Genomic DNA, 45,008 nt, shown 5'->3' on the forward strand with positions numbered 1-45,008 from the left:
CAAGCGACAGGAGATCATCTGATGGGTTTGGGCGATAAGTTTAAGAACAAGGCTCAGGAAGCAAGCGGCAAGGTCAAGGAGACCGTAGGCGATGCGACCAACAATGAGAGCCTGCAGGCCGAAGGCGTGAAGGATCAGGCAGCAGCCAAGGCCAAACAGGCCGGCGAAGCAGTCAAGGACGCAGCTAAAGACGTTCGCGACGATCTGAACAAGTAAAAGTTTTCCGTCCAAAGGCACCCACCAATTCGGTGGGTGCCTTTGGTGCGTGCGGGCATTGACAGTTAGCGGGCAGTAGTTAGTTGATGTAGTGCCCGGATTACCGGCAGCGAACTGTCTTCCTCCGCTTCCAGTTGCTTCGCAAGATGTGCAGCGCGCACCGCGTATTTATCGGTAGCCAGCGTCTGATCTATGGCTGCGAGCAGTCTTTCGACGCTCAGCTCTTTGTATTTGATCGGCTCCACTCCTGCGCCTAAGGCGTGCACGCGTGCCGCCCAGAAGGGCTGATCGGTGAAGATTGGCACGCTAATCGTTGGCACGCCGGCGCGTAGTCCGGAGGCCGTAGTGCCTGCCCCGGCGTGATGAATGACCGCGGCCATCTGCGGAAATAGCCACTGGTGGTCGGTGCCGCCGATGCCCAAGATGTTCGGCTCGTTGATTCCGGGGGCGCCTTGTAGGATGAACCGCCGGTCACTGCGGGTAGCCACCTCGTGCATGAAATCCGCATCCATTGCCGCGGTGCTGCCAAAACCAAGGTAGACCGGTGGCGGGCCATCAGCGAGAAAGTCGAGAAGCTCGGTTGGGGCGGTCCAATCGCTATCGTGTTGCGGCCACCAGTAGCCGCAGGTGCTCATGGCCGGGCGCCAGTCCTTTGGTCGCGGAACCAGCAATGGGCTGAAACCGTGCAGGATCGGCGCGTCTTTGCTCCTGCGTTGCCGCTCGGAGGCGGGCCGACTGCGCGGCGGCAAGCCAAGTTCGGAACGCAGCCGGTTAACTGGCGGATCGTAGGGAGCTTTGCTGGCACCAATGAGCGAGCCAAGGAGCTTGTTGCCCACAGCACCAAAATTGCGCGCGGTGCCTAACACCATGGGTGCGTAGGCCCCGCTCGGTACCGATGGCTGCAGGTGAGCGCCGATGACTGGAATCTGTAGCGCCTCGGCGACATCGTAGGCAAAAGGTGCGACAGAATTGGCCATGATCACCTCCGCTCCTTGCTCGGCGGCTCGCAGTGTTCCGGTGGCGGCGGACTCAAAATAGGCTTGCAATTCACGCATATACCAGCGCAATTTTTTGGCGCCAGCTTTCTGGCCCGGGGCTGCGGGGTTCACCAGTTCATCCATGGAGCCGGGCAGTTCGTGGAAGGTGGCGCCGGCGTGGGTGACCAATGGTGCGTATTCCATGTTGGCCGCGATCGACACCTCAAAACCGTGAGTGCCCAGTTTGGCGGCGAGTCCCGCCATGGGTGCGACGTCGCCACGAGTTCCAGGGGTGATCATGAGTACACGCATTTTCTCTCCAGACTATTAATAGCGATCACTGTTCGCAATTAAGTATATAGTCTAATGGTGTCAGCGGAACACCACCAAGGACGGCAGGAGAATTCTAGAGTGCCGAAGCAAAAGAAGCAGGAAGCCGGCGCGACTTTAGAGCGTAGCGCGAGGGGTCCCAAACCGTCGCACTCACGCGAAAAGATCGCACGGGTGGCCGTTGAGCTGGCCGACGAGCGAGGTCTGGACGCGGTGTCCATCAGAGCCGTCGCCCAACAAATCGGCGCGGGGGCAGCCTCCCTTTACCGATATGTTGATTCTTCGGACCAATTACTGGATTTGATGGTGGATCGGGTCAGCGGCGAATACGTCTTCGACGAGTTGGCCGGCAGCCCTGAAGAACAATTGCTCGCACTCGCCGCGCAGGGACGAGCGATTATGCACACCCACCGCTGGCTGGCACCACTGGTGCAGAGCACACGCGTACCAGGGCCACAGACCCTGCACTATTTAGAGTCCGCGCTGAGCGCCTTAGCGGGTACCGCATTATCTGGAACGCAAAAACTTCAAACGATCGCCATGCTGACCGCGATCACCTCCGCCTTCGTGATCAACGAACTAAGTCAGCAAGATGCGCAGCCGCGCGGTGTTATCGAACTTCAGCAGGCGCTGGCCAGCGGTCAGTACCCGTTGCTTACCGCTGCCTTCCAACAGGCGGACCCCACGGTGGACCAAGACGGAGTGTTCGGCTCACTGATCAGGAATTATCTGCGCGGAGCCGGAATCTTCGAAGCGTAATTTTAACGCTATATTGCCTCGAATCGAAATCTTCTTTACCGTCGTGACTTGGTGTGAAACGATGAACCCATCACTAGCTTTACCGACGATACGGGAGTTCATCATGGCTGCACCAGCCGAAACGACGATGGCCGAGATCAATGAACTGATCAGCCTCGATACCACCAGCCGCGACAGTAACCTGCCGCTGATCGAGCTGGTGGTGGCCAAGCTGGATGCAGCGGGAATTAGCTCGAAGTTGATCCACAACGAGGACGGCTCCAAGGCGAACCTGCTGGCCACCATACCAGCGGCCGATGGCACGCGAACCGGCGGCATCGTGCTTTCCGGGCACACCGACGTGGTCCCGGTCGACGGGCAGGACTGGTCCAGCGAGCCGTTTAGCACGCAGATTCGTGACGGCAAGCTTTACGGACGTGGCACCTGCGATATGAAGGGTTTTATCGGGGTAATCCTGGCCAAACTGCCGGATATCACCGCGGCGAAACTATCGGAACCAATCCACCTGGCGTTGTCCTATGACGAAGAAGTCGGGTGTGTGGGAGCGGTGAGCCTGGTGGAGGAAATCACCGACCAGCAGCTGGCCCCACGCGGAGCCATCATCGGTGAACCAAGTAGCATGCGCGCGATTCGTGGGCACAAGTCCATGAACGTTTTCCAGGTGACGTTCAACGGCGTTGCCGCCCACTCTTCGCTGCCACGCGAGGGGCTAAATGCGATCTCCTACGCGTTGCGCTTTGCCAACTATGTTGAAGAGATTTCGGCCCAGCTGCGCACCGAGGGGCCGAGCGATGACGCGTTCATCGAGCCAACCACCACCATGAACGTGAACCGGTTTGACGGCGGGATCGCGGTGAACACCATCCCTTCCAAGTGCGTGGTGCACTTTGAATTCCGTTCGCTGGCAGTAGTGGACCGGGCCGCGCTGATCGCGCAGTTCCGTGATTATGCCGCGCAGCTTGACGCTGAAATGAAGCAGCTAAACTCTGCCGGCTCGGTGCACTTCGAACAGGTTGCCGGCGCCCCGGGACTGGACACGGAGCGCGGCGAGCAAATCGTTGCGTTGGCCGCCGCCTGCGGTGCGATCGCCACCGATGAAAAAGTCACCTATGGCACCGAGGCGGGACTGTTCGCCGCCGCGGGGATCCCATCGGTAGTGTGTGGACCTGGCGATATTGCCCAGGCCCACGCACCGGATGAATTCATTGAGCTATCCCAGATTGTTGACTGCGAAAACTTCATCCTGCGCCTGGTGCAGGAGCTCTCGGCATGAGCACCACGGCGCCACAGGCGACCCCACAACAACTAGCAATTGCTCGCAAGGCGGTGATATCTTCCTCCATCGGCGCGGCCCTGGAATGGTTCGACATCATCGTCTACGCCACCTTCGCCACAACTATCGCCAAACTGTTCTACCCTGAGTCCAATGGATCCTTCGCGCTGATCCTGACCTTTGCGACCTTCGCGATTTCCTATCTGATCCGTCCACTGGGCGGAATGATCTTAGGAAGTTATGCGGATCGTAAGGGACGCAAGAAGGCGCTGACGCTGACTTTGATGCTGATGATGCTCGGCACGCTGATCATGGCCGTGGCCCCAACCTACGCGATGGTTGGAGTCTGGGGTGCGCTGATCATTTTGCTGTCGCGTCTCATTCAGGGATTCTCCGCCGGTGGCGAGTTTGGTACGGCCACCGCATTCTTGATCGAAAGCGCACCGCATAAGAAGGCGTTTTACGCCTCCTGGCAGGTGGCCGCGCAGGGCGTGTCGATGCTACTGGCCTCCGGGTTCGGTTACGTGCTGACCACACAGCTATCCCAAGAAGCGTTGGAAAGCTGGGGCTGGCGTGTGCCGTTTTTTGTTGGTCTGCTGATCGGGCCGGTGGGACTCTATATTCGTGCGCGACTCGAAGAAACCGAAGAGTTCATTTCCACCACGAAGAGCAAGTCGCCGTTGGGTGAATTGTTTAGCCAGCACTACGGCCGACTCTTGGCCGGTTCCGCGGCCGTCGGTGTGGCAACAATTTCTGTCTACATGATCTTGTACATGCCAACCTTTGCCGTGAAAAACCTCAATATCCCGGCCGATGCCGCCTTCCTTGGCGGAGTAGTAGCCGGTGTGATCACCTTGGTGACCGTCCCGATGATCGGTCATCTGGCGGACCGGGTGGGCCCTGCCAAGGTGATGACCTGGGCGGCGGTCGGTGCCTTGGTATTGGCATGGCCACTGTTTAAGCTGATGACCAGCAATCCGAGTATCCCGGTGATGGTCCTGGTGATCGCGTTACTGGGCGTGATCATGTCCTTCTACTTCGGGCCACTGCCGGCACTGGTTTCCGCGCTCTTCCCAGCGGCGATTCGTGGGTCGGGGATCTCGGTCACCTACAACGTGGGCGTGACCCTGCTTGGCGGTATCGCACCACTGGTACTGACCTGGTTGCTAAGCATCACCGGTTCGTTGGAAACTCCGAGCCTGTACTACATGGCGATCGCAGTGATCTCCTTGGTCGGCCTGGCATTTATTCGCCTGCGGTACAAGTTGCGCTAAAAATCGCTTAAATCAAGAATGGCTTCGATCCTAAAGATCGAAGCCATTCTTATTTATCCCGTCTACCGGACTACCAGCAACACTGCGATCCAGTGGCAGGCGAAAGCCAGCACCGTACAGGCGTGGAAAAGTTCATGGAATCCGAAGACCGTCGGGACTGGGTTGGGACGTTTAGTTGCGTAGAACACCGCGCCGATCGAGTAGAACAGGCCTCCGCCTAAGACCAGCAGTAGGACCGCGGGGCTGGCTGCCCAATAAGAGGGGATATCCATCGCTGCGCCCCAGCCAAGCAGAATGTACAGGACCACGGAGAACCAGCGTGGAGCCGCTGGCCAGAAGGTTTTGACTAGGATCCCGAGTATTGCTCCGGCCCAGATAATCGACAAGGTCAGGATCGCTTGAGAGCGGTCAAGGATTTGCACCGCAATGGGTGTGTAGGTGCCAGCGATTAACAAGAAAATATTTGCGTGATCAGCACGGCGGAACCACGCGGTGGTCTGCGCTGACCAATTTCCACGGTGATACATCGCCGAGGTGGCGAAGAGCGTGATGGAGGTCAGTGCGAAAACCGCGGCGGACCACTCGGCGGCCGGTCCCTGGGCCAAGACCACAATCAGTAGGCCCAAGATAATCACCAGCGGGCTGACCCAGGCATGAATCATTCCACGCCACAGCGTACGTTCGGTTCCCGGAGTTGGCTGCCACCGGGAGCGAGATCTTATCGGCTCGGTGGCGTCGGAGGCGGTGTTTGTCATGTGCTTCCTTAGAGCTGGCCAAAATGTCTGCTGGTTCAAATCTTACTGGAGTCAGTGAAGCACCCTGTTGAATTTTGACACCGTACTCAGGTGCTCTGTTGTCTTTAGTTACGGGGGCTCAGCTTGAATGCCGCGTGGTTTCAAATTTTGGGGGAGAGGCGGGGTAAGCTCCTATTTGGTTGAAGATCGCATGATATTCCGGCTCTTTAACATCATTATTCATTCGCATCACTTGGGGAGTTTTATGCTGCGCCGTGTCTTGGCTATGTTCGCGATTGGTGCGTTGGCACTAACTGGCTGCGCAAGTGCTGGTGATAGAGAGCAGGCAACTGCCGAGTTTAGCCAAAGCTATGTCCCACTTGATCAATACTTCGTGGCCGATCTGGCTTCAACGGGCTCTAAGAAGATCAAACCAGGCGCCAAGCTCACCGGGCCGAAAGCAATGGCTGTGTTGAACTCGTTGCCGGTGAAAGGTAAGGCCCCGGCTACCGGATATAACCGAAATAAGAAGTTCGGTAACGGGTGGAAAGACTTTGATAAGGATAAGTGCGACGAACGCCAAGATACGTTGTCTCGCGATATGTCCAAGGTGAAGTTCAAAGACCGTAAGAAGTGCACTGTGCGCTCCGGAACTTTGCAAGATAGCTACACCGGTAAGCGCATTAACTGGAAAGTGAATTCCGGTTCGGTCGATATCGACCACGTGGTTGCGCTGAAAAACGCCTGGATCTCCGGTGGGCAGAAGCTGTCGCAGGCACAACGTCAGTCGTTGGCTAACGACCCGTTGAATTTGATGGCTTCCTCGGCTTCTGCGAATCGGCAGAAGGGTGCTAAGAACACTGCCGAGTGGCTACCGAAAAATAAATCCTTCCGCTGCCAGTATGTGGCTACCCAGGTCAGCGTCAAGAAGAAGTACGCGCTTTCGGTGACCAAGGCCGAGAAGAACGCCATGAAAAAGGTGCTCAACACCTGCAAGAACCAAAAGTCCGCCAAGGTGAAACCGATCAAACCCGGTGGAAGCAAAGACAGTTCTAAGCCGAAAACTCCGAAAAAAATCCAGAGCCATTACGTTAAGGGCACCGTACATCCGGGAGCGTTCTGCAAGAGCGTAGATAAGTCTAAAAAGGGTAAGTCGAAAACTGGTAAGACCTACACCTGTAAGAGTTCCAAGACCGACAGTCGTTTGCGCTGGCGAGTCTAGCTGACAAAGAGGATGGCCCGCAGTCCGGCATATGCCGGACCGCGGGCCATCCTCTTTGTTGTTATCGAGGCTGAATATTTACCTCATTCACCAACTAAGCTCTCTTTTTGGTGATGAAGCCCCAGACAACCAAAACGATCAATGAGCCACCAATGGCAAGCAACCAGCTAGACAGCGAAAAGAACTTGTCAACATCGGCGTTGAAGACGGCTTGGCCGATCCAACCACCAACGAGGGCACCTATAACGCCGAGGACCAAAGTTGCGATCCAGCCGCCGCCTTGCTTCCCTGGCAAAATTGCTTTCGCGATAGCGCCAGCAATCAAGCCCAGAACGATCCATCCAATAAATCCCATGGTTCTCTCCAATGGTCTAGCTATCAGAAGTGGTCGGGTTTGACCTACTTGATGGTGACAATACTCGACATTGAGTAGTAGTTCCACGTGTTTTCATGATTTTTAATGAAATTTTCAGGAAAGATTCAACCTGAAGATGAATGTTCCGTCATAAATGTGAGCATTCCGTAGCTGACAAGGCGTTAGAAAATTTTGGCAAATTGCCCGTTTTGGTTTCCTTGACAGTGTGGCGTGTCAGTCCTAGGCTGTTTAAATCTGCTTTTATGAACCTAGGGTTCAATAAAAGCTGATATTAGGTTCGCGCACGACGGAGTGGATAAATGACGACTAACCAAACGCCCATCATCGTAATGGGAGTTTCCGGTTCCGGTAAATCAACCATCGGTGCCCTGCTAGCCGAGAAATTGGAGCAGGAATTCATTGATGGCGATGCCCTGCACCCAGAAGAAAACCGCATTAAAATGGCGGCGGGGATCGCTTTGGATGATGCGGACCGCACACCATGGCTGAACAACATTGGCGAAAAACTTTCGGACAGCAATAAGGCGGGAGCGCCGGTCATCATTGCATGCTCGGCACTCAAGCGCTCTTACCGAGACTTAATTCGCAGTCACGAACCAGACACGCTCTTTGTACACCTCACCGGTGGCAAGCAGTTGATTGGCGAACGTATGGCGGCACGCAAGCACGAGTTCATGCCGACTTCACTGCTCACCAGCCAGTTGGCGACGCTGGAAGAACCAAGCAGCGACGAACATGTTCTGCTCGCAGAAGTCGCACACACCCCTGAACAGATCGTCAGTGATCTTCTCGAAGCATTAAATCACTAGCGAATTACTTACTTCCATTGATCAAGGACGACAATGACAACTGAGCTCGAAATGAACTGGACGCTGGGCACCCCGGCGTTACTAGGTGTGGCGGTGGCAGCTATTGCGCTGCTCCTGCTGCTGATTATCCGCTTCCGCGTGCATGCTTTTGTCGCGTTGGTGCTCACCAGCTTGCTCACCGCGATCGCTGCAGGTATTCCGGCAGGCTCGATTATTACCACGATGACCTCCGGCTTTGGCAGCACACTAGCCAGTGTCGCGCTACTTGTCGGTCTGGGCGCGATGCTCGGACGAATGTTGGAAACCAGTGGTGGCGCGGAAGTGCTGACAAACTGGTTAATCGAGAAATTCGGTGAAGATCGTGCACCGCTGGCACTGTCTGTAGCCTCGTTGTTGTTCGGTTTCCCGATCTTCTTTGACGCCGGCTTGGTAGTCATGATGCCGATCATCTTCACCGTCGCTCGCCGACTGGGCGGCTCGTTGCTGTTCTACGGTATTCCTGCCGCGACCGCATTCTCCGCGATGCACATCTTTGTCCCACCACACCCGGGCCCGGTGGCTGCTGCGGGACTGCTGAACGCCAACGTCGGTCTGGTGCTGGTCTTCGGTCTACTCGTTGCGATTCCTACCTGGTACTTCGCCGGTCACCTTTTCGGCAAGTTTGTGGGCAAGAAGTTCGACATTCCAGTTCCGGATATTTTGAATGCCACGCTAGGTAACGGTCAGGACAAGAACCACTTCAAATCTTCCCCGTCGGTACGCACGGTCTTTAGCCTGTTGCTGTTGCCACTGGTATTGATCTTCCTGAACACCGGGTTAAACATGCTCGGTTCGGCCGGGGTTGTTGACCCGAAGGCCCCATGGGTTCAGTGGTTGCGTCTGATCGGTGAAACTCCGGTGGCGCTGATCATCACCGTTCTGTTGGGCATGTACCTGCTCGGATTCCGCAAGGGCAAGGAAAAGACCCTGATCGAAACCATCGTCGATTCGGCGTTGGGCCCAGTTTGCTCGATCATTTTGATCACCGGTGCCGGTGGCATGTTCGGTGGAGTGTTGCGAGCAAGTGGAATTGGCGACGCGATTGCCTCCTCGCTGGAATCCGTCGGTCTGCCACTGATCGTTGCTGGCTTCTTGATTGCCGCAGTTGTTCGCGTGGCTCAGGGTTCGGCAACTGTCGCACTGACCACTGCTGCGGCGATTATTCAGCCTGCGGTGCTGGCTGATACATCGCTCAGTTCCTTCGAAGTCGTCACGATGGTCCTTGCCTTGGCCGCCGGTTCGGTCTTCGCCAGCCACGTCAACGACTCGGGATTCTGGCTGATTTCACGGTTCTTCCAGATGGATGTACCCACCACGTTGCGGGTATGGACCGTTGGCCAGGCATTAGTCTCGGTGGTCGGTTTCGCTTGCGTGATGGTGCTCTACGCCATTGCCAAGTTGGTTTCCTAAGTATCACTGCAAAAAATCCCACAGCGCCCACGGGCGTTGTGGGATTTTGTGTACCTATTTTCGAAGCTTTGAATACAAGGCACACACCGCGGCCTGTACACCGGTGCTGAGTGTCGGCTCGATGACCGGAGCAAAAAACGGTGAGTGATTTGCCGGTGGTATGCCGGAGGCAAGAGTCTGCGCGGTATTGCCACCGAAGAACCAGAACACGCTAGGCGCCCCGATCGCCGAGGCCAACGCACCAAAGTCTTCACTGCCCATCACCGGGTGGCCAGGACCGACTTGCTCGGCGCCGAATTCCTCGCGGAAGTGTTCGGTTAACGCTGCGGTCTCGCCCGGGTCATTATGCAATGGAGGGAAATGCGATAAGTCCTCGATTAGAGGTTCCGGTGCCCCGGACGCCGCAGCCTCCATCATAATGATCCGCCGGATCGCGGTGAGCACGGTCTCGCGGACCTCAGGCTCAAAGGTGCGCACGTTGAGTGTGAAGACTGCCCGATCTGGGATCACGTTTTCCTTCAACCCACTATGGAAGGAACCGATCGTGACGACCGCCGCCGATTGCGGCGGCACTTGCCGGGAAACAATAGTCTGCAGTCGCAACACGATCGCCGCGCCAAGCACAATCGGATCAATAGAATGCTCCGGGCTCGAACCGTGTGAACCTTGGCCGTACACGGTGACACGGTAGGAATCGGCGGTGGCCATCGCCGTACCTTCCATAATGGTCACGGTCCCGGCCAGCCCGTTCATCACGTGTTGGCCGTAGATGACTTCCGGCTTGGGGGCTTGCCGCCACAGTCCGTCCTCGACCATTGCCTTGGCGCCGGCACCTACTTCCTCACCGGGCTGCAAGATGAAGACGATGGTTCCGGCCCAGTCGTCGGTCCCTTGGGCATAGAGCTCGGCAGTCTTTAACGCGGTGGCCATGTGCGTGTCATGGCCGCAGGCGTGCATCACCGGAACTTCGGTGCCGTCCTCGAGGTGGCCGGTGTCCTTGCTGGCGTATTCCAATCCGGTGTCTTCTAGTACCGGCAGTCCGTCGGTGTCGGCGCGAAATCCGATCACCGGACCATCCCCGTTGCGCAGGACGCCGACCACTCCGGTGCCGCCGCAACGAAATACCTCAAGGCCTAGGGCCTCCAGACGCCCGGCGAGATAATCTGCAGTCTGATTTTCTTGCATAGAAAGCTCGGGATGAGCGTGTAAATGCTTGTAGGATTTCTGCAGATCGGCGGCCATCGCCTCGGTCATGGTCAATGATTCTGGAAGCTTGCTCATTATCTGTGTGTACCTTCCGGCTCGGCTGGGTTGAGATTTAGTAGACGGGACCCTCGGGCGGGGTTTCTTCCTCGGCTCTTTCGGCCACATCCGTCTTTTGACGGTCGCGTAGCACCCAGGCCAGCACGGCGGTGGAAATCACTGCAATCGCGGTGGAGAATAATGCCATTTTCGGTGAGAGCGGAGAAAGTACAAAGACCACGATGAGCGAAACCACCAATGCGATGACCGCCGCCCGCGGAGATTTCTGCGAAACGATTGCCTGAATAAGCACGGCGCCCATTACCGTGGGCAGGATGTAAAGCTGCACGGTTTGGACGATATCGGCGGGGATCACACTGACCAACCAGGTGCCGAGTAGACCGACAAAGATGAATAACGAGGTCAGGTGCACTGCGGCAGCACCACAGATGGCCGCTACGGAGGCGAGCTCACCCTTGCGCGTGCCGGGCTTCACTCCGATGGTCGACTGGGCGATCATTGCTGCGGGCAGAAGCTTGTTGGAAATGTTGCCAATCATGAACGCCTGATACATCGAGGAGGCTCCCAAGATGGGGTAGTAGGTCAGCGGTTCGACAATCCAGATCACCCCGAACACCGCTGCTAGCGCGGCGAAGGCCGCGAAGATTCCGGATAGTTCAATGTCCAGTCCGGAAAAGAAGACTAGGTAGGCCGGGGCCGCGAGCGAGAAAAACAGGCCAATAATCATGGTGATTCGGCCCCAGTGTGAGGTGGTCTTGTCGAAGGCTCCGAGCGCATCGTGGATTTGAGTTGACTCTGGCATGGCGTACTCCTTAAATCCGTAGGTGACTTAGGCTCGGGTGGCCAGGTGGGTGATGACTAGCGACAAGATGATCGCGATACCTAGGGCCCATTCTTTAATCCAAGGCCGGTCTACACGTTTGGCGATAATCATGAGTACTGTCATGATCAGCGCAGAGGATCCGAAGGCAATAACATGGATCCAGGATCTGGGCAGCTCACCGAGTCCCAGCACCATAAAAGCTCCAACCATTGTCGCACCGGGAACCACCAGCATGATGGCCGGGTTGACCTTACGCAACGCTGAATCACCTCGCTTGAGTAGGGGAGTGAGAATCAGTGTGGCAATCATCCACATGGCACCGCCTAGAGTCATCGCGGCGAGGGCTAATCCGAAGTCTGCCTGGGTATAAGTGGGTCCGCCAAGTTCGGCGCCGGCAGAATTCGCAGCAATCGCTGCGGCGGCCGTTTCGTAGGAGACCGAACCAATCAGTCCGATACGGACCAGCACCGCGGGGGTGCCAAAGACGGTCAGCAATGCGACGGCGACCATGACCACTGCTAGCGAGGGGCCCAAGGCCGAAATTGCGCCGGCACGGCAGCTGGTTTTGATCTCCTGATGAGTCATGCCTATATGCGGCGCGGCGATCTGCGCGGCCTTCATATAGATCACGCTATGGATGATGATGACCGGGAATACTCCGATGGCGCAGGCCCAGAGGAACGGTGAATTGGCTACGGCGAGAATGTCTGTGGAATTATTGTCCACCGCTGCTGCGAGATACATGGACTCTCTACCCTTCGGCACGTGGTTTTGGGCCTTAGAAGAAAGTCCATGCGAAACCAGTTCAAGTGCCCGCGTGCACAACACATGGCACCTTGCGTTGGGGAGTTGTAGACCCGGCTAGCGCGCCCCTGGGTTTCCATACGCAACCGGTTCGGAAAGCACCGAGGAAGTTCCGGGGAATACCGGTTACGAGTGTTCGGAAGACTATTTAGTTGTTCGCGTTGTTTTCTCGCGTGCCACCCACCATACGTGAGGTGGGGCGGAACGAAAATAGTTTTTGGGCGCAACTTAGCGAAAGGAAAGAATCTCTTATGAGTATCTGACTAGCGAATAAAGGTGCTCGTCAGTGATAACTCTATTGAGAAGGGTTGCCGGGTCAGTCTATTTTTTCGCGATGGGATCCACAAATACTCGTGGAGCACCTTCCCAGAGGCTACAGATTTCATTGTGGGTGCGGCGCATAATGCTTTCCATATTGCGTCGTGCTCCCTGCGCGTCCATATTTGAGATGTTGTCGGCGACCGACTGATGCCATGCCAGAGCTTCCTCATGAGGACGTTCTGGCATCAGCCCAAGTTCCGTGCGTCCGCGCAGAATCGCGGCAATGGGTGTGGCAAGGTTGGCGAACATTTCATTACCGGAGGCTGCAAGCACCAACGCGTGAAAGCGGATATCCAGTGCCAGGAAACGACGCAGGTCACCTTGTCGGCCGTAATGATTCATTTGGGCCGAGATCAGCATCAGCTCTTTACGCATCGCTTCGGGTGCTACCTCGGCGGCTAATTCGGCGGCCATCGGCTCCACTGAAATGCGTAGTTCGGTCAGCGAACGTAACTGTGCGCCCTTCTGATCACTAGCTAGGCGCCAACGGATCACGTTCTCGTCATATGGGTTCCACTTTTCGGGACCCAACACTCGAATGCCTACGCGTTTGGTGCTGGTGACTAGGCCACATTGCGCAAGAACACGTACCGCCTCACGGATCACGGAACGTGAGACCTGAAGCTTTTGCTCTAGATCTGCGGCGAGAACGATGGACCCGCGGGGGATGAAACCGCCGACGATGCGCGATCCGAGATGCTCAACCACATGAGCGTGGAGACTAGTTGCCATGGCGCTAGTTTAGCCAATAACTGCTGGTCACGTTGCTCGGGCACCACGAGGACGAGAAATAAATATGCTTTAAACCTCGCTTAGGTCTGGGAATCGGTGGGTCTGCGCGCGTAGACTAGTAAGCGTCACATGGCCGTGATGGAGGCCGTGAGTTCCCGGTTTCCAAAAACGGTACAACTCCCCGGTAACTGATGGAGACTTATTTTTATGCCTGCACAGATTGGTGTCACAGGTCTGGCCGTGATGGGCGCTAACCTCGCCCGTAACTTCGCCCGCAACGGATACACCGTCGCCCTGCATAACCGTTCGATCGAAAAGACCGACGCATTGCTTGCGGCACACGGCGATGAAGGTGACTTCATCCGCACCGAATCGCTCGAAGAGCTCGTTGCAAATCTTGAAACTCCGCGTCGCGTCCTGATCATGGTGAAGGCTGGCGGTCCGGTCGATTCGGTCATCGATCAGCTGGTGCCATTGCTCGAAGAGGGCGACGTCGTCATTGACGGCGGCAACTCGCACTACACCGACACCCGTCGCCGCGAAGCTGCACTGACCGAAAAGGGTCTGCACTTTGTTGGCATCGGCGTTTCCGGTGGCGAAGAGGGCGCACTACTTGGCCCATCGATCATGCCAGGTGGCTCAGCAGAGTCCTACAAGTCGCTAGGCCCAATGCTGGAAAAGATTTCAGCTAAGGCTGACGACGGAGCCCCATGCTGCGCATGGATTTCCACCGATGGTGCCGGCCACTTCGTAAAGATGGTCCACAACGGCATCGAATATGCCGACATGCAGGTCATCGGCGAAGCTTTCGACCTGATGCGCCACGCAGCAGGCATCGAGCCAGCAAAGCAGGCAGAGATTTTCGCAGACTGGAACAAGGGCGAACTGTCCAGTTTCCTGATTGAAATCACCGCAGAGGTACTCGGCCACACCGATGCTTCCACCGGCAAACCACTGGTAGACGTCATCCAGGACTCCGCTGGCCAGAAGGGCACCGGTCGTTGGACCGTGCAGTCCGGTCTGGATATGGGTTCACCTGTTTCGGCCATCGCCGAGTCGGTCTTCGCTCGTTCACTGTCCAGCCAGCGCGACATTCGCGCCGTCGGCCAGCAGGTTCTGGCAGCACAGACTACCGAGGTGACCCTGCCGGAGAACTTCATTGAAGATGTGCGCCAGGCACTATTCGCTTCCAAGCTGGTCTCCTACGCGCAGGGCATCGACATGCTGACCTCCGCTGCCGGTGAATACAACTGGGATCTGAAGCTGGACGAAATTGCCGGTCTCTGGCGCGAAGGCTGCATTATTCGTGCGGCACTGCTCAAGGACATCACCGCTGCTTACTCGGCAGATGAGAAGCCGGTCAACCTACTCTTCGCACCAGCCTTCTCCGAGGCGATTGCTAAGGCCGTTCCGGCTTGGCGCCGCGTAGTGTCGGTTGCAGTACAGCTGGGTATCCCAGCGCCACTGTTCTCCTCATCGCTGGCTTACTACGATGGCCTGCGCCGCGACCGTCTGCCAGCCGCCCTGACTCAGGGCCTGCGTGACTTCTTCGGTGCACACACCTACCGTCGCACCGATAAGGAAGGCACCTTCCACACTCAGTGGAGCGGTGACCGCACCGAGATCGAAGCAGTGGACACCCACTAGTCTTCGCAAGCTATTCAAATGCCCGCAGGCTCAACTAAGAGCCTGCGGGCTTTGTCTTTAACCACCGGGTTCTGGGATTTCTACGTTGCGCATGACGCACAGGTGCCTCAAGGTACATCGTTGTGCGGTGCGGGTCAGGTCACTGACTGGAAATCGAATGAGCCCTAAACCGGGGAATTAACGGGGTAAACATGGCAACAATTCCCATGCCAAACACCGAGAGTCCTATGGCAAAAAACCTCCATTGAGCTGCCCTGCAACTTCCGAAATCTTGCATCTCGGCATCCGTAGCGCCCAACCAGGGTTGGAGGTCATCCTCGCTCCATCCGGTCGCGCCGGCCCCGATTCCGCACGAGGCTCCATCGAGTTGCACCGGGTAAAGCAGGATGGCAAACGAAAGTGCAAATAGTAAAACGGCGGATCCGGCGAGTAGCTGACCGTTTCTGTTTAGCCTGGATCGTATCAACAGGAACATCCCTGCGGCGCACAGACCAACGAGCAAGATGCCGTACAGTATCCAAAAAGACAGTGGCTGGTTTAGATATTCATGCATTTGAGCTTGTCCTGTCGTCGCCGTAACGCGTACCCCAATTCAGGGAACTAAAAGCTGAGCTTATATGCGTCGGATCCTAGGTAGCGTAAACGCGAGCCGTGAATATTCGGGGAAATTTGGCTGCCTGCGCATTGGCTGATGTCTATCTGCTCTATCGTCGGTCTTACTGATCAAGTAGCAACTGCGCCGTACGCAATAGCTGCACAGCTTCACTCGGTGCGATACGCACTAAAGTGAACGAAGCTACCACGAGACCGGTAACGGCCGTGGCTAGCATTTGCGTTTGCACAGCATCTACTGCTGGCCGGGCCGCGATAATTCCGCGATGTAACGCCGACTGGAGTTCGGCCCGGTATTCGCCAATAATCCGCGCTACCTCAGGGTCCTCGGAAATTGGTGCGTTGGCCGTATTGATCAAAAGACAACCGTGATTCGCAGGTAAGGATTCGGTGCGTTCAAAGGCTTCGGCGAGTCCCGAGAGATACTCGCTAACCGCAGCGGGCTTGACCGGGGCAGCTAATAGCGGCCGCAGCCGTGGCCGGACGATTTCTTCGAGATAGCTCTCTACCGCTGCATCAAAGAGTCCGCGCTTCGAACCAAAAGAGTTATAGATGCTTGAACGGCTCAGTCCCGTAGCATCTTCAAGTTCCGGGATGGAAGAGGCCTCGAATCCCTTGGACCAAAAAACCGTACGTGCACCATTGATGACGTGTGCCCGATCAAAAGCTAGTGTTCTTGCCATCACATAACCTCCCTCTTTCGGTAACGACCATTCCAGTATATATTGAAATGGTCATTACAAAACGACGTGGCTCGAGAAACATTACTCAGGAGATGGCATGATCATTACCGCACTCGTGTTCGGTGTCTTAGCAGCACTAATTCACGTATACATTTTCCTGATGGAATCCATGTGGTGGACCACCCCGCGGGCGCGTGCCACATTTGGAACCACCGAAGCGGAAGCCAAAGCCACCAAGGAATTAGCCTTCAACCAAGGTTTCTACAACCTGTTCCTCGGTATCGCGGTAGCACTCGGCGTGGTGTTTCACTTCCTCGGACAGCCGGCCATCGGCGCCACCCTCCTGCTCACCGGGGCCGGTTCCATGTTGCTAGCCGCCACCGTACTGCTCTTGTCCAGCCCGGATAAAAAATCAGCGGCACTAAAACAAGGCGTTTTCCCGTTGTTAGCGGTGGTCTTCATGATCATTGGCCTGAGCAACTAATTTTTCGTTCCAGAAGCAAAACTAAGAAAGGTGCTCATTACCATGAGTGAATTCACCAGTACCCAGATTCAGCTTGCTAGCCGTCCCACCGGATGGCCAACCGCCGAAAACTTCGACGTAACGACCACCAGCTACGGTCCACTAGAAGCCGGGCAAGTACGAGTAAAAAACGAGTTCATCTCCGTTGATCCCTACATGCGTGGACGAATGAGTGCTGCTCGATCCTATGTAGCACCCTACGAAATTGGTGGACCAATCACCGGTGGCGCAGTCGGACGCGTCGTAGAATCGGCATCGGATGAGTTACCTGTAGGCGCCGTGGTACTCCACCAGCACGGCTGGTCTGACACCATCCAAGATGATGCAACTACTTTTATTCAGATTCCAGAAGTTCCGGGAATGCCGTTGTCCTTAAGATTGCACATCCTGGGCATGACCGGGCTGACCGCGTATGTGGGTCTGACACAGATTGCTTCGATGAAACCAGGAGACACGGTCTTTATTTCCGGTGCGGCCGGAGCGGTGGGTACGGCTGCTGGCCAGATTGCCAAGTTGCTCGGTGCCAAGCGTGTTATCGGTTCGGCAGGTAGTGCCGAAAAGGTAGAACTGCTCACCAGCAAATACGGGTACGACGCAGCGTTCAACTACAAAGACGGCGATGTGCGCGGCCAATTGGCTGCAGCGGCTCCTGAGGGTATCGACGTATTCTTCGATAACGTAGGCGGCGAACACCTAGAGGCAGCCTTGGCCTCCTTCAACAACGGTGGACGTGCAGCACTATGCGGTGCGATCTCCGGATACAACTCCACACAAAAGTTAGCTGGGCCTGACAATATGGCTAACCTGATCACCCGTGGGTTGAAGCTTCAGGGCTTTACCCTCTCCAGCTACCTTCACCTGTCCGAAGAGTTTGGTGCGAAGATGGGTGAATGGTTTGCCTCGGGCAAGATCGCTTACGACGAGACCATTGTTGACGGCATCGAGAATACGGTGGAGGCGTTCCTGAATATGATGCAGGGTGCAAACACCGGCAAGATGCTCGTGCGCATCTAGTTGTTAGCGCAGTGCATGTTGAGAACTTCGCTGGCGTTGTTTAGATATCCCGGCCATTAAAATGCCAGATCTTCAATCTTTGCTGACTGTAAATATCGGCCCGTGACGCCGAAAAGTTGAGGAAACTTATGCCTTGAAAACAGCATAAGAATAATTGTTTGCCCATATCAGCTCTTGTCTAATCGAATTTTGTAGACAAGACTGATTGGACAAGCAACATTCGAAGAGGGAGTCTCTATGGTTGGGATACAAGGCTGGCATTTGTTGGTGTTGCTCGTCGTAGCTGCGCTAATTGTGGCAATCATTATTGTTGTGGTTGTGCTCGGTTCAAAATCCTCGGCCCGAAACACAACACAGGTTGGGGCCAACGGTCAGCCAGTACCCGGACCCCAGGTCGGGTACTCGGTGGACGGACAGCCGCTTTTTCAACGAAATACTCAACTTGAGACGAATGTTTTCGCCATCCTAGCTCTTGTCTTAGGGATCCTCACCGGTCTCTTTGGCATTATTTTTGGGCATGTTGCGCTGAACCAAATCCAACGAACCGGGCAACCGGGGCGCGGAATGGCGTTAGCGGGTCTGATTATTGGTTATGTCTGGCTTGCGTTATGGCTCCTCCTGATCCTAGGAGTGGTTGTCGCTCATGCACAGGCCGTCGTTTCTTAGCAAGCACTGATTACTGGTTAACCCCAGTGGCAAAAGTCGGCGCCCCATCTTCGAGCCTTGAACCATAGGTTTGGGGCGAAACTGGGGCGCGGACTTTTCTCATCAATTGCAGCGGGTGTTGGGATTGAGTACCTTCCAAGATCCCAAACCCGTTCGATACCTGGACGAAAGGTCGCCGAGCTAGAATCGGCTCATGAACGGATACGAATCGAGTTCTTCTGCGTTGGCCTGGCTCTTATGGCTGGCCCCGTTGCTGACCGTTGTAGTTGCAGTCATAGGTGCCTATGTGGCGGTCAGAACCCTGCAGTTCCGTACCAAAGTTGATAGTGCCGGGCAGTGGTGGGCACGCGTTCAGAACGCCATAGACCACTGCCTGGCCGACAACACCAGAGAACAAAATCTGGGCACAACCATGCTCGACCATCTCCAGGCACAAGGCGAAATGCCCGAGGGTCTGGATGAGACCCAGCAACGAGAGTGGCAACGGATCAACAAGATGCGCTGGAGCGTGCAACCCGAGGACCTGTTGATGATTCACGGTATTGTCAAAGATCTCGCACTGTCCCAATCCAAGCGACTCAGTTCCATGGGGATCCGCCTGAACCCGGAAGTGCGCCCTGAATACGACACGTTGCTGCGCCAGGCACAGCTGGTGCTAAAGATTGATGCGAAGCTCGGACGTGAGGGCGACCCAGAAATCCTCAAGCTGCTCACCGCTGGCTAAGTGCGAAACATTCGTAACTCGATTAACCTCGACGTTTTCGGGTCTACCTTTTGAGCTCCATCAAATTCAAAGCCGTTGCGCCGATAAAACGCGATGGCTCGAGGATTGTCTTTGGCTACCCACAGCGAAGCCGGTTGCTGTCCTAGAACCGCGGTGAATAGCTCCTGGCCGAGCCCGGTGCCGTGGTTCGCGCTAGCTACATACAGGCTATATAACTGCAGTTCGCTCCCCGGATTTCTTCCGGCGAGCGCAAAGCCGAGAAATCCTTTGGAGCCAACGGCTACGACGCGCCGTAAGTTGTGGTCCTCGTCTTGTGCGAGTCGTTCCCACAACTGGCGCCGTGCGACCATATGGTCATCGGTGAAGTAGTCTTCTGGCAGTTGTTTGGAATAGGTCTCTTTCCAACAGTGCACATGCAGCTCGGCGAGCGCAGCTGTATCTTCCAGTAAGGGCGCGCGAAGCTCATAGTCCATTACTTGCCTACGGTGTACTCGGCGAGGTGTTGACCGGTGAGCGTGCCCGAGGTTGCCAGTTGTTCCGGGGTTCCTTCGAATACGATGGTTCCGCCGTCGTGGCCGGCTCCGGGACCCAAATCGATCACCCAGTCTGCATGGGCAACGACCGCTAGGTGGTGTTCGATGACGATCACGGTGTTTCCCTCGTCCACCATTTCATCTAATAGTCCCAAGAGCCGGTCCACATCTGCCATGTGTAGTCCTGTAGTTGGCTCGTCTAGTACGTAGGTTCCGTGGCCTTTGCCTAGGTTGATGGCTAATTTCAGGCGTTGTCGTTCGCCACCGGAGAGCGTGTTCAGCGGTTGTCCGAGCTTGATGTAGCCAAGCCCCACCTGATTTAAGCGTTCTAAGGTGGTCTTTGCTTTTGGGATGTTCAGCTGTTCGAATGCTTCTTCGATACTCAGGTCGAGGACCTCGGCGATGTTCAACCCGTCCAAACGGTATTCAAGTACCTGCGCGGTGTAGCGCTTTCCCTCACAGAGTTCACAGCGCATTTGCACCCCTGCCATGGTGGCCAGATCCGTATAGGTGAACCCCACGCCGTTACAGTTTGGGCAGGCTCCCTCAGAGTTGGCGCTGAAAAGTGCTGGCTTGACCCCATTGGCCTTGGCGAAGGCCGCGCGGATAGGGTCAAGGATCGAGGTGTAGGTGGCCGGGTTGCTGCGCCGGGAGCCACGAATAGCTGATTGGTCCACCACCGCAACGTCTTCGCGTTTGGAGATGGTGCTGTGGATGAGTGTGGACTTACCCGAACCTGCCACTCCGGTAATCGCGCAAACTACTCCGCGCGGGATATCCACGTCAACGTTTTTCAGGTTGTGCGTGTTTGCCCCGCGGATCTGCAAGGGTTCTTTACCCGGGCGTACTGCCGACTTGAAGGGAACTCGGGCCGAGAAGTGTCGTCCGGTCACCGTATCGCTGGCTAAGAGTCCCTGAAGATCTCCGGCGTAGGTGACCGTGCCGCCATGTATTCCGGCGCCTGGTCCTAGATCAATCACGTGATCGGCAATCTTGATCACCTCGGGCTTGTGCTCAACTACTAGTACGGTGTTGCCCTTATCGCGTAGGTCTTCTAACAAGTGATTCATGCGTTGAATGTCGTGGGGGTGAAGTCCCACGGTGGGTTCATCAAAAACATAGGTGACATCGGACAGCGCACTACCTAGGTGCCGGATCATCTTGACCCGTTGTGCTTCTCCACCAGAGATAGTCCCGGCCGGTCGATCCAAGGAGAGATAACCAAGCCCAATCTGCACCAGGGATGCCAAGATGGTGCGCAGGTTTCCAAGTAGCGGAGCCGCGTCAACAATGTCCAGCGTGTCTAGGAACTCCACAAGGTCGGTGACCTGCATGGCTGTCAGTTGTGCGATACCCAGGCCAGCAATTTTTGAGGCGCGAGCCTTCTCGCTCAAACGTGAACCGGCACAGACCGTGCACGGCGCGGTGGTGGAAATGCGGGCGATCCAATCGCGGATATGTGCTTGTTTGATTTCCTTACCTGAGTGGATGTAGCTGGTTTTGATGCGGGTAATCAACCCCGAATAGCTCATATTCGCGCCGTTGAGTTTCACCTTGCCCAATGGTGCATAGAGCATCCGGTCCAACATCTCTTGGGGCATCTCCTTGAGCTTGAGATCCAGATCTGGTTCGGTACCGGCGGTGAGGGTTTGCCAGAGCCAAGCATCCGGAGCAAAGTTTGGGGCCTTGATGGCTCCCTCGTTCAGGGTTTTGTCCCAGTCCAACAGTTCATCAAGATCGATACTTGCCTCGGTACCAAAACCTTCGCAGGCACTACACGCGCCCTCGCCTAAATTGAAGGAGTAAGCGCCAGCGCCGCCAGCAGTCGGGCTTGAATAGCGTGAGTAGAGCACGCGTAGCAGCGAGTAGGCGTCTGTGGCGGTGCCTACGGTGGATCGTGAATTCGCGCCCATACGTTCTTGGTCCACCACTATCGCGGCCGACAGGTTATCTAGCACCTCAACATCGGGACGCGGCATAGATGGCATGAAGGATTGTACAAACGCCGTATAGGTTTCGTTGATGAGCCGTTGGGACTCGGCGGCGATGGTGCCAAAGACCAGTGAGGACTTGCCCGAGCCAGATACTCCAGTGAAAGCGGTGATCCGTCGCTTAGGAATATCCGCGTCCACCCCGCGGAGATTATTTTCCCGCGCTTTGCGGACGTGGATCATGTCATGGCTATCTGCAGGATGTTGGCTCATAGGCTAAATCCTACCCAGCACCAAAGGACGCGCTCGCCGTGAACAATATGACGCGGAGAATGTCACGAGCAGAGTGTTTCCGGCTAGTCGCGTTAGCGTTTAACCGGTGCTTAACCGTGAGATCCCTGCAGAACGTCCGGCAGACCCGATAAACCGTGGACAAAAGGTACAAGTTCGCAATGAAGTGTGCCCTGGCATCCATAAGTCAACCCACAGATTTCTGTGAACAGTCTTTGAGCCCTTACGCTTATGAAGGCGTGCCGTAGGCCACAGGGTCGTGCGATCTCTCGCACAGCGCTCATCACTCGTCATCCTGAAGGAAGAACATGAACGTTTTGAAAAAGATCCCTCTGTTGGGGTGGATCGTCGTTGCCATTATTCTCGGCATCTTGCTCGGCCCAGTCATGCCGGTGGGGCTCGGTAGCGTCTTCCTGACCTACAACTCGATTTTCTCGGGCTTCCTGAGCTTCATCGTTCCGCTGATCATCCTTGGCTTGGTCATGCCGGCAATTGCCGAATTGGGCAAGGGTGCAGGTAAATGGCTGGGTGTGACCGCACTGATCGCTTACGGCTCGACCGTCTTGGCTGGCCTGCTGGCATACTTTGTCAGCCGCTGGCTCTTCACCGCCTCGCTAACCGGCGGCGGTGTTGAAGAAATTGGTGAAGGTGAAGGATCCGGTTTTGAACCATTCGTCTCCTTGGTAACCTCCGCAGGCGACGGTGCCACCGAGATTGTGCTTGAACCAGTCATTGGTGTGATGAGCGCACTGATTCTGGCCTTCGTAATCGGCATTGGCCTCACCGCGTTCCGCAGCACCGTGCTATTCCGTGGAGCGGTCGAGTTCCGCACCATCATCGAAATGGTCATCCGCCGCATCATCGTGCCAGCGTTGCCACTGTTCATCTTCGGCATCTTCCTTGACTTGTCGGCCAGTGGTTCAGCAATCACCGTGGTCACCAAGTTCCTGTTGGTTGCAGTAGTCGCCTTCGCTCTGACCCTGGTCGTTCTGCTGATTCAGTACACCATCGCAGGCACCATGTCCGGCCGTAACCCACTGAAGGCACTGTGGGGCATGCGCGACGCGTACTTCACCGCGCTGGGTACCTCTTCCTCGGCGGCGACCATCCCGGTCACCCTGGCCTCGGCCAAGAAGAACGGTGTTTCTGATTCGGTGGCAGGCTTTGTGGTGCCATTGTGCGCCACTATTCACCTGTCCGGTTCGATGGTGAAGATTACCTGCTTCTCGATCGCAGTCTTGATGCTCACCGGCGGAGACATCAGCTTCGGCGCGTACTTCCCATTCATCTTGATGCTCGGCGTCATGATGATCGCAGCTCCTGGTGTTCCAGGTGGAGCCATTGCAGCGGCCGCTGGTCTGCTGGTGCAGATGCTTGGCTTCGGCGAGGTCGAGGTGGGCCTCATGTTCGCCGCGTACATTGCGCTGGATAGCTTCGGTACCGCAACCAACGTGACCGGCGACGGCGCGATTGCAATGATCATGAACAAGCTCACTCACGGCAAGCTGGGCGCTCAGGCCCAGGACCCTGAAGATGAGCATGTTGAAGTTCTTGCAGGCGAGAACGACGAGCACAACCTAGCCAACTAGTTCGAAAATTAAAAGCGTGGCACTACTGGGGATCCAGTAGTGCCACGCTTTTAATTGTTAACAGTTAGCGATTCACCTCGACGTAAGCCCAGGTCTACGCATTGTTCGGCTATTTGCAGAGTCTAGGGTTTCATGCCCCAGATCTCGGTAGAAATGGCAGCGAATGCTCGCGCAAGTTCGTAGCCCCACAAGGCAACTTCCGCTGCATCGTAGCTTGTTTTCGTCGCGACTCCGACATGTGAAAGATGATAGGCTCTGGCTTGATATGGGTGCTCTACCCCGAATAGTTGTTGTTGCTTTGAGGGGCTTCTGTGTCGCGATAGCCGCACTAGGTTTTCGGTTTCTAACCGCTCAGCAACTTCCCATGCTCGATGGAGCGCAGTGCACATATTAATTTTTGACTCGCCTTCAACCTCATCGTGCTCGTCAGCGAAGAACCCGATTTTGGCGGAGAACTTCGGCTGTGAAGTTGCCACCCTCGTGCCTTGCACTTGTCCAAATACCCAGGTACCTGGAACTGAGTAGTCAAGGCTCGGATAGCGACTGTCTGCGTAGGTTAACTCCACCTTCACCTCGGGACCAAGCGTTGTTAATGCTTGTCCCAGCAGTCGACGAGTTTTGGCCTTGGTACCGGGTAAGCCCGCGAGCAGCAAAATGTCATTCAACAGCTGACCTGCCAGAGGATTCGTCGGCTCTAATTTGTGGAGCAGATCTGACCAGGAAACCGCCCGTAGGGTCGGGCGTTCGGTCAATACTTCGACCACGTCGATAGCATCACAAGCTGGCACCAAGAGGATACCTGCCGAATTCGGAAAACGATCTGCATATCGATCCATCTGCTCGGTAGATGCAAAATCGTCGATTTTTGCTTCGAGAAACGCGTATTTATCGTTTCTCGCGCTGAACGTTAGATCTGTGTCCAGCAGTTCGCGCCGGATACTCTCCGGATCGATATTATTCAGCTCAAAGCCAGTGAGGGAGCTGAGCGCCGCTCCGAATTCGTCAGGGTGGCAGATGGCCAAAGCCGATAACGCGCGAACCGCGCTGTGCTCTGAAGTCCAAGCTTGTGGGAGGCGAGGCGAGGTCATAAATATTATCCTTGCCCCAAAGAGAGAAATGACCTCGTGCAACACGCACGAGGTCATTCCAACTCTTGTATTATTTAGATCCACATGGCTGGATCAATATATTCGGCCGGGTCCACCGCAGGCTTGCGTTCCTCGGGAGTGCGCGGGCGGTTCTGCGCCGGAATACCGGTGACAATGGATCCTGCCGGAGCATCCTTGACTACCACTGCGTTGGCGCCCACCGCGGAGTCTGCACCAATGGTGATCGGGCCAAGCACCTTCGCACCGGCACCAATGACCACGCGGTCCCCGATGGTGGGGTGGCGCTTGACCTTAGCCAGTGAGCGTCCGCCGAGGGTGACCCCGTGATAGAGCATCACATCTTCGCCGATTTCGGCGGTTTCACCGATCACGATGCCCATGCCGTGGTCGATAAAGAAGCGCCGTCCAATGGTGGCACCGGGGTGGATCTCGATGCCGGTGATTGCACGGTTAGCCTGTGAGAGCAGGCGTGCCGGCCATTTGAGCGACGGGTTCTGCCACATCTTATGCGCCAATCGGTGCATCCAGATCGCGTGCAGTCCTGAATACACGAAGAAGTTTTCGGTATCACTACGGGCTGCCGGGTCATGGGAGCGAGCGGTGGCGAGATCTTCGCGTAACCGGGAGAAAAAACTCATAAATACAACCTTTGTGCTTGCAACAAGCTGACGTGCCCTGAAACAGGGAACATGACAAATCGGCGTGAGCCGCTTGATGGACCTATATAGATCCAACAGCGCGTCACGCCGATTTATTCACGACTTTGAAAACTAGTTATTAGCCGCGGATGTCATCAAAGAGCAAGGTGGAGATGTAACGCTCGCCAAAGTCGGGAACGATGGTGACGATCTGCTTGCCTGCGTACTCTTCACGGGCAGCAATCTGCAACGCACCCCATACCGCGGCGCCAGCGGAGATACCGCCAAGAATGCCTTCCTTCACACCCAGTGCGCGAGCCACCGAGACCGAGTCTTCGATCGACGCATCAAGCACCTCGTCGTAGAGTTCGGTATCCAGCACCTCAGGGATGAAGTTTGCGCCCAACCCCTGAATCTTATGTGGACCAGGCTTGCCGCCATTGAGGATTGGTGAATCCTTCGGCTCCACCGCAACGATCAGCAGGTTAGGGTTCTTTTCCTTCAGGTAGCGTCCGGCGCCGGTGATGGTGCCACCGGTACCGATACCTGCCACGAGCACGTCAACCTTGCCGTCGGTGTCTTCCCAGATCTCTGGGCCGGTGGTTTCCGCGTGAACCTGTGGGTTCGCGGTGTTGGCGAACTGCTGGGCCCAAATAGCGTTATCCGAGGTAGCGACGATTTCCTTCGCCTTTTCTACCGCGCCACGCATGCCGTCGGCGCCCGGGGTCAATACGATCTCGGCACCGTAAGCGCGGAGCATGACGCGGCGCTCGGTGGACATCGTCTCTGGCATGGTCAAGATGACCTTGTAACCGCGAGCGGCGCCCACCATGGCCAGGGCGATACCGGTGTTGCCACTGGTGCCTTCCACGATGGTTCCGCCTGGTTTGAGCGCACCGGACTTTTCTGCGGCGTCCACGATGGCGACACCGATACGATCCTTGACCGAGTTGGCTGGATTGTAGAATTCCAGCTTCACTGCGACGCTACCTGGCAGGCCCTCGCCCAAACGGTTGAGCTTAACTAGAGGGGTCTTACCGATGATCTCGGTGACGTTGTTGTAGATCTTGCCCATTTGTATGCAATCCTTACGTGACTTGGTGCAGGCCGCTGTTGCCCGGCGTGTGGTGCTGAAGTTTCAGTACTAAGCCTAATCGGCTCGTTGAACACTCAGGACTCGTTAAGCCATTGAGCGTAATATTTCCTGACTTTTACGAGCTTCGGGTCAATAATGACTCGGCAATATCCGACTTCTTGGTTCTCCGAGTAGAAATCTTGGTGAACTTGCTCGGCCGGGTAGAAATCTTTGGACTCCTCAATCGTGGTGACGATCGGGTTCGGGTACAGTGCCGCGTACTTGTTAATGGCTGCCTCAAAGAGCTCACGCTGTGCCTGGTCCAGTGGGAACATTGCCGAGCGATACTGCGTACCCACGTCGTAGCCCTGGCGGTTCAGCGTGGTCGGATCATGCACCGTGAAGAACATGTCCAGGATGGTTTCCGCCGGCACCACCTGCTCGTCGAAGATCACCGCGACAACTTCCGCGTGGCCGCTGGTTCCCGAACAGACCTGGCGGTAGTCCGGATTTGTGGTGTGTCCACCCTGGTATCCGGAGAGCACCGCGCGCACTCCGCGGGTGCGCTGATAAACGGCGTCTAGACACCAGAAACAACCGCCGGCTAAAACGAAGGTTGTCAGTTTGGTGTCCTCGATGTCCATCGAAGCGGCAAAATGATGGGGCGTGTCTAATCTGAGAGTACTCACAGAGTTCATAACGCACCGGCGTTGCATTATGTTCCACGCCCAGTTTCAGCGCGTAGGGTGGAAGCATGCAGAGCAAGGCTAATACCCCGCAGAACACGGCAGCGAAAACTCCGGATGCGCAGTCCGCAAACCTCTCCGCCGTTACCGGCGAGGCCGCGGAAGGCACAGAAACCGAAGCTAGTGCCAGCGGCACCACGCTGGGCGCGGTACTCGAAGCGGTTGAAGAACTATGGCCGCAATCATTGGCAGAAGACTGGGACGCCGTTGGGCTGGTCACCGGTCGCACTACCGCGCCGGTGAAGAAGATTGTGATGGCGGTGGATCCGACCTTAGAGGTCATTAACGACGCGATCACCCGCGGGGCTGATTTGCTGATCACCCATCACCCGTTATTGCTTCGCGGTGTCACCCAAGTGGCCGGAACCAGCTTTAAAGGCGAGGCTATTCACCGGCTGATTGAATCCGGTACCGCACTGCTGACCGCGCACACCAATGCCGATAATGCGATTGGCGGCGTCAATGATGCACTGGCCGACGCCTTTGGCCTCACCGGCTGTGTCCCGCTGGTTGAATCCAAAGATGGGCTGCCCGAAGAAGGCTTGGGCCGTGTTGGTTTCCTGGATAAGCCGATGAAGCTCGAAGATTTTGCCGAACGCGTCTTTACCGTGCTTCCAGCGGTTGCCGGTGGTGTCCGGGTGGCCGGTGACCGTCTGGGCATAGTGCGCAAGATTGCGCTCTGCGGTGGGGCGGGTGACTCGCTCTTTGACGCGGTCCGTGCCCACAAAGCAGACGTGTACGTCACCGCAGATTTACGCCATCACCCTGCTAGCGAGGCACGCGAGGCCGCCGACGGCGGGCATCCTTTCCTGATCGATGTCTCGCACTTTGCCTCGGAATGGGTCTGGCTTTCCGCCGGCGCCCGCGCGTTGGAAAACGTGCTGCAGGATTTGGGCCATGAGGTACAGATTGAGGTGTCCCAGGTGAATTCCGATCCTTGGGACTTCGTGCTCACCCCCTAGTCATGCTGCATCATCTTGGTCGGATGAGGTGATTTTGTGCGCATGGTCAAGATAAATGAGGCGGGCATCAATGTCCTCGCTTGTGTAGCTTACGGACGAACCGAGCGTTGCGCTCATGGTGCTTCCTTTATCGTTGGGGTCCATTGCTCGTCGTCTTTGGTCAGGCAATAAAGCGACGGTTTGGCCGGCGCCCGGCTTGACAGTCGATGGTCTCTAGCTCACTTGGTATGGCCGCCATGCTGATCTTCAGGAAGTTGTCCTCGTCAACTTTCTCCACGATCGGGTAAAGCGCGAATCCTCCAGTGCGCATCCGTTCAAGGAAAACTGAAGGCTTCCGACCTGGACGGTGAAGTTTCAAAAGGTGCGTAGACCATGCCTCGCCTTCGGGTGTGGGCTTAGCTGGCGCTGCGCGCATGCTGCTTCCGTCCATGCGGAAGCCAGAGCGCAATTCATTGCCAATGCACATCGAGCGCTTGGAAAAAGTGGGCACCCTAAAGGGGCTCTTCAGGATTCAGGGTGTAAACGCGATCTAAAGCCACCGGTTTCCAACAATGACCGTGCGCTATAGTGCGCCAAATTCGTGAACCCCAAAGCGATACCCCGCAGGTGCTCCAACCGCCCATTGAGTGCTTCAGTAGGCCCATTGAAACTGCCAATGTGATCAAAATACGCGAGGATATCCGGTTTCCGCCTGCGCAGCGTACCACCGAGTTTCTTCAACTCCGGTAAACCCTTCGGCACTTTGGTACCGATCTCGTTGATCAGTTGTTCCATGGCCCACTTCCCGATCTCGGGCTTCTTCTGCCGGTAGGCATCAACCATCCTCTGGTAAACGCTCCAGACCAATTGCACAGGCTCGTGCTTCGCAACGTTGAACAGGTCTTCAACGCGCTGTTTCTGTTTCTCTGTGGCCAGCGATAAACCTGTAGTCAGCGTACGCCGGCACTTATACAGCGGATCATCTTTCCGGCCACGCCGCCCATATTGTTCACGCTGAACTCGTTGTCTGGCCTGGTCCAACGCCTCGGAGCCGAGCTTGACCACATGAAAAGGGTCCAAGACTTCTACGGCTTGGGGCAGTTCCTCAGCAGCAGCGCTTTTGAAGCCGGTGAACCCGTCCATCGCGACCACCTCAACATTGTTTTTCCATGCTTCACCGCGTTCAGCAAGCCAGGTCTTGAACACGGCCTTGGAACTTCCGGGAATCATGTCGAGCAATCGTGCGGTGCCAGTGCCAGCCTTCACCGGGGTGAGGTCAACAATGACCGTCACGTACTTGTCTCCACTTTTGGTATGCCGCCACACGTGCTCATCAACTCCCAACACTTTGACTCCGTTGAACCGGGTTGGGTCATCTATCAGCAGGCGCTGGCCTTCGGCCAGCACTGCTTCGTTGGCGGTATTCCAGGTGACACCGAGCCCTTCGGCAATCCGTGAGACTGACAGGTGCTGGGTGACTAGCCCGGCCAAAGCCCAGCGTAGCCCGGTCCGGCTGATTTTCTGTCGTGGCGCTACCGCTTGGCTGAGGTCTTCACGCCAGACGCGTTGGCAGTGGTTGCAGCGGTAGCGGCGGTGCTTGATCACCAGGACGGTGGGCCGCCATCCGAACGGTTCGTGGGACAGGCGCCGGGTGACGGTATCGCGTGGATTTCCGGGCGTTCCGCACGTTTGGCACCATGGGTCAGGGTTGGTCACTTGGCAGAGGATCTCAGCTTTCTTCGGCGTGAGGCGCTGCCCGATGGCGGTGAGTCCCAGTCCGTCAAGGTTGGTGAAAGTCGTGAGATTTGCGGGGGTATAGATAGAATGGTGCACAGTCGAGGTCTCTAGAAATGGTTAGTGTGGTAACTTCCATTCTTCTGGAAGGCCTCGACTTTTTAATGCATTGACGACATGCCCGGGATCCGGGGTGTTGGGTTTAGGTGGCTACACTCTCAATTCTGAAGAGCCCCCAAAGGCTTCCGGGCAGATCAGCGGGTGCGAGGGAAGGTAGTAAGGATTTTCACGGTGTGTTTTGAGTGCGTTTGAGGTATCTTTGAGGTATGACAACCCTCACACGAAACCAAACTCATGGACGCACCGCTCGCATGGATATCCATCAGGTCGTGCGAGAACTCAACGATGCCCTAGGTCCCACATTGGTTGCAGCCCTGTCCGGGATTAGAGACCGAAAGCAGCCGTCGCGCTGGTCAAGCCCAACCGGCCCGGTTCCTGGCCCAGCCAGTCAGCAACGCCTCCAGCTGGCACATTCTGAATGGACTCGCGTCAAATCCCAAGAAGGAGACCATGTCGCTCGATCATTCTTCATCGGAGGCAATCCAATGCTGGGCGAAGACACTCCGATCACCGCCATTCGCGAAGACCGAGGCGCAGATCTAGTCGCTGCTGTCGATGCCTTCCTGGAAGGTTCCGGCAGTTGGTAGAAGGGAAGGTCTGCCCGGCAACCGGGCTCATGCTCGTCTCGACTACCTGGCAGACCGCCTTCCGGATCCAAGGCACGGGCTTCCCTCCGATCTCCGCTCCGTTGCGTGATAGCGGAAGTAGCAGGATGTCATGGAACCGGTTCGATATTCCCGGGGAGACCGTATATTTTGCGGATAAAGCACTTTGCGCTTATCAGGAAGTCTTGGCACAGTTCAAGCGGAAGTTGGGCGTAGCGGACCCGCTTGCAAAAGACGCTGATGCCCTGGGCTTGAGTCTCGAAGAATTCTATGATGCCGTGGCCTCCGAGTGGGAGGAGAAGCACTTCATGAGCTCCGGCACTCTGCCGAGAAAATGGCGAGAAGACCGCCAGCTGCATATTGTCTCAATGCCTCAGCACGGCTGGTGGGTCCATATTGAAGACCCTGAAAGCATCTGTGCACTTGAGAGAGCGATCCCCGATGTATTACTGGATTCCGGCATTTCTGCCTTGGACACCGCGGACCTTCGTTCCCAGAACCGCCTCCTAACAACGTCGGTGGCTGAACATTTAGCCTCCACCAAATTATTCGACGGCAGCCTTCCTCTAGGTATCATCTTCAGTTCGCGCCACGGATCAGGGATCAACTATGCAGTGTGGAAACAGGCATCAAAGGGCCCACTGATGAATCGCACCGACGAGATGGAAGTCCTCGCTTCCAAACCGATCAGCTTCAGGGACCCCGACCTGGAGACGGCCGCCCGGCTCTTCGGTCTCACCGTGTTCTAACCTCATCCGTCCACACTCCCGGTGCCGACTCCCTAGGTGCGAAGGCACCGTTGCGCCACGTCGGAGACTTCGGTGCGGGCGAGCAAACCGAACTCACCTTCAAGTTCGCGCCAGGCGTGTTCAGTTGCTGTGCTAGCTCGAGCCAGTTGCGGCGGAATAGGCGTTGGCATTTTAGCCAGAGGCTAAACTCTGCTGCACATTCTGTGCGATGTTGTTCAATGGGTGTTTGCCGATAAGTATCCGTTTGCCGGGGGAGCGGAGCACTACGCTGCCTATCGGGAAGATGCCTCCGGCTTCGAGGTAGAGCTGGTCGCGCGGTTTTAGCCACAGTTCATGATCCCTGGCCCGTCCAAAATGCCGGGGCGCAGCAAACGTTCTGAGAACCCGCTAGTCGAGATTCGCTTCGATCCAGATCTGCATCGCTTCGCGGATAGCCTCGGCGTTTTGCTGTCCACCGTAGGTAGCCGCAAACCGTGCATCCGCGACGTACAACTCGGACAAGCCGGTATACGCGGTACGGTCCGGGACGCGACCTGCCCAGTATTCGGTCACCCAACGATGATGCGCGGCAATCAGCGACTGAAAGCGTGCCCCGGAAGGATCTACTCCTGCAACCGCGGCCTCGCGCAGCGCCGTGGTGAGGTCAACGCTGCGCTCGCTATCGGCCTGGATCTGCTCCTTGCTCATTTTTTCGCGACGCTCCGCGCTTCGCTCCCATGCGTCGTCGCCCCATCTGCCGCGTACCTCGGCTTCGTACTGGCTCTGGTCGAATCCGTCGAAAATGTCCTTGATGGTCATGCTCTTGCCTTTCGTAACTGCGTCCAACGTGTGTTGAACTGCGGTGATTTGCTGATTGATGCGGTCTCGGCGCTCCTCCAAGAGTGCGAGATGGGAGGTGATTGCTTGAGCGAGCGTTTCATCGTCCTCAAGTACTTTGTGTATTGCCGCGAGCGGAAGCTCCAACGCGCGCAGCGACAGAATCCGATAGAGCCGCGATAATTCCGTCTCGCCGTAGAACCGGTATCCGTTGTGTGCGACTCGGGAGGGATGGAGCAGACCGATCTGCTCGTAGTGCCGTAACGTGCGGCTGGTGAGCCCGGTCGCGCGGGCTACATCTTTAATTGGCCACTCCGGCATTGCTGCGCTCCTTGGCTAGTTTTTGCTGGGGTTGGGGAAGTCTGCTTCGGTAGTTTTGAAATTTCCGATGACGTGTTCCTTTGATCAAGTGTGGGCCGCCATCTGCATCTGCGAATATGGCAACTGTGGTGAACCCCGGCGTTTCGAACGTTCCGGGGAGCTCGCCGGTTGCTTCGCTGAGCTGGACCGCGCTTGCTCGGAAGGATGCCGTGGCCGTGCCTGGAACCACGGTTTCTTGAGTATTGCAGATGTCTTGATGCTCTGCTCGGTGCAGGTGAACCAGAGCAGGAGTATTTATCGCCGAGGATGGTTGCCGGGTTTTCGAACCCAGCGCGTACGCGTTGTGTTTGGTCATAAATACAACCCTGCCAGTTGACGTTACGTCAGAGTCAAGGGTTTGGAAGCACTGGCGTCGTTAGGCCGGTCAAATCGAGATCATCGCCCATTCCCAAGCTCCGCCACGACGCTCAAATGGGATTGGACTTTTCCATGAGGGCTGAGAAATCAAAACCCCTGGCAGCTCGCAAAAGACCGGGGACTGTGCAGTCGATACTGAACGCGGTGAAGTTGCGCAGAACCGGTTGATACCCGTCATTTCCCGGTTTTGCGATCGCCAAACCTGGCAGTCATTTTCTGCGCGTCTGGGGTAGATACCTTCAAGTCTTTGCGCGTCGTCGAGCGACCCATTCTCGTATCACTGGCAGCAACGGGGGTTGGTGCCGCACCACCATATTTGTTGACTTTAAGGCGTTCGGGTATCCGGACATGGAGAGCTGCACAAGAAGTCCACGGGCCCACCGGCAGGTAACGAGGATGCCATACCTGGCAAAGTCAGGCCGGTGACAGGGAACTACTTGGCCGTAGTGAACTGATGATCCTCGGCAAGCAGGATATTCAGTGCCAAGCCCTTCTTGTCTTCCACTAGCTGCGCATCCCATTTGGTTTGCGCCAGAGCCAGCAACTGCTCGGGATTCTGCGGGGCCGCCTGCTGCTGGATCAGGAAGCGCGCGACCTCGCCGCGGGTGTGCTTGGCAAAGTGCGAAACGACCTTCGGAGTGCCATTGCGCATCTGGAATACGTTCACGGCAACACTGTTTACATTACTTGGCTTATAGGCTGCCGCGTAGGTGCTTGACCGAGCGTCCACGATCAGCTGATTTCCGGCCACCTCATCGAGGACCGGGGTCAGCCGCTTTTTCCACCAGCTGGCCAGCTTGCCCAGCGGTTCAAGCTTGGCCGACATCGACAGCCGGTATGGCGGAATTCGGTCGCCGAAACGGACGGCGCCCCACAGGGCAGAAACAACGATGATGGAGTCGTCCGCACGCTGTTGTGCCGCGGTATCCAGTGAGGCGTAATTGAGCGCCTCAAAAAGAACGCCCGAATAAATGTCGTGCGCCTGCGCTGCGGGCTCGGTGTGCAGGGTGATATTGCGCGCTACCTCCTTGGCCAGGGACGCTCCCACGCCGAGCACCTCCATGGCGTCCTCGCGCGCTGAAACTTCTGCAAGAGCGGCCAGGACGAGGCTGCGTTCGGTGACAAGCTCCGGGAAGGAAAGGCCATTGATGTCAAACGCCGCGCCTTCGGCGTGGGAGGTTTTACCTTCGGAAGGGGGCAGCAAAATAAGCACGCCTTCCAGCTTATCGGAGATCAACGGCCCTTCGTTGCACGGCGACCGGCTGCTGCGCCGCCGGAGCATGTACGAATGGGACAGTTCTGGTTACGCTGAAATCAGAAGCCTTCAACGGTCCACTCACTGAGGAAATGACATGAACGCATCAGCGCAGGGCACAACGTCGGATTCACCCGAGCAATCCTACGACTTTGACTTGATCGTCCTCGGGGCCGGACCGGTAGGCGAAAATGTTGCCGACTACGCAACGAAGCACGGCTTGCGTGTGGCCATTGTGGAGTCGGAGCTGGTGGGAGGCGAATGCTCCTATTGGGCCTGCATGCCTTCCAAGGCCCTGTTGCGCAGCTCGAATGCGCTGCGTGCCGCACGCAGAGTGCCCGGAGCCCGGGAAGCGGTAACCGCCGGCATCAATGCCGGCGCGGTCCTCGCCCGGCGGGACGCGTTCACCAGCAACTGGAATGATGACGGGCAGGCCAGTTGGCTGGAATCGGCAGGAATCGAGCTGATCCGCGGTGCGGGACGCCTGGTTGGGCGCGGCATCGTGCGGGTCGGCGGCCGCGACTATTCTGCTCCTGCCATCGCTGTGGCCACCGGTTCGGTCCCGGTTTTGCCGCCGATCTCAGGGTTGGCGCAAGCCAAGCCGTGGGGCACCCGCGAAGCGACATCGGCCGACAAGGTTCCTCCCCGGCTGATCATTCTGGGCGGCGGGGTGGCCGGCACCGAGCTGGCCTTCGCCTTCAGTTCGCTTGGTTCGCAAGTCACGGTGCTGGCCCGCTCGGGCTTGCTGGGCCGGGAGGAACCCTTCGTCGGCGAGTTGGTGGCCCAGGCTTTGGACGCCGAAGGCGTCGAGGTGCGGCTAGGGGCCGCCCCGGTGTCCGTGGCGCGAAATGAACAAGGGATCGTGAGCGTCCAGCTGGAAGACGGCAGCGCACTGCAAGCCGAAGAGCTGCTGGTGTCCACCGGCCGGCGCCCGAACACCTCAGAACTCGGCCTGGAAGCCATCGGCCTGGATCCGCAGTCCGGATTCGACGTGGATGACACGATGCTCGTCGCGGGTACCGATTGGCTGTATGCCGTAGGGGATGCCAATGGGCGCACGCTGCTGACCCACCAAGGCAAGTACCAGGCGCGCGCCGCCGGCGAGGCGATCGCCGCACGGCACCACGGCACCCCGTTGCTGGACTCAGAGTGGGGCACGCACGCGGCTACCGCGGATCACGGTGCCGTGCCGCGCGTGGTTTTCAGCGACCCGGAGGTCGCCGCCGTCGGGCTGACCGAGCGCGAGGCGCGCGGCAAGCACCTGGACATCCGGGTTCTCGAGCAGGATCTGGGTGCCGTGGCCGGCGCCAGCCTGCACGCAGAGGGATACACTGGCCGCGCGAAGCTGGTCATCGACGAGCGGCGCTCGGTGATCCTCGGAGCCACCTTCCTCGGCCAGGATGTCTCCGAACTGCTGCACGCAGCCACCATAGCGATCGTCGGCGAGGTGGAGATGAGCCGGCTGTGGCATGCGGTGCCGGCCTACCCCACGATGAGCGAAGTCTGGTTGCGGTTGCTGGAGCAATACCGTTTCGGGACCACCGATGTGGCCAGCGGCTCATAGCGGGAGTCGGCGCGAGCAAACTGGCGGGGCTAGAATGGTTAACGAATGGGATGACTAGGCGATCGCGTGCCGTGCAAACGGCCCGAGGAACGTCCGGGCTCCACAGAACAGGGTGGTGGGTAACGCCCACTCGGGGTAACCCGCAGGCTAGTGCCACAGAAAATAGACCGCCAGGTTTTCCTGGTAAGGGTGAAACGGTGGTGTAAGAGACCACCAGCATTCCGGGTGACCGGGATGGCTTGGTAAACCCCACCCGGAGCAAGGTCAGACAGACTGCGTTATGAGGGCTGTTCGCCCCATGCAGTCGGGTGGGCCGCTAGAGGCTGTCGGCAACGGCAGTCGTAGATAGATGATCGTCTTCGCGCAAGCGGACAGAACCCGGCGTATCGGTCATCCCATTCACTGACCACTCTGGTGAGATGATTCACAGGCGTCAGGCTCCGCTTCGCGGGTGCACCGTCTAGAATAGATACGTACTTGCGGGGATGATCCTGTTACCCCGCGCCACCGCAAAAGCAATGGTGCTTCTCACGGTGCCAACCGACTTTATGGATCTGGAAGTCGGCTGAAATGGAAGGATTTTCTGTGACCCAGCAGTCTGTCGTTGCCCAGGAAGAATGGAGCGGGCGCGAAGAGCTCGCCGAGGCCATGATTCCACTGATCGGACGTCTTAACCGCAATAACAATGTGGTGACCTCGATCTACGGCCGTAAGTTGATCAACCAGTCCGCCATCGACATCATCAAGGCCCACCGCGTAGTGCGCCGGATCGATGGCGAAGAATTGGCGTTGACCACTACGATGCCAATGCTTGAAGCAATTGAATCCTTGAACGTTGGTTCGGTTTCCGTTGATTTGGGCCGGCTGAACAAGAAGTTCGTCGAATCCGGATCGAAGGATCTGAACGCATTCCTCACCGAAGAACTCGGCGAGAAGGTCGGCCAGGCTGGCGCCTCCGACAGTGAGCCGCAGGACGTCGTGCTCTACGGCTTTGGCCGTATCGGCCGCCTGCTGGCACGCATCCTCATCGAACGTGGCGGCTACGGCCTGCGCCTGCGTGCCATCGTGGTGCGCAAGGGCTCGGATGACGACATCGTCAAGCGTGCTTCGCTGCTGCGCCGCGACTCGGTCCACGGACGCTTTGACGGCTCGATCACCGTAGACGAGGCCAACAGCACCATCTTGGCCAACGGCACCCTGATCAAGGTCATCTACTCCAATGATCCAACCACCGTTGACTACACCGAGCATGGCATCAACAACGCCATCGTGGTGGACAACACCGGCCGCTGGCGCGATGAGGCTGGCTTGTCCCAGCACTTGCAGGCCAAGGGCGTTGCCCGCGTGCTGCTGACCGCACCGGGCAAGGGCGATCTGAAGAACATCGTCCACGGCATCAACGATTCCTGGATCACCGCAGATGACAAGATTGTCACCGCGGCGTCCTGCACCACCAACGCGATCACCCCGATCCTGAAGGCACTGAACGACAAGTTCGGCGTCATCCACGGACATGTCGAAACGGTTCACTCGTTCACCAACGACCAGAACCTGATCGACAACTTCCACAAGGGCGAGCGCCGCGGCCGTTCGGCAGCGCTGAACATGGTGATCACCGAAACCGGTGCCGCCAAGGCAGTAGCCAAGGCCCTGCCAGAGCTCGAAGGCAAGCTGACCGGTAACGCGATCCGCGTACCGACCCCGGATGTCTCCATGGCAATCTTGAACCTCAACCTTGAAAACGGGACCACCAAGGAAGAGCTCAACGCATACCTGCGCGAAGCTTCGCTGACTTCCAGCCTGCACCGCCAGATCGACTACATCGATTCCCCTGAGGTGGTGTCCACCGACTTCGTCGGTTCACGCCGTGCGGGCATCGTTGATGGTCTGGCGACTATCGTCTCGGACAAGAACGCTATCGTCTACGTCTGGTACGACAACGAATTCGGTTACTCCTGCCAGGTAGTGCGCGTGATTGAGTCAATCGCCGGCACCCACCCGGTAGCAGTTCCTGCAGTACAGGCGCAGACGGCAGCTTCCGTCTAAGCCAAAGCAGTAGCGCCTCGCCCCGATCCTTGGATCACGGGCGGATTCATTCAAGCGGTCGACGCATCACCAGACGGCTAAGGCACTAGCAATAGTTCACCAAGAAGCTCGGCTGGAATTTTCCAGCCGAGCTTCTTGCGTGGACGCCCATTGAGCAAATGGCACACCCGTTCCAAGTCCTCCGGGCCGTACACCGAAAGATCAGCGTGCTTTGCGCGATGGATCTGTTCGAATCTCCGCTCTGGCGCAGTGCGTAAATGCGTTTTCGTTCCTGCAGTGAAAGAAATCCTGGAGGAGTTCATTTTCTCCAAGGCCGCTATTCCTGGCGCCTGTCTGATACCCCTGACGTAAGAGCGTGGGCTGGTGTCTGTCCGGGACAGAATGAGTCCGCTGGCCGGTCGAAGTCATCACATACCCGGGGTGCCCCTCTCCTTTTCGGCAGGGGTTTCACCTGATTTCTTCAATAAATTTTAACTACGAAATCTGGGCATTGAACAATAACCTGAGCCCACCGTCACGAACCGGGCAGGTATCTGCCAGGGCCCGAGTCAAGCAGCTAATGTATCTGGAACCTCGTAGCAGGTGCCGTCCCCCAGCCTCGCAAAGATAACGTCGCAACGGCGCCTGGCCAATGCGATCACAGCCTAGTTGTGCCGTTTTCCTGCAGCTCGTTTCTCGTCGTAGTGCGTCCAAGAAACCTGGTCCAGATCCACAGTGGCGGTATTAGACGGTGGTGTATTGGCCCATCATGCCCATGTCCGCGTGGCGGATGAAATGGCAGTGGAACATGTAGGGCATCACCGGATCGGAGTACGGGCCGAACTTGATCGCAAGGCGGGCAGTAGCCCGCACCGGGAGGAAAACGGTGTCCTTCCATCCGGCGAACTCGGGTTGCGGATCAACGCCGTCGAAGTCAAGGATCCGGAACTGGGCGCCGTGGACATGGAAGTTGTGTGCCAGGTTGTCAGTGTTGCTGACACGCCAGATTTCCACGGCTCCGGCATCGACGGTCTCGTCGATGCGTGACATGTCCATGAGCTTTCCGTTGATGTACATGTCCTTGAGGACGAAAACGCGGGTGCGGGCAGGGTCTTCCAAATCAAACGAGGCCGGTGCGGCTAGGCCGGCAGGCATGGTGGGAGCGGCTGCCAGTTTCGCGGTGGCGCGGAACTGCAGCAGATCAAGGCTGTCATTGCCGCCGGCCTCGATGTTCAGGTCTCCGCTCATGCCCAATTCCTGGGGAAGCGACTGCAGCACCGGGCGCTCTCCGGCCTTGAACCGCACCACGACTTCCGCGCGTTCCCCCGGGGAGAGCACCAGGCCCTCGACGGGAACGGGGGCAGGCAGCAGACCGCCATCGGTGCCCACCACCGTGAACATCCTGTTGTCGCTGAACCCGATGTTGAAGACGCGGGCCGTCGCTGCATTGAGGATCCGCAGGCGCACGGCTTCGGTGCGAACGTTCAGGTACGGATTCACGGTGCCGTTGACGAGCATGGTCTCACCCAGCAGCCCGGCGGTCGTGTTCGAGGTGAGCTTGAAAGACCCGTCGTTCGCGATGATTCGATCCTGGAGGATCAGCGGGATGTCATCCACGCCGTACTCCGAGGGCAGGCCTCGCGTGGGGCTGTCCTCGTCGAGAATGAACATGCCGCTCAGCCCCCGGGTCATTTGTTCTTCCGAGGATCCGTGGACATGCGGGTGATACCAAAGTGTTGCCGCTGGCTGGTCAATGGTCCACTCTGGGTTCCATTCGGCGCCCGGGGCAATGACTTGGTGGGCACCCCCGTCGTAGCGGGCCGGTACCTGCATGCCGTGCCAGTGGACCGTCGTGGGGTCCGGCAGGGTGTTCTTGACGGCGATGCGCACCTTCTCGCCGCGCCGAGCCCGAAGGGTGGGGCCGAGGAACGAGCCGTTATAGCCCCAAGTGGGGGTGGGTCCGGCCGGGTGGAAGTTGCTGCTTCCCGCTTCGGCGGTCAGCCGGAAGACCCGTGCCCCGTCGGAACTAACGGTGGATTCGGCCAGCGGCGGAATGGCTAACGGATTTGCGAAGTCGAGGGTCCCGGCGGTGGACAATGCCTCCGCTTTGCCGAGGGTGCAGCCGGCCAGAAGCATCGTTACGCCTGCTCCCGTGCCCAGTAGAAATGTACGACGCGAAACGAGGGGAGACATGTCTTGAGTTTAGACGGAAACGGGAACTGGAGGCAAACGGGAATTGCCCGGGATGGTCATCTATTCGCTGTGTTCTATTCGGAGCTACTGCATGAGCTATTGCCGGAGCGGCGGAGCAGGGTGTACCCACGGGTGGTGAAGCGGAACATGTCGGGCTGGCTGTTGAAGCAAGTCTCGAAGGGGGTTAAGTAAACGTGTTATGTAAACGGCATTGGCGCTAGCCCAGATTTTTCATGAAAGCGCAGAATAGCCACCTGAATGCTCAGGTTCGCAGCAGACCAGTGATCCAGTGCTGACGCAATCCATTGATCTGTTCCTTGAGCAACACGATTAGTCGACCTTCCGGCGCTTGCTCACTGATAAACAACTGGGATCAGCGGCTACCCGTAGTCGGTTTCCCTGCCAGAGACCACACCCGATACCGCCACCGTTTCACATCCCAACATCCTGCCTGATGCCACGCAGGCAGTATCACGAATTACAGTCATGACGTCAGATCCAACGCAAACATGGGCAGGTTCACCCACGCTTGATTCGCCGCAAAGGAAGCGACATTCCGCCCAGCCCTGAGGATTTCATCGACTTGACCCTGTTTTCACACCGCCCACGGGCGCGATGACGAGCATCCAAAAATGTCTGGTCGTAGCGTGGAAAGTTCGTCAGAAACGCGGTAACTCTGTTCCCGTCGCTATCGAACAGGCTGGCTTTTGCTCCCCGGATGCAACGGCTCAGCAGAAGATATATTCTCGTTCCGAGCGGATAATCATCCAGTTCAATGACCCTGGAAGAATTAATCACCCACGCATCATCACGGTGTTCACCGTCTGCGGTGAGCGCTGGCTCCTAATATTTTTTCTGATCGATCCATCGCGCGAAGCGTTGCTTTACAACGGGCAACGTACAGGAGGAGGGAAATTGCAGGCGCAACGAATCAACATGCTTCTAGCATTCTCGGGTGGCGCCGGCGCTATCGGTGCGGAGCATTATCTTTTCACTCATCAGCACACCGTCTGGATCATAGAAATCATCGGGTAGTTGTTCCAGTGCTTCGGGCAAGATGCTGATGTGGTCTTTTGCTGAGTTGGCTGCCTTATTTCCTTGGCGCAGTCGTACAACCAAGATTCGCCGGTGCCTGGGTTTTTCCGTAGGGCGATCATCGGTGAATAGCCGTACCCGCCTTTGTAGTCTCCTTGGGCCCCTTCCTTGTCTTAATGGACGTTGACTAGGGACGCGTCGATGTCGATGGTGAAAGGATCGGTTTGGGACGCTAGTAGGGCTGGGTTGCGTCTGCCCGCAGCCGCCCAGAGTTTGGTCCGTACTTCGCGGTGCACGTAGAGTGAATGCGGAGTCGAAAAACCCCGGGTGCTGGATGATTCTGGCGAAGAACTTGCTGAACGTGGGTTAGCGGCTATCTGCCCGAAGAGGCCTTGAGCTGTCCGTAGTTGGTCGGTATCCCAGGGACAAATCTGCGACCATTTTCCCGGACCGGTGAACTACCAAGGTCGGGACGAATTGCGAGAGCCTGTTTTCGCAGAGTTTGCGGAAACCCATTGCGTTGAGCAGGTCGCTCAGGGTGGCGAGCCCTGCGGGGGAGACGAGTGCTTGGGTTGTGCTCTCGGTTGATGTGGCAGGGTAAACGGCGGTCGTGTCATTCGACGAGAGAGTGATCCTATGGACTGCTGAGAAGATGGTTTAGACACCTTTGTTTTCCCAGTTCAGGGTCACTTTTTCCTCGTTAATGACACTTACTTACTGGCCCCGCCATGAAATAACTGGCCTGGGCGCTTTGTCAAGGAGCGTCATGGGTGGCCTGGGGACTCTGGTAGATCATCGTATAGGCTCGGCGGGCCAGGGTCCTGTTGCTGAGTTGGTCCGAGGATCTCCTACTCGTGCGATTCATGCTCCGGGGTTTGGTGGCTGAGGGACTCGATCTGGAAGGTGGAGTGTTCGATGCTGACCTCGAAGTGTTCGGCCACGCAGGACTGCAATTCGCCCAGCATGGTGGCCGCGGCACCGGTGTGGAAGGCCTTGTCCTCCACGACCACGTGCGCGGAGAGGATCGGCAAGTTTGAGGCGATCTGACTGGCATGCAGGTCATGGACCGCCAGCACCAATGGGTGGGCTATCAGGTGCGCCCGGACATCCTCGAGGTCAAGTCCCTTGGGCGTGGATTCGAGCAGGATGTGGGTAGCCTCCCCCAGCAGCTTCAACGCTCGTGGGATGATCAGTGCGGCGATCAGCATGGCGGCAATCGAGTCCGCCTGCATCCAGCCCGTGGTGGAAATGATGATCGCCGAAACGATCACCGCCACCGAACCCAGGGCATCGTTGACGACCTCCAAGAAGGCGGCGCGCATGTTCAGGTTGTCATCCTTGCCGGAGGCAAGGATGAGCATCGAGGCAACGTTGCCCAGCAAGCCGATGATGCCGAAAACAAGCAGCCCGCTGCCGGCGATCTCCGTTGGTTCGAAGAGCCGGCGTGCGCCGTCTAGCAGCGCATAGACACCCACGCCCAGGAGCAGCGCCGATTGGAGGGTCGCGGAGAGCACCTCGGCACGGCGGAAGCCCCAGGTGCGCTTGGCCGTGGGCTTGCGCATGATGAGGGTTGCCGCGGTGAGCGCCAGCAGCAGGCCGGTGGAATCGGTGAGCATGTGCGCGGCGTCGACCAGCAATGCCAGGGAGCCGGTATAGATCGCACCAATGACCTCGGCGATGAGGATTGTGGCGGTGATGCCGAAGGCCCAGGCAAGTTTCTTTCGGTTGGTGGTCGCCGTGCCGTGGTCATGGTCGTGGCTCATCGGTTGGCTCCTTTCTGTGCCGGGGCCGAACCGTGGAGCTCGGTGAAGCCGTTCGTGCCCAGCTCGTTGTCGTGGGTGCCGATGGAGTGGTTCGCGTCTTCCCGAAGCTCCAGCAAGAATTGCGGATTTTCCAGCGAGAACATGTTGGATCGTCCTTGCGTCCGAGAACCCACCAGACCTTGTTCCCGCATACACGTCTGGCCGTTGGAGTCGTTGGAGCGGTTCAGGCCGAGATCGCTGGAAGGCCAGTCAGTGGAACCCGAGCCTTCGAGCCGGTTCATTGTGTCGAGTCGGGAAGAAACGGTCAGCATGCAACGACTGTACATCCCGCGGTGTACCATCTGGAACTCCCGCAGCAGCCGAGGGGTTCCCTGCCGCCTGTCTCAGGCCTGGACGAGCAGACCCGTGGCAAACATCACGCCCAGGCCCAGGATGATGCCGGCGCTGGTGAGGGGGGTGAAGATCTTTCCAGTCCGGTCCTTCATCATGGGCAAAAGCTTGATGGCCACTTGGGCCACGGCGCCGGCGCCCACGCCGAGCAGGAACGCCGACAGGGCCGGTTGGTATACGGTGGCGCCGACCAAGGCGCCAGCGATGGCCGGTGCTCCGGCGATCAGCCCCAACACCGCCAGGCGGGCCAGGTGGGGCGGTTCCTTGGATAATGGGGTGACGATGGCCAGGCCCTCGGTGGTGTTGTGGATGGCGAAGCCGACGATCAGCGTGGCCCCGAGGGCGAGTGACCCCACGGCGTAGGCCGATCCGATCGCCAGTCCCTCGCCCATGTTGTGCAACCCGATGCCGATCGCGATCAGCAGGGCCAGGCGCCGCGGCGGCAGCGCTGCGGGCTGGCCGAGGTCACTCAGGTCCTGGTGCCTGCGCATCCACGCATCGGTGCCTTCGAGGACCAGGTAGGCGAGCAGGGCGCCGAGGAACACCACCAGGGTTCCGCCGAAGGCGCCGTTCTCGGCGACCAGTTCCATGCCCTCGAGGGTGGCGTCGAAGGCCAGGAATCCCAGCAGCCCCACGGTGACGCCCAGCAGGACGCGGACCCAGGAGTCGGAGGAGCGGCGGATGAACGGCATCCACAGCATGCCCAGGGCAACCGGGATGACACCGACGTAGATGCCCAGCAGGGCCATGAGGCCAAAGAACGAGGTGCCGCGTTCCGGGCTGGGGGCCGCGGCGTCGATGGCGGTCATGATCTTGCCGCCGTTGGAGGTCACCAGCGCGATCTCGTAGGGGTCCCCGTCGACCCAGTTGTAGCTGACGTTCAGGGTGCTGGATTCGAGCGGGGCCATGGTCTCCCGGCTCTGGGTGAACGTGGCGTAGTAGTCCGAGACGTTCACCTGAGCGATCGAGACGGGGTCCGGTCCTTCGTTGCGGGCCGTAATGACGATTTCGCCCGGCAGCAGGCGGATCTCTTCGACGGCCACCTCCTCCTTCGGCGGAACCCCCTCGGACAGCTTCGACAGGCCGGGGCCGTTCAGGAGCGTGAACAGGCCCATCAGCAGGGCGATCAGCACCAGCGGCCCCAGACCCAGCAGCCAGCGCGGCACCGGGGCGTGGCGGAAACCTTTCGCGGGGGCCGTTGTCTTCACCGGGTTGTCTTCAATCGCCATTACTCGCTCACCTCGAAGAATCCCATCCAGCCGAGTTCGGCGAACTCGGTCTTGTGTGCGTGGAACATGTACTTGCCCGGGTAGGGGAAGCGCATCTCCACGATGCCCCGCTGGCCCTGGACCTGCGAGATGGTGTCCGTGAACTCGCTCGGCGTGAGCATCGTCCCGGTGGGGTAGTAGTGGAAGAAGTTCCCGTGCACGTGGAACGAGTTGATGGGGTCGTACTCCAGCACGTTGATCAGGTGGATCCGCACCAGCGAGTTCCGCTTCACCTGCACGGGGAAGTCCATGTAGTGGAACGGCAGGCCGTTGACGGAGTAGAACTCGTTGTCATCCCCGCCATCGGTGTTGTAGCCGTTCATGACCATCACCATTTCGTCATCGGCCTTCGGCCGACCCTGCTTGGGCTCGATGATGAAGCCGCCGTAGAGCCCCTTGGCGATGTGCGGGGCCAGCGGGGATTGGTGGCAGTGGTACAAGTGCGTACCGAACGGGGTCGCGTCGAACTCGTAGGTGAAGCTCTGCCCGGGGGCGATCGAGCCGGCGCCGATGCCGGGGGTGCCGTCCATCTCCGCGGTGTGGACGCCGTGGAAGTGCATGGTGTGCGGGTGCGCGCCGGAGTTGGTGAAATTGATCCGCAGCGCATCACCCCCCGTTACCTTTTTAGTAGCCCCATAAATAAGTAGGATTTGGGGTGGTTGGCCTGTC

The 45,008-nt window shown here is 57.6% G+C and carries 42 protein-coding genes, 1 other RNA gene and 3 pseudogenes; 19 read left to right on the forward strand and 27 right to left on the reverse strand.

The window, feature by feature from the left end; all coding sequences use genetic code 11:
• The first annotated feature begins 21 nt into the window (after positions 1-21).
• On the forward strand, positions 22-216 hold the full coding sequence (locus IEX04_RS10320) for a CsbD family protein (protein WP_096255046.1): 195 nt from the start codon (positions 22-24) through the stop codon (positions 214-216).
• Between the two features lie 65 nt (positions 217-281).
• On the opposite strand, the gene IEX04_RS10325 is transcribed toward IEX04_RS10320, so the two are convergent.
• Positions 282-1,505, reverse strand: a complete 1,224-nt coding sequence (locus IEX04_RS10325; RefSeq protein WP_188685588.1) for a glycosyltransferase — start codon at positions 1,503-1,505, stop codon at positions 282-284.
• 99 nt (positions 1,506-1,604) lie between these two features.
• Between IEX04_RS10325 and IEX04_RS10330 the strand changes: the two genes are divergently transcribed.
• From IEX04_RS10330 to IEX04_RS10340, 3 genes are all read left to right on the forward strand, one after another.
• Positions 1,605-2,282, forward strand: coding sequence for a TetR/AcrR family transcriptional regulator (locus tag IEX04_RS10330; RefSeq protein ID WP_188685590.1), 678 nt, complete (start codon positions 1,605-1,607; stop codon positions 2,280-2,282).
• A 103-nt stretch (positions 2,283-2,385) separates the two neighbouring features.
• Positions 2,386-3,555 carry an acetylornithine deacetylase gene (argE, locus tag IEX04_RS10335; RefSeq protein WP_188685592.1) on the forward strand — a complete coding sequence of 390 codons (1,170 nt, stop codon included), beginning with the start codon at positions 2,386-2,388 and terminating at the stop codon, positions 3,553-3,555.
• Positions 3,552-4,829 (forward strand): MFS transporter, encoded by a 1,278-nt coding sequence (locus tag IEX04_RS10340; protein ID WP_096255049.1) that lies wholly within the window; start codon positions 3,552-3,554, stop codon positions 4,827-4,829. Before argE ends, IEX04_RS10340 begins: the two co-directional genes overlap by 4 nt.
• Before the next feature lie 62 nt (positions 4,830-4,891).
• Here the strand turns inward: IEX04_RS10340 and trhA are convergent, their stop codons facing one another.
• Entirely contained in the window at positions 4,892-5,584 is a 693-nt protein-coding gene (trhA, locus tag IEX04_RS10345; protein WP_096255050.1) for a PAQR family membrane homeostasis protein TrhA, read from the reverse strand.
• Positions 5,585-5,828: 244 nt separating this feature from the next.
• Here trhA and IEX04_RS10350 point away from each other — a divergent pair, with 244 nt between their 5' ends.
• Positions 5,829-6,785, forward strand: coding sequence for an HNH endonuclease family protein (locus tag IEX04_RS10350; RefSeq protein WP_096255051.1), 957 nt, complete (start codon positions 5,829-5,831; stop codon positions 6,783-6,785).
• Positions 6,786-6,879: 94 nt separating this feature from the next.
• Here IEX04_RS10350 and IEX04_RS10355 read toward each other — a convergent pair whose 3' ends face one another.
• The gene (locus IEX04_RS10355; RefSeq protein ID WP_096254195.1) at positions 6,880-7,140 is read right to left on the reverse strand and encodes a GlsB/YeaQ/YmgE family stress response membrane protein; all 261 of its coding nucleotides are present in this window, start codon (positions 7,138-7,140) and stop codon (positions 6,880-6,882) included.
• A gap of 320 nt (positions 7,141-7,460) precedes the next feature.
• On the opposite strand from IEX04_RS10355, the gene IEX04_RS10360 reads away from it, so the two are divergent.
• On the forward strand, positions 7,461-7,970 hold the full coding sequence (locus IEX04_RS10360) for a gluconokinase (RefSeq protein ID WP_096254196.1): 510 nt from the start codon (positions 7,461-7,463) through the stop codon (positions 7,968-7,970).
• A gap of 33 nt (positions 7,971-8,003) precedes the next feature.
• Positions 8,004-9,419: a GntP family permease gene (locus IEX04_RS10365; RefSeq protein WP_096254197.1), complete on the forward strand. Its 1,416-nt coding sequence runs from the start codon at positions 8,004-8,006 to the stop codon at positions 9,417-9,419.
• A 54-nt stretch (positions 9,420-9,473) separates the two neighbouring features.
• On the opposite strand, the gene IEX04_RS10370 is transcribed toward IEX04_RS10365, so the two are convergent.
• The 4 genes from IEX04_RS10370 to IEX04_RS10385 all read right to left on the reverse strand — a co-directional run bounded on the left by IEX04_RS10370 (position 9,474) and on the right by IEX04_RS10385 (position 13,362).
• Positions 9,474-10,700 carry an amidohydrolase gene (locus tag IEX04_RS10370; protein ID WP_188685594.1) on the reverse strand — a complete coding sequence of 409 codons (1,227 nt, stop codon included), beginning with the start codon at positions 10,698-10,700 and terminating at the stop codon, positions 9,474-9,476.
• Between the two features lie 37 nt (positions 10,701-10,737).
• Positions 10,738-11,484, reverse strand: a complete 747-nt coding sequence (locus IEX04_RS10375; protein WP_096254199.1) for a hypothetical protein — start codon at positions 11,482-11,484, stop codon at positions 10,738-10,740.
• 27 nt (positions 11,485-11,511) lie between these two features.
• Positions 11,512-12,249 carry a DUF5058 family protein gene (locus IEX04_RS10380; RefSeq protein WP_096254200.1) on the reverse strand — a complete coding sequence of 246 codons (738 nt, stop codon included), beginning with the start codon at positions 12,247-12,249 and terminating at the stop codon, positions 11,512-11,514.
• Positions 12,250-12,630: 381 nt separating this feature from the next.
• The gene (locus tag IEX04_RS10385; RefSeq protein WP_188685595.1) at positions 12,631-13,362 is read right to left on the reverse strand and encodes a FadR/GntR family transcriptional regulator; all 732 of its coding nucleotides are present in this window, start codon (positions 13,360-13,362) and stop codon (positions 12,631-12,633) included.
• Between the two features lie 207 nt (positions 13,363-13,569).
• Here IEX04_RS10385 and gnd point away from each other — a divergent pair, with 207 nt between their 5' ends.
• Complete coding sequence (gene gnd / locus IEX04_RS10390; RefSeq protein ID WP_096254202.1) at positions 13,570-15,009, forward strand: NADP-dependent phosphogluconate dehydrogenase; 1,440 nt, start codon at positions 13,570-13,572, stop codon at positions 15,007-15,009.
• Positions 15,010-15,725: 716 nt separating this feature from the next.
• On the opposite strand, the gene IEX04_RS10395 is transcribed toward gnd, so the two are convergent.
• Positions 15,726-16,304: a TetR/AcrR family transcriptional regulator gene (locus IEX04_RS10395; protein ID WP_188685597.1), complete on the reverse strand. Its 579-nt coding sequence runs from the start codon at positions 16,302-16,304 to the stop codon at positions 15,726-15,728.
• Positions 16,305-16,401: 97 nt separating this feature from the next.
• On the opposite strand from IEX04_RS10395, the gene IEX04_RS10400 reads away from it, so the two are divergent.
• From IEX04_RS10400 to IEX04_RS10415, 4 genes are all read left to right on the forward strand, one after another.
• Positions 16,402-16,788: a DUF1304 domain-containing protein gene (locus tag IEX04_RS10400; RefSeq protein ID WP_096254205.1), complete on the forward strand. Its 387-nt coding sequence runs from the start codon at positions 16,402-16,404 to the stop codon at positions 16,786-16,788.
• A gap of 42 nt (positions 16,789-16,830) precedes the next feature.
• Entirely contained in the window at positions 16,831-17,841 is a 1,011-nt protein-coding gene (locus IEX04_RS10405) for an NADP-dependent oxidoreductase (RefSeq protein ID WP_188685599.1), read from the forward strand.
• Between the two features lie 237 nt (positions 17,842-18,078).
• On the forward strand, positions 18,079-18,507 hold the full coding sequence (locus IEX04_RS10410) for a DUF4190 domain-containing protein (protein WP_096254207.1): 429 nt from the start codon (positions 18,079-18,081) through the stop codon (positions 18,505-18,507).
• A 193-nt stretch (positions 18,508-18,700) separates the two neighbouring features.
• Positions 18,701-19,231, forward strand: a complete 531-nt coding sequence (locus IEX04_RS10415) for a hypothetical protein (protein WP_096254208.1) — start codon at positions 18,701-18,703, stop codon at positions 19,229-19,231.
• Here IEX04_RS10415 and IEX04_RS10420 read toward each other — a convergent pair.
• Entirely contained in the window at positions 19,228-19,704 is a 477-nt protein-coding gene (locus tag IEX04_RS10420; RefSeq protein ID WP_096254209.1) for a GNAT family N-acetyltransferase, read from the reverse strand. The two genes, IEX04_RS10415 and IEX04_RS10420, sit on opposite strands and share 4 nt — an antisense overlap.
• Positions 19,704-21,968: an ATP-binding cassette domain-containing protein gene (locus IEX04_RS10425; protein ID WP_188685601.1), complete on the reverse strand. Its 2,265-nt coding sequence runs from the start codon at positions 21,966-21,968 to the stop codon at positions 19,704-19,706. Before IEX04_RS10425 ends, IEX04_RS10420 begins: the two co-directional genes overlap by 1 nt.
• A 326-nt stretch (positions 21,969-22,294) precedes the next feature.
• On the opposite strand from IEX04_RS10425, the gene IEX04_RS10430 reads away from it, so the two are divergent.
• A complete protein-coding gene (locus IEX04_RS10430; protein ID WP_188685603.1) occupies positions 22,295-23,575 on the forward strand; it encodes a dicarboxylate/amino acid:cation symporter in 1,281 nt (426 codons plus the stop codon).
• 122 nt (positions 23,576-23,697) lie between these two features.
• On the opposite strand, the gene IEX04_RS10435 is transcribed toward IEX04_RS10430, so the two are convergent.
• From IEX04_RS10435 to msrA, 4 genes are all read right to left on the reverse strand, one after another.
• Positions 23,698-24,663 (reverse strand): hypothetical protein, encoded by a 966-nt coding sequence (locus IEX04_RS10435; protein ID WP_188685605.1) that lies wholly within the window; start codon positions 24,661-24,663, stop codon positions 23,698-23,700.
• Positions 24,664-24,737: 74 nt separating this feature from the next.
• Positions 24,738-25,322: a serine O-acetyltransferase EpsC gene (epsC, locus tag IEX04_RS10440; RefSeq protein WP_096253942.1), complete on the reverse strand. Its 585-nt coding sequence runs from the start codon at positions 25,320-25,322 to the stop codon at positions 24,738-24,740.
• A gap of 139 nt (positions 25,323-25,461) precedes the next feature.
• A complete protein-coding gene (cysK, locus tag IEX04_RS10445; protein WP_188685607.1) occupies positions 25,462-26,397 on the reverse strand; it encodes a cysteine synthase A in 936 nt (311 codons plus the stop codon).
• 95 nt (positions 26,398-26,492) lie between these two features.
• Positions 26,493-27,020, reverse strand: a complete 528-nt coding sequence (gene msrA / locus IEX04_RS10450) for a peptide-methionine (S)-S-oxide reductase MsrA (RefSeq protein WP_188685663.1) — start codon at positions 27,018-27,020, stop codon at positions 26,493-26,495.
• Between the two features lie 131 nt (positions 27,021-27,151).
• Between msrA and IEX04_RS10455 the strand changes: the two genes are divergently transcribed.
• Positions 27,152-28,105, forward strand: a complete 954-nt coding sequence (locus IEX04_RS10455) for a Nif3-like dinuclear metal center hexameric protein (protein WP_229677097.1) — start codon at positions 27,152-27,154, stop codon at positions 28,103-28,105.
• Between the two features lie 160 nt (positions 28,106-28,265).
• Here IEX04_RS10455 and IEX04_RS10460 read toward each other — a convergent pair whose 3' ends face one another.
• Together IEX04_RS10460 and IEX04_RS10465 are read right to left on the reverse strand one after the other, a co-directional pair.
• The gene (locus IEX04_RS10460) at positions 28,266-28,520 is read right to left on the reverse strand and encodes a hypothetical protein (protein WP_188685609.1); all 255 of its coding nucleotides are present in this window, start codon (positions 28,518-28,520) and stop codon (positions 28,266-28,268) included.
• Between the two features lie 89 nt (positions 28,521-28,609).
• On the reverse strand, positions 28,610-29,917 hold the full coding sequence (locus tag IEX04_RS10465; RefSeq protein ID WP_188685611.1) for an ISL3-like element ISAar23 family transposase: 1,308 nt from the start codon (positions 29,915-29,917) through the stop codon (positions 28,610-28,612).
• Positions 29,918-30,144: 227 nt separating this feature from the next.
• Here IEX04_RS10465 and IEX04_RS10470 point away from each other — a divergent pair, with 227 nt between their 5' ends.
• Together IEX04_RS10470 and IEX04_RS10475 are read left to right on the forward strand one after the other, a co-directional pair.
• Positions 30,145-30,525, forward strand: a complete 381-nt coding sequence (locus tag IEX04_RS10470) for a hypothetical protein (protein ID WP_188685614.1) — start codon at positions 30,145-30,147, stop codon at positions 30,523-30,525.
• The gene (locus IEX04_RS10475; RefSeq protein ID WP_229677098.1) at positions 30,519-31,292 is read left to right on the forward strand and encodes a hypothetical protein; all 774 of its coding nucleotides are present in this window, start codon (positions 30,519-30,521) and stop codon (positions 31,290-31,292) included. Before IEX04_RS10470 ends, IEX04_RS10475 begins: the two co-directional genes overlap by 7 nt.
• A gap of 387 nt (positions 31,293-31,679) precedes the next feature.
• Here IEX04_RS10475 and IEX04_RS10480 read toward each other — a convergent pair whose 3' ends face one another.
• From IEX04_RS10480 to IEX04_RS10490, 3 genes are all read right to left on the reverse strand, one after another.
• Positions 31,680-32,429 (reverse strand): MerR family transcriptional regulator, encoded by a 750-nt coding sequence (locus IEX04_RS10480; RefSeq protein ID WP_188685616.1) that lies wholly within the window; start codon positions 32,427-32,429, stop codon positions 31,680-31,682.
• Positions 32,410-32,784, reverse strand: a complete 375-nt coding sequence (locus tag IEX04_RS10485) for a hypothetical protein (protein WP_188685617.1) — start codon at positions 32,782-32,784, stop codon at positions 32,410-32,412. The genes IEX04_RS10480 and IEX04_RS10485 overlap by 20 nt, the downstream gene beginning before the upstream one ends.
• A 495-nt stretch (positions 32,785-33,279) precedes the next feature.
• The gene (locus IEX04_RS10490) at positions 33,280-34,059 is read right to left on the reverse strand and encodes a YaaA family protein (protein ID WP_188685668.1); all 780 of its coding nucleotides are present in this window, start codon (positions 34,057-34,059) and stop codon (positions 33,280-33,282) included.
• A 139-nt stretch (positions 34,060-34,198) separates the two neighbouring features.
• Here IEX04_RS10490 and IEX04_RS10495 point away from each other — a divergent pair, with 139 nt between their 5' ends.
• From IEX04_RS10495 to IEX04_RS10505, 3 genes are all read left to right on the forward strand, one after another.
• On the forward strand, positions 34,199-35,665 hold the full coding sequence (locus IEX04_RS10495) for a dihydrolipoyl dehydrogenase family protein (RefSeq protein ID WP_188685619.1): 1,467 nt from the start codon (positions 34,199-34,201) through the stop codon (positions 35,663-35,665).
• A 46-nt stretch (positions 35,666-35,711) separates the two neighbouring features.
• Positions 35,712-36,067: RNase P RNA component class A (rnpB, locus tag IEX04_RS10500), an RNA gene on the forward strand.
• A 183-nt stretch (positions 36,068-36,250) separates the two neighbouring features.
• Positions 36,251-37,711 carry a glyceraldehyde-3-phosphate dehydrogenase gene (locus IEX04_RS10505; protein WP_382344673.1) on the forward strand — a complete coding sequence of 487 codons (1,461 nt, stop codon included), beginning with the start codon at positions 36,251-36,253 and terminating at the stop codon, positions 37,709-37,711.
• Between the two features lie 77 nt (positions 37,712-37,788).
• Here IEX04_RS10505 and IEX04_RS19210 read toward each other — a convergent pair.
• The 8 genes and pseudogenes from IEX04_RS19210 to IEX04_RS10535 all read right to left on the reverse strand — a co-directional run.
• Positions 37,789-37,923: pseudogene (locus IEX04_RS19210) on the reverse strand (IS30 family transposase); the annotation flags it as partial.
• A 336-nt stretch (positions 37,924-38,259) separates the two neighbouring features.
• Positions 38,260-38,400 (reverse strand): annotated as a pseudogene (locus IEX04_RS19215) (IS110 family transposase); the annotation flags it as partial.
• Between the two features lie 34 nt (positions 38,401-38,434).
• A complete protein-coding gene (locus tag IEX04_RS10510) occupies positions 38,435-39,826 on the reverse strand; it encodes a multicopper oxidase family protein (RefSeq protein ID WP_229677099.1) in 1,392 nt (463 codons plus the stop codon).
• Positions 39,827-40,145: 319 nt separating this feature from the next.
• Positions 40,146-41,551, reverse strand: a pseudogene (locus IEX04_RS10515) (transposase).
• 215 nt (positions 41,552-41,766) lie between these two features.
• Positions 41,767-42,681, reverse strand: a complete 915-nt coding sequence (locus IEX04_RS10520) for a cation diffusion facilitator family transporter (protein WP_188685625.1) — start codon at positions 42,679-42,681, stop codon at positions 41,767-41,769.
• The gene (locus IEX04_RS10525) at positions 42,678-42,992 is read right to left on the reverse strand and encodes a hypothetical protein (RefSeq protein WP_188685627.1); all 315 of its coding nucleotides are present in this window, start codon (positions 42,990-42,992) and stop codon (positions 42,678-42,680) included. The genes IEX04_RS10520 and IEX04_RS10525 overlap by 4 nt, the downstream gene beginning before the upstream one ends.
• 72 nt (positions 42,993-43,064) lie before the next feature.
• Complete coding sequence (locus IEX04_RS10530; RefSeq protein WP_188685629.1) at positions 43,065-44,300, reverse strand: ZIP family metal transporter; 1,236 nt, start codon at positions 44,298-44,300, stop codon at positions 43,065-43,067.
• Positions 44,300-45,008 (reverse strand): multicopper oxidase domain-containing protein (locus IEX04_RS10535; RefSeq protein WP_188685631.1); only part of this gene is annotated, 709 nt, incomplete at its 5' end. The genes IEX04_RS10535 and IEX04_RS10530, both read right to left, overlap by 1 nt.

Source organism: Glutamicibacter ardleyensis (assembly GCF_014644555.1).
GTDB lineage: Bacteria > Actinomycetota > Actinomycetes > Actinomycetales > Micrococcaceae > Glutamicibacter > Glutamicibacter bergerei.

What these genes read in the sequence shown, in the direction of transcription:
- IEX04_RS10395 (WP_188685597.1), bottom strand. Translation starts at nt 16,304, where the DNA reads ATGGCAAGAACACTAGCTTTTGATCGGGCACACGTCATCAATGGTGCA.
- argE (WP_188685592.1), top strand. Translation starts at nt 2,386, where the DNA reads ATGGCTGCACCAGCCGAAACGACGATGGCCGAGATCAATGAACTGATC.
- IEX04_RS10340 (WP_096255049.1), top strand. Translation starts at nt 3,552, where the DNA reads ATGAGCACCACGGCGCCACAGGCGACCCCACAACAACTAGCAATTGCT.
- cysK (WP_188685607.1), bottom strand. Translation starts at nt 26,397, where the DNA reads ATGGGCAAGATCTACAACAACGTCACCGAGATCATCGGTAAGACCCCT.
- IEX04_RS10410 (WP_096254207.1), top strand. Translation starts at nt 18,079, where the DNA reads ATGGTTGGGATACAAGGCTGGCATTTGTTGGTGTTGCTCGTCGTAGCT.
- IEX04_RS10420 (WP_096254209.1), bottom strand. Translation starts at nt 19,704, where the DNA reads ATGGACTATGAGCTTCGCGCGCCCTTACTGGAAGATACAGCTGCGCTC.
- IEX04_RS10520 (WP_188685625.1), bottom strand. Translation starts at nt 42,681, where the DNA reads ATGAGCCACGACCATGACCACGGCACGGCGACCACCAACCGAAAGAAA.
- trhA (WP_096255050.1), bottom strand. Translation starts at nt 5,584, where the DNA reads ATGACAAACACCGCCTCCGACGCCACCGAGCCGATAAGATCTCGCTCC.
- IEX04_RS10430 (WP_188685603.1), top strand. Translation starts at nt 22,295, where the DNA reads ATGAACGTTTTGAAAAAGATCCCTCTGTTGGGGTGGATCGTCGTTGCC.
- IEX04_RS10320 (WP_096255046.1), top strand. Translation starts at nt 22, where the DNA reads ATGGGTTTGGGCGATAAGTTTAAGAACAAGGCTCAGGAAGCAAGCGGC.
- IEX04_RS10405 (WP_188685599.1), top strand. Translation starts at nt 16,831, where the DNA reads ATGAGTGAATTCACCAGTACCCAGATTCAGCTTGCTAGCCGTCCCACC.
- IEX04_RS10415 (WP_096254208.1), top strand. Translation starts at nt 18,701, where the DNA reads ATGAACGGATACGAATCGAGTTCTTCTGCGTTGGCCTGGCTCTTATGG.
- IEX04_RS10460 (WP_188685609.1), bottom strand. Translation starts at nt 28,520, where the DNA reads ATGCGCGCAGCGCCAGCTAAGCCCACACCCGAAGGCGAGGCATGGTCT.
- IEX04_RS10325 (WP_188685588.1), bottom strand. Translation starts at nt 1,505, where the DNA reads ATGCGTGTACTCATGATCACCCCTGGAACTCGTGGCGACGTCGCACCC.
- IEX04_RS10385 (WP_188685595.1), bottom strand. Translation starts at nt 13,362, where the DNA reads ATGGCAACTAGTCTCCACGCTCATGTGGTTGAGCATCTCGGATCGCGC.
- IEX04_RS10365 (WP_096254197.1), top strand. Translation starts at nt 8,004, where the DNA reads ATGACAACTGAGCTCGAAATGAACTGGACGCTGGGCACCCCGGCGTTA.
- IEX04_RS10370 (WP_188685594.1), bottom strand. Translation starts at nt 10,700, where the DNA reads ATGAGCAAGCTTCCAGAATCATTGACCATGACCGAGGCGATGGCCGCC.
- IEX04_RS10355 (WP_096254195.1), bottom strand. Translation starts at nt 7,140, where the DNA reads ATGGGATTTATTGGATGGATCGTTCTGGGCTTGATTGCTGGCGCTATC.
- IEX04_RS10380 (WP_096254200.1), bottom strand. Translation starts at nt 12,249, where the DNA reads ATGTATCTCGCAGCAGCGGTGGACAATAATTCCACAGACATTCTCGCC.
- gnd (WP_096254202.1), top strand. Translation starts at nt 13,570, where the DNA reads ATGCCTGCACAGATTGGTGTCACAGGTCTGGCCGTGATGGGCGCTAAC.
- IEX04_RS10470 (WP_188685614.1), top strand. Translation starts at nt 30,145, where the DNA reads ATGACAACCCTCACACGAAACCAAACTCATGGACGCACCGCTCGCATG.
- IEX04_RS10360 (WP_096254196.1), top strand. Translation starts at nt 7,461, where the DNA reads ATGACGACTAACCAAACGCCCATCATCGTAATGGGAGTTTCCGGTTCC.
- IEX04_RS10525 (WP_188685627.1), bottom strand. Translation starts at nt 42,992, where the DNA reads ATGCTGACCGTTTCTTCCCGACTCGACACAATGAACCGGCTCGAAGGC.
- epsC (WP_096253942.1), bottom strand. Translation starts at nt 25,322, where the DNA reads ATGAGTTTTTTCTCCCGGTTACGCGAAGATCTCGCCACCGCTCGCTCC.
- IEX04_RS10455 (WP_229677097.1), top strand. Translation starts at nt 27,152, where the DNA reads ATGCAGAGCAAGGCTAATACCCCGCAGAACACGGCAGCGAAAACTCCG.
- IEX04_RS10530 (WP_188685629.1), bottom strand. Translation starts at nt 44,300, where the DNA reads ATGGCGATTGAAGACAACCCGGTGAAGACAACGGCCCCCGCGAAAGGT.
- IEX04_RS10485 (WP_188685617.1), bottom strand. Translation starts at nt 32,784, where the DNA reads ATGACCAAACACAACGCGTACGCGCTGGGTTCGAAAACCCGGCAACCA.
- IEX04_RS10480 (WP_188685616.1), bottom strand. Translation starts at nt 32,429, where the DNA reads ATGCCGGAGTGGCCAATTAAAGATGTAGCCCGCGCGACCGGGCTCACC.
- IEX04_RS10435 (WP_188685605.1), bottom strand. Translation starts at nt 24,663, where the DNA reads ATGACCTCGCCTCGCCTCCCACAAGCTTGGACTTCAGAGCACAGCGCG.
- IEX04_RS10375 (WP_096254199.1), bottom strand. Translation starts at nt 11,484, where the DNA reads ATGCCAGAGTCAACTCAAATCCACGATGCGCTCGGAGCCTTCGACAAG.
- IEX04_RS10510 (WP_229677099.1), bottom strand. Translation starts at nt 39,826, where the DNA reads ATGCTTCTGGCCGGCTGCACCCTCGGCAAAGCGGAGGCATTGTCCACC.
- IEX04_RS10425 (WP_188685601.1), bottom strand. Translation starts at nt 21,968, where the DNA reads ATGAGCCAACATCCTGCAGATAGCCATGACATGATCCACGTCCGCAAA.
- IEX04_RS10400 (WP_096254205.1), top strand. Translation starts at nt 16,402, where the DNA reads ATGATCATTACCGCACTCGTGTTCGGTGTCTTAGCAGCACTAATTCAC.
- IEX04_RS10350 (WP_096255051.1), top strand. Translation starts at nt 5,829, where the DNA reads ATGCTGCGCCGTGTCTTGGCTATGTTCGCGATTGGTGCGTTGGCACTA.
- IEX04_RS10495 (WP_188685619.1), top strand. Translation starts at nt 34,199, where the DNA reads ATGAACGCATCAGCGCAGGGCACAACGTCGGATTCACCCGAGCAATCC.